Source organism: Undibacterium sp. 14-3-2, assembly GCF_016595265.1.
Classification (GTDB): Bacteria; Pseudomonadota; Gammaproteobacteria; order Burkholderiales; family Burkholderiaceae_D; genus Undibacterium; species Undibacterium aquatile.
The window spans coordinates 230,686-288,356 of sequence record NZ_JAENGS010000005.1 but is presented as its reverse complement, the minus strand read 5'-3'; the positions used below and the strand labels follow the sequence as shown (position 1 = coordinate 288,356).

General features: G+C 48.2%; 48 protein-coding genes (2 of these 48 only partly in view). 28 read left to right on the top strand and 20 right to left on the bottom strand.

Going from position 1 to position 57,671, the window contains the following annotated elements; translation table 11 throughout:
* The 3 genes from Undi14_RS13250 to purL form a co-directional block, all read left to right on the top strand.
* On the top strand, positions 1-171 hold the 3' portion of the coding sequence (locus tag Undi14_RS13250; RefSeq protein ID WP_186885539.1) for an EAL and HDOD domain-containing protein. It extends 1,044 nt beyond the left edge of the window; only the last 171 of its 1,215 coding nucleotides appear in the window; its start codon lies beyond the left edge, outside the window; the stop codon is at positions 169-171.
* A 73-nt stretch (positions 172-244) separates the two neighbouring features.
* Positions 245-1,912 carry a glycosyltransferase family 39 protein gene (locus tag Undi14_RS13245; RefSeq protein ID WP_200180757.1) on the top strand — a complete coding sequence of 556 codons (1,668 nt, stop codon included), beginning with the start codon at positions 245-247 and terminating at the stop codon, positions 1,910-1,912.
* Positions 1,913-2,051: 139 nt separating this feature from the next.
* Entirely contained in the window at positions 2,052-6,050 is a 3,999-nt protein-coding gene (gene purL, locus Undi14_RS13240) for a phosphoribosylformylglycinamidine synthase (protein WP_200180755.1), read from the top strand.
* Positions 6,051-6,185: 135 nt separating this feature from the next.
* Here purL and Undi14_RS13235 read toward each other — a convergent pair whose 3' ends face one another.
* The 8 genes from Undi14_RS13235 to Undi14_RS13200 all read right to left on the bottom strand — a co-directional run bounded on the left by Undi14_RS13235 (position 6,186) and on the right by Undi14_RS13200 (position 13,306).
* Positions 6,186-6,959 carry a peptidylprolyl isomerase gene (locus Undi14_RS13235; RefSeq protein WP_200180753.1) on the bottom strand — a complete coding sequence of 258 codons (774 nt, stop codon included), beginning with the start codon at positions 6,957-6,959 and terminating at the stop codon, positions 6,186-6,188.
* A 54-nt stretch (positions 6,960-7,013) separates the two neighbouring features.
* Positions 7,014-7,286: a BolA family transcriptional regulator gene (locus Undi14_RS13230; protein WP_186885535.1), complete on the bottom strand. Its 273-nt coding sequence runs from the start codon at positions 7,284-7,286 to the stop codon at positions 7,014-7,016.
* Positions 7,283-7,906, bottom strand: coding sequence for a septation protein A (locus tag Undi14_RS13225; protein ID WP_200180751.1), 624 nt, complete (start codon positions 7,904-7,906; stop codon positions 7,283-7,285). The genes Undi14_RS13230 and Undi14_RS13225 overlap by 4 nt, the downstream gene beginning before the upstream one ends.
* Before the next feature lie 6 nt (positions 7,907-7,912).
* A complete protein-coding gene (msrB, locus tag Undi14_RS13220; RefSeq protein ID WP_200180749.1) occupies positions 7,913-8,311 on the bottom strand; it encodes a peptide-methionine (R)-S-oxide reductase MsrB in 399 nt (132 codons plus the stop codon).
* A 13-nt stretch (positions 8,312-8,324) separates the two neighbouring features.
* The gene (locus tag Undi14_RS13215; RefSeq protein WP_200180747.1) at positions 8,325-9,821 is read right to left on the bottom strand and encodes a protein adenylyltransferase SelO; all 1,497 of its coding nucleotides are present in this window, start codon (positions 9,819-9,821) and stop codon (positions 8,325-8,327) included.
* A gap of 161 nt (positions 9,822-9,982) precedes the next feature.
* Positions 9,983-11,818, bottom strand: a complete 1,836-nt coding sequence (locus tag Undi14_RS13210; RefSeq protein ID WP_200180746.1) for a chemotaxis protein CheA — start codon at positions 11,816-11,818, stop codon at positions 9,983-9,985.
* Positions 11,818-12,579: a protein phosphatase CheZ gene (locus Undi14_RS13205; protein ID WP_186897240.1), complete on the bottom strand. Its 762-nt coding sequence runs from the start codon at positions 12,577-12,579 to the stop codon at positions 11,818-11,820. The genes Undi14_RS13210 and Undi14_RS13205 overlap by 1 nt, the downstream gene beginning before the upstream one ends.
* Before the next feature lie 244 nt (positions 12,580-12,823).
* On the bottom strand, positions 12,824-13,306 hold the full coding sequence (locus tag Undi14_RS13200; RefSeq protein ID WP_200180745.1) for a putative toxin-antitoxin system toxin component, PIN family: 483 nt from the start codon (positions 13,304-13,306) through the stop codon (positions 12,824-12,826).
* A gap of 23 nt (positions 13,307-13,329) precedes the next feature.
* On the opposite strand from Undi14_RS13200, the gene yaaA reads away from it, so the two are divergent.
* Positions 13,330-14,109 carry a peroxide stress protein YaaA gene (gene yaaA / locus Undi14_RS13195; protein ID WP_200180744.1) on the top strand — a complete coding sequence of 260 codons (780 nt, stop codon included), beginning with the start codon at positions 13,330-13,332 and terminating at the stop codon, positions 14,107-14,109.
* A 55-nt stretch (positions 14,110-14,164) separates the two neighbouring features.
* On the opposite strand, the gene Undi14_RS13190 is transcribed toward yaaA, so the two are convergent.
* Complete coding sequence (locus Undi14_RS13190; protein ID WP_186885527.1) at positions 14,165-14,971, bottom strand: outer membrane protein assembly factor BamD; 807 nt, start codon at positions 14,969-14,971, stop codon at positions 14,165-14,167.
* A 43-nt stretch (positions 14,972-15,014) separates the two neighbouring features.
* Here Undi14_RS13190 and Undi14_RS13185 point away from each other — a divergent pair, with 43 nt between their 5' ends.
* Positions 15,015-16,055 carry an RluA family pseudouridine synthase gene (locus Undi14_RS13185; protein ID WP_200180743.1) on the top strand — a complete coding sequence of 347 codons (1,041 nt, stop codon included), beginning with the start codon at positions 15,015-15,017 and terminating at the stop codon, positions 16,053-16,055.
* A complete protein-coding gene (gene pgeF, locus Undi14_RS13180) occupies positions 16,052-16,852 on the top strand; it encodes a peptidoglycan editing factor PgeF (RefSeq protein WP_370589953.1) in 801 nt (266 codons plus the stop codon). Before Undi14_RS13185 ends, pgeF begins: the two co-directional genes overlap by 4 nt.
* Before the next feature lie 11 nt (positions 16,853-16,863).
* Here pgeF and Undi14_RS18540 read toward each other — a convergent pair whose 3' ends face one another.
* Positions 16,864-17,211 (bottom strand): hypothetical protein, encoded by a 348-nt coding sequence (locus Undi14_RS18540; protein ID WP_370587101.1) that lies wholly within the window; start codon positions 17,209-17,211, stop codon positions 16,864-16,866.
* Between Undi14_RS18540 and phaC the strand changes: the two genes are divergently transcribed.
* The 5 genes from phaC (at position 17,191) to Undi14_RS13150 (ending at position 22,521) form a co-directional block, all read left to right on the top strand.
* The gene (gene phaC / locus Undi14_RS13170) at positions 17,191-18,909 is read left to right on the top strand and encodes a class I poly(R)-hydroxyalkanoic acid synthase (RefSeq protein WP_200180742.1); all 1,719 of its coding nucleotides are present in this window, start codon (positions 17,191-17,193) and stop codon (positions 18,907-18,909) included. The two genes, Undi14_RS18540 and phaC, sit on opposite strands and share 21 nt — an antisense overlap.
* Before the next feature lie 49 nt (positions 18,910-18,958).
* Entirely contained in the window at positions 18,959-19,699 is a 741-nt protein-coding gene (locus Undi14_RS13165; protein WP_186885523.1) for a 3-ketoacyl-ACP reductase, read from the top strand.
* Between the two features lie 296 nt (positions 19,700-19,995).
* Positions 19,996-20,553: a polyhydroxyalkanoate synthesis repressor PhaR gene (gene phaR / locus Undi14_RS13160; protein WP_186885522.1), complete on the top strand. Its 558-nt coding sequence runs from the start codon at positions 19,996-19,998 to the stop codon at positions 20,551-20,553.
* A gap of 133 nt (positions 20,554-20,686) precedes the next feature.
* On the top strand, positions 20,687-22,069 hold the full coding sequence (rimO, locus tag Undi14_RS13155) for a 30S ribosomal protein S12 methylthiotransferase RimO (RefSeq protein WP_200180741.1): 1,383 nt from the start codon (positions 20,687-20,689) through the stop codon (positions 22,067-22,069).
* Positions 22,070-22,077: 8 nt separating this feature from the next.
* Complete coding sequence (locus Undi14_RS13150; RefSeq protein ID WP_200180739.1) at positions 22,078-22,521, top strand: hypothetical protein; 444 nt, start codon at positions 22,078-22,080, stop codon at positions 22,519-22,521.
* Between the two features lie 76 nt (positions 22,522-22,597).
* Here Undi14_RS13150 and Undi14_RS13145 read toward each other — a convergent pair whose 3' ends face one another.
* The gene (locus Undi14_RS13145; RefSeq protein WP_200180738.1) at positions 22,598-23,482 is read right to left on the bottom strand and encodes a transporter substrate-binding domain-containing protein; all 885 of its coding nucleotides are present in this window, start codon (positions 23,480-23,482) and stop codon (positions 22,598-22,600) included.
* Positions 23,483-23,943: 461 nt separating this feature from the next.
* Here Undi14_RS13145 and Undi14_RS13140 point away from each other — a divergent pair, with 461 nt between their 5' ends.
* A complete protein-coding gene (locus Undi14_RS13140) occupies positions 23,944-25,134 on the top strand; it encodes a cystathionine beta-lyase (RefSeq protein WP_200180737.1) in 1,191 nt (396 codons plus the stop codon).
* Between the two features lie 72 nt (positions 25,135-25,206).
* Here the strand turns inward: Undi14_RS13140 and Undi14_RS13135 are convergent, their stop codons facing one another.
* The 5 genes from Undi14_RS13135 to Undi14_RS13115 all read right to left on the bottom strand — a co-directional run bounded on the left by Undi14_RS13135 (position 25,207) and on the right by Undi14_RS13115 (position 31,035).
* Positions 25,207-25,416: a hypothetical protein gene (locus tag Undi14_RS13135; RefSeq protein WP_200180736.1), complete on the bottom strand. Its 210-nt coding sequence runs from the start codon at positions 25,414-25,416 to the stop codon at positions 25,207-25,209.
* 234 nt (positions 25,417-25,650) lie between these two features.
* Positions 25,651-28,389, bottom strand: a complete 2,739-nt coding sequence (gene acnA / locus Undi14_RS13130) for an aconitate hydratase AcnA (RefSeq protein ID WP_200180735.1) — start codon at positions 28,387-28,389, stop codon at positions 25,651-25,653.
* A 125-nt stretch (positions 28,390-28,514) separates the two neighbouring features.
* Entirely contained in the window at positions 28,515-28,997 is a 483-nt protein-coding gene (locus tag Undi14_RS13125) for a hypothetical protein (RefSeq protein ID WP_200180734.1), read from the bottom strand.
* Entirely contained in the window at positions 28,994-29,980 is a 987-nt protein-coding gene (locus Undi14_RS13120) for a CoA ester lyase (protein ID WP_200180732.1), read from the bottom strand. Before Undi14_RS13120 ends, Undi14_RS13125 begins: the two co-directional genes overlap by 4 nt.
* 65 nt (positions 29,981-30,045) lie before the next feature.
* On the bottom strand, positions 30,046-31,035 hold the full coding sequence (locus Undi14_RS13115; protein ID WP_186885513.1) for a malate dehydrogenase: 990 nt from the start codon (positions 31,033-31,035) through the stop codon (positions 30,046-30,048).
* A gap of 343 nt (positions 31,036-31,378) precedes the next feature.
* Here Undi14_RS13115 and Undi14_RS13110 point away from each other — a divergent pair, with 343 nt between their 5' ends.
* The 15 genes from Undi14_RS13110 (at position 31,379) to Undi14_RS13040 (ending at position 48,264) form a co-directional block, all read left to right on the top strand.
* On the top strand, positions 31,379-32,182 hold the full coding sequence (locus Undi14_RS13110) for a GntR family transcriptional regulator (protein ID WP_186885512.1): 804 nt from the start codon (positions 31,379-31,381) through the stop codon (positions 32,180-32,182).
* A 172-nt stretch (positions 32,183-32,354) separates the two neighbouring features.
* Positions 32,355-32,762, top strand: a complete 408-nt coding sequence (gene sdhC, locus Undi14_RS13105) for a succinate dehydrogenase, cytochrome b556 subunit (RefSeq protein ID WP_186885511.1) — start codon at positions 32,355-32,357, stop codon at positions 32,760-32,762.
* Positions 32,763-33,131, top strand: coding sequence for a succinate dehydrogenase, hydrophobic membrane anchor protein (gene sdhD / locus Undi14_RS13100; protein ID WP_186885510.1), 369 nt, complete (start codon positions 32,763-32,765; stop codon positions 33,129-33,131). It abuts the gene before it with no gap.
* A 2-nt stretch (positions 33,132-33,133) separates the two neighbouring features.
* Entirely contained in the window at positions 33,134-34,909 is a 1,776-nt protein-coding gene (gene sdhA, locus Undi14_RS13095; protein ID WP_200180730.1) for a succinate dehydrogenase flavoprotein subunit, read from the top strand.
* Positions 34,910-34,921: 12 nt separating this feature from the next.
* Positions 34,922-35,632 (top strand): succinate dehydrogenase iron-sulfur subunit, encoded by a 711-nt coding sequence (locus tag Undi14_RS13090; protein WP_186885508.1) that lies wholly within the window; start codon positions 34,922-34,924, stop codon positions 35,630-35,632.
* Positions 35,633-35,700: 68 nt separating this feature from the next.
* The gene (locus Undi14_RS13085; RefSeq protein ID WP_370589952.1) at positions 35,701-36,009 is read left to right on the top strand and encodes a succinate dehydrogenase assembly factor 2; all 309 of its coding nucleotides are present in this window, start codon (positions 35,701-35,703) and stop codon (positions 36,007-36,009) included.
* 63 nt (positions 36,010-36,072) lie between these two features.
* Complete coding sequence (gene gltA / locus Undi14_RS13080) at positions 36,073-37,377, top strand: citrate synthase (RefSeq protein WP_186885506.1); 1,305 nt, start codon at positions 36,073-36,075, stop codon at positions 37,375-37,377.
* Positions 37,378-37,671: 294 nt separating this feature from the next.
* Complete coding sequence (locus Undi14_RS13075) at positions 37,672-40,527, top strand: 2-oxoglutarate dehydrogenase E1 component (protein WP_200180728.1); 2,856 nt, start codon at positions 37,672-37,674, stop codon at positions 40,525-40,527.
* Between the two features lie 61 nt (positions 40,528-40,588).
* Positions 40,589-41,842, top strand: coding sequence for a 2-oxoglutarate dehydrogenase complex dihydrolipoyllysine-residue succinyltransferase (odhB, locus tag Undi14_RS13070; protein ID WP_200180726.1), 1,254 nt, complete (start codon positions 40,589-40,591; stop codon positions 41,840-41,842).
* A gap of 12 nt (positions 41,843-41,854) precedes the next feature.
* On the top strand, positions 41,855-42,211 hold the full coding sequence (locus tag Undi14_RS13065) for a PspC domain-containing protein (protein WP_186885503.1): 357 nt from the start codon (positions 41,855-41,857) through the stop codon (positions 42,209-42,211).
* A 68-nt stretch (positions 42,212-42,279) separates the two neighbouring features.
* A complete protein-coding gene (gene lpdA, locus Undi14_RS13060) occupies positions 42,280-43,707 on the top strand; it encodes a dihydrolipoyl dehydrogenase (RefSeq protein WP_200180724.1) in 1,428 nt (475 codons plus the stop codon).
* A 282-nt stretch (positions 43,708-43,989) separates the two neighbouring features.
* The gene (gene zapE / locus Undi14_RS13055; RefSeq protein WP_200180892.1) at positions 43,990-45,087 is read left to right on the top strand and encodes a cell division protein ZapE; all 1,098 of its coding nucleotides are present in this window, start codon (positions 43,990-43,992) and stop codon (positions 45,085-45,087) included.
* On the top strand, positions 45,087-45,497 hold the full coding sequence (locus Undi14_RS13050; RefSeq protein ID WP_200180722.1) for a hypothetical protein: 411 nt from the start codon (positions 45,087-45,089) through the stop codon (positions 45,495-45,497). Before zapE ends, Undi14_RS13050 begins: the two co-directional genes overlap by 1 nt.
* A 372-nt stretch (positions 45,498-45,869) precedes the next feature.
* Positions 45,870-46,751 carry a hypothetical protein gene (locus tag Undi14_RS13045; protein WP_200180720.1) on the top strand — a complete coding sequence of 294 codons (882 nt, stop codon included), beginning with the start codon at positions 45,870-45,872 and terminating at the stop codon, positions 46,749-46,751.
* A 247-nt stretch (positions 46,752-46,998) separates the two neighbouring features.
* The gene (locus Undi14_RS13040) at positions 46,999-48,264 is read left to right on the top strand and encodes a DEAD/DEAH box helicase (RefSeq protein ID WP_200180718.1); all 1,266 of its coding nucleotides are present in this window, start codon (positions 46,999-47,001) and stop codon (positions 48,262-48,264) included.
* Between the two features lie 55 nt (positions 48,265-48,319).
* Here the strand turns inward: Undi14_RS13040 and Undi14_RS13035 are convergent, their stop codons facing one another.
* Together Undi14_RS13035 and upp are read right to left on the bottom strand one after the other, a co-directional pair.
* On the bottom strand, positions 48,320-49,486 hold the full coding sequence (locus tag Undi14_RS13035; protein ID WP_200180716.1) for a pyridoxal phosphate-dependent aminotransferase: 1,167 nt from the start codon (positions 49,484-49,486) through the stop codon (positions 48,320-48,322).
* Positions 49,487-49,576: 90 nt separating this feature from the next.
* On the bottom strand, positions 49,577-50,215 hold the full coding sequence (gene upp, locus Undi14_RS13030) for a uracil phosphoribosyltransferase (RefSeq protein ID WP_200180713.1): 639 nt from the start codon (positions 50,213-50,215) through the stop codon (positions 49,577-49,579).
* A 209-nt stretch (positions 50,216-50,424) separates the two neighbouring features.
* Between upp and Undi14_RS13025 the strand changes: the two genes are divergently transcribed.
* Positions 50,425-55,833 carry a hypothetical protein gene (locus Undi14_RS13025; RefSeq protein ID WP_200180711.1) on the top strand — a complete coding sequence of 1,803 codons (5,409 nt, stop codon included), beginning with the start codon at positions 50,425-50,427 and terminating at the stop codon, positions 55,831-55,833.
* A gap of 83 nt (positions 55,834-55,916) precedes the next feature.
* On the opposite strand, the gene Undi14_RS13020 is transcribed toward Undi14_RS13025, so the two are convergent.
* A complete protein-coding gene (locus Undi14_RS13020; protein ID WP_200180709.1) occupies positions 55,917-57,281 on the bottom strand; it encodes an ATP-binding protein in 1,365 nt (454 codons plus the stop codon).
* Between the two features lie 18 nt (positions 57,282-57,299).
* Positions 57,300-57,671, bottom strand: partial view of a two-component system response regulator OmpR gene (gene ompR, locus Undi14_RS13015; RefSeq protein ID WP_186885495.1) — the 3' end only. It continues 399 nt past the right edge of the window; only the last 372 of its 771 coding nucleotides appear in the window; the start codon falls outside the window, past its right edge — the gene reads right to left on this strand; it ends in the stop codon at positions 57,300-57,302.

Below are 57,671 nucleotides of genomic sequence, written 5' to 3'. Positions count from 1 at the left end.
ATTTCGAGGGAAGGGGTTTTTGGTCCTTACCTAGCCTTGGCAGAGGCATGTGAGTTGAATAGTATGCTGGTTGGTTCTTTGGCTGAGTCGTTAAAGATTTCCGCCGAGGACGTAAATACAGCTCATTTGGCTGCTTTAGTGTGGGCGAAAAATGTAGCGACAGCTGCATAACGATACTGATTGGCAAAAACGGCAAGCCTTCATGCTTGCCGTTTTTTTTATTTATTGATCTGATACAAAATTAATGATGAAGCGCGAGCATAACATTCAATTTCCAGAAATACCTCTTTGGTTGGTATGGGGTATTGTTTGTTATTTTGTGAGCTTCAAGTTGGGCAGCTATCCGATTCTGGATAACAACGAAGGATTGTACGCAGAAATCCCCCGTGAAATGTTACGTTCCGGTGATTGGCACCAGTGGATTATTCCTCATCTGAACGGGCTGCCATACATGGAGAAACCTCCTCTGTTGTATTGGTTGACTGCAGTTCTTTTTGCGGTATTTGGTGAGTCTGAGTGGGTCGCCAGGTTGGTTCCAGTGTTATCTGGCATTGGATGCGTAGGGCTGATTTTGTGGTTCACAAAAACGATCGGACGTGAGTACGCTGGCAGGTTGGCGGCTATTGTGTTTATCAGCAGTCTTGGCGTTACTGCGATGTCCCGTATCCTGATGTTTGATATGTTGCTGACGGTATTGTTGACGGCGGCAGTCATGTCGGGATATCTGTTCTGCGTAAGAAAACAACGTAAATTACTCTACGTATGTATGGCTATGCTGGCGCTTGCTTTGCTGGCGAAGGGATTTGTTGCGTTGATTTTATTTTTCGCGGTTATGGGCACTTACCTTGCGTTAAGCTCGTCAACGTTGAAAAACTTCCTGTCTCGTTTATATGAATGTTTGCACTGGAAGGGGTTGTTGGTTTTTTTCCTCATTGCGACTCCGTGGCATATCGCAGCAATGCTGGTTGAACCTATTTTTCCGTGGTTTTATTTCATTAACGAACACATCTTAAGATTCCTGGGGAAGAGGGAACCGCATGATTACTATGCAGGTGCCTGGTGGTATTACCTTCCACGGGCGTTGCTGTTTCTATTCCCATGGTCATTTTTCCTTCCGGTCTTAGCATTTGCCCGAACGAATATTGCACGTCAGCGGGATATGCATTTGTTCTTGTGTATTGCCTGGCTGATACCTATGGTATTTTTTTCTGTGTCCAGTGCGAAGGCAAATTATTATCTCGTGATTGTGATGCCATTTGTGGCTATACAGCTGGCTTTGATGTTGGAAGATACGAAGTTTGGTGGCCAATGGGGGCTCGTAATTCCGGGTGTACTGTTGTCAATTTTATTTTTTGCACTGACCTTGTGGTTTTTAAATGGGAAAAACGAAGCCCTGAATGGCCTGTTTATTAAGGGAATTTTTACCCGGTATTTTGCTGAAATTTTGTTGATCACATCAATTCTTGTGACATTTTTCTCATACCGTATACGTAAACTGGGTGTTTTGTTATACGTTTTGATTCCGATGATGAGTTTGCCTGCCATGTTGCAAGTGATCGATGTGAGGCAAAATTATATTTCCACAAAAGAAGTTGTTGCATGGTTGAGGACGGATTTTCCTCGGTCTGAGGTTATCTTGTACCGTGTTTTTGAGCATCAATCTTCATTGCCATTTTATTTGAAAGCCCCGGTTCGAATCGTTGATAGTCGAAGCAGTGATTTATTTTGGGGTAACAAGCTTCACAAAAATAATATCGTGCTAAGCGATATGCAGTTTCAGATTCTGCTTGATAAGCAAAAGATTGCATTGATGGTTCTGAAAGAAGATTTACCTGATTTCAGACAAAAGAAGTATTTTTCTGAATTTAAACTGACCAGAGAATCTGGTAATACTCTGATTTTTACCAATTAATTCAGATATTTACTGAATTTAAAACCGATGCCTTCTGGAGCCTGTAAGGGCATCAAGGTATAATCACGTTTTTCTCATCCAACCTGCGATAGTTAGAGAGAAACTGTCTCCTGCTATTGCCTCAACTACTCCTCTAGCCATGTTGATATTGCCAGGCTCCAATGCCCTGTCTGCTTTCCGTACATCCAATCTTCTGAATCGTTTGCAGGAAGTCGATGCAAATATTATCGGCGTCACTGCAAGATACCAACATTTTGTTGATGTCAGCGTTGAATTGCAAAAGAACGATATTGAACGTCTTGAAGCTTTATTAGTTTACGGCGACCGTTTCAATGGATCTCAGGACGGTGAATCTTTTATTGTTATTCCGCGTATCGGCACGATTTCTCCGTGGGCAAGTAAAGCAACTGATATTGCGCACAATTGTGGTATGCATCAGGTGCATCGTATCGAGCGTGGTATCAGTTACTTTGTACAAATGAAAACAGGCTTTTTTGGTGGAACCAAAGAAGTGAAGCCGTCATCCCGAGAAGCCATCTCTGCTTTATTGCATGATCGTATGACTGAAATGGTATTGACGAATCTTGGCGATGCCTGTGCACTGTTTTCCGAGTTGCAAGCAAAACCTTTGGAATCTGTTGATATTCTGAGCGGTGGTAAAAATGCCTTGCTGAATGCCAATACCGAGTTAGGCCTTGCCTTATCCGATGATGAAATCGATTATCTGGTAGATGCTTTTAATTCCGTCAAACGTAATCCGACTGATGTTGAATTAATGATGTTTGCACAGGCAAACAGCGAGCATTGTCGGCATAAAATATTTAATGCAGACTGGACTATTGACGGTGTTGAGCAAGATAAGTCTTTGTTTCAGATGATTAAAAACACCCACGAGCTGCATCCACAGGGAACCATCGTTGCTTATAGTGATAATTCCTCAATTATCGAAGGTGCAAAGGTCCAGCGTTTTTATCCTCGCGACAGTAAAACGGGTACTTATGAGTTGTCGGAAGAATTAACCCATATTTTGATGAAGGTGGAGACGCATAACCATCCGACCGCAATTTCACCATTTCCAGGCGCATCTACCGGTGCAGGCGGCGAAATTCGTGATGAAGGTGCGACCGGCAGAGGGGCAAAACCTAAAGCAGGATTGACGGGATTTACCGTTTCTAATCTGTCACTCCCGGGAATGAATCAGCCTTGGGAAAACGCTACGGATTGTGATGGCGGTGCAGAAACAGAATCTACGTACGGAAAACCTGACCGCATCGCTTCGCCATTGCAAATCATGATTGATGGACCCTTGGGGGGAGCCGCATTTAACAATGAGTTTGGCCGCCCTAATTTAGGGGGCTATTTCCGTACTTATGAACAAAATGTTGGCGGTACAGTGTATGGCTACCATAAACCCATCATGATCGCTGGCGGTATCGGAAGTATTTCCGCCCAACATACCAAGAAAAATGATTTGCCGGTAGGCAGCTTGTTGATACAACTTGGTGGACCAGGTATGCGTATCGGGATGGGCGGCAGTGCCGCTTCTTCTATGGCGACGGGAACAAATACTGCTGATCTTGATTTCGATTCGGTTCAGCGCGGCAATCCTGAAATGGAGCGGCGCGCGCAGGAGGTGATCAATTCTTGCTGGCAAATGGCTGACGCGAATCCGATTTTATCTATCCATGATGTTGGCGCCGGTGGTTTGTCGAACGCGTTTCCTGAAATAACGAATGACGCAAAGCGTGGGGCCATATTTGATTTGCGCAAAGTGCATCTGGAAGAAAGCGGTATGGCGCCAAAAGAAATCTGGAGTAACGAATCACAAGAACGTTATGTACTCGCAATTGCTCCTGAGAGTCTGGAACTTTTCCGTGGCTTTTGTGAGCGCGAACGTTGTCCGTTTGCCGTAGTCGGTACTGCGACAGAAGAGCGTCAACTGAAAGTGATCGATCCAGAACATAGCAATACACCTGTCGATATGCCGATGAATGTATTGCTGGGCAAACCCCCTAAGATGCACAGAAACGTTGAGCGCCTGCAGGCATCATATAAGCCCTTGGATCTGACAGGCATCAGTCTTGATGATGCGGCGGAGCGCGTTTTAAGTTTACCTACAGTTGCTGATAAATCGTTTCTGATTACGATCGGCGACAGAACAGTTGGTGCAACGACCGTACGTGATCAGATGGTTGGACCATGGCAGGTACCTGTGGCTGATTGTGCCGTGACAACAATGAGTTTTGAGGGCGTTCTGGGTGAGGCAATGGCCATGGGTGAGCGCACTCCGCTCGCGGTCATTAATGCGCCTGCTTCCGGTCGTATGGCCGTTGGTGAGGCGATTACGAATATTGCTGCGGCACCGATCAAAGATATCTCAGATATCAAATTATCTGCAAACTGGATGGCGGCTTGCGGTCAGCCAGGTCAGGATGCTGCCTTGTTTGATACAGTGAAAGCTGTCGGCATGGATTTATGCCCGGCACTTGGCATCAGTATTCCAGTCGGTAAAGATTCGCTGTCAATGCGTACGACGTGGAAAGATAGTGGCGGCAATAAGTCTGTCACGTCGCCAGTGTCATTGATCATATCGGGTTTCTCACCTGTCTATGATGTGCGTAAGACACTGACACCGCAAATACGCCTGGATAAAGGTGATACAAGCCTGATTCTGATTGATCTTGGTCGTGGACGAAATCGCCTCGGTGCTTCGGCTTTTGCACAAGTGATGCAAGTAATTGGCAATGAGGTGCCAGATGTTGACAGCGCGGCCGATCTCAAAGCCTTCTTCGCTGCTATTCAACAATTGAACAGTGAAGATAAACTGCTGGCTTACCATGACCGTTCTGACGGTGGTTTGTTTGTGACTTTGTGTGAGATGGCGTTTGCTGGTCGCGCAGGGCTGGCGATTAATCTCGATATCCTGACGATGGAAACCGAGCATGCTGCTGATCAGGGCGATGCCAAAAATTGGGCTGGGCAAGTGGCGGAAAGAAGAAATGATCTGACATTACGGGCGTTGTTCAATGAAGAATTGGGCGCTGTGATTCAGGTGCGCACCGAACAACGCTCTGAAGTCATGGATGTTTTACGTTCAAACAATCTTGGCGCCTGCAGCCACATTATTGGCAAACCAAATGCCAGTGACTCTATCGAGTTTTACCGTGACGTAAAACAGATATTCAAAAAACTCAGATCAGAGCTTCACCAAACATGGAGCAAAACCAGCTGGCAGATTGCACGCCTGCGTGATAATCCGGCTTGTGCCGATGCCGAATACGCTCGTATCAGTGATGTGCAAGACCCAGGGATGCAGCCCAAGTTAAGTTTTGATATCAATGATGATGTTGCTGCTCCGTTTATCGCTACCGGTGTTCGTCCTAAGGTGGCAATCTTGCGCGAACAGGGGGTGAACTCTCACGTCGAAACTGCGTATGTTATGCATAAGGCGGGATTTGAATCTGTCGATGTACATATGAGCGATTTGATTGCTGGTCGTGCGAATCTGAGTCATTTTAAAGGCTTGATCGCTGTCGGTGGCTTCTCTTATGGAGACGTATTGGGGGCGGGTGAGGGGTGGGCAAAAACGATCTTGTTTAATGCGATGTTGTCTCAGCAATTCTCTGAGTTTTTCCACAGAACTGACACATTTGGTTTGGGTATTTGTAATGGTTGTCAGATGATGAGTAATCTGAAATCGATTATTCCGGGGGCGGAAGCGTGGCCGAAATTTACCAAGAACAAATCTGAACAATTCGAAGCACGTTTTTCGATGGTTGAAGTGTTGGATTCTGCTTCTGTCTTTTTCAGTGGCATGGCGGGGACGCAAACTCCAATCGCGGTAGCCCACGGCGAAGGTTTTGCTGATTTTTCTACGACCGGTGATATTGCTAAGGCACAAGTGGCAATGCGATTCGTTAACAACAGCGGAGATGTTACTGAAAGTTATCCATACAATCCGAACGGTTCACCACAGGGAATTACTTCTGTAACGAATCTGGACGGACGCTTTACTGTGATGATGCCGCACGCCGAACGTGTGTTCCGCACAGCGATTCATTCATGGCATCCGGATGACTGGAATGATGACTCTCCGTGGATGCGCATGTTCCGAAATGCAAGAAAGTGGGTGGGTTGATCTACGGTTGAATTGAAGAAAGGGGGCTTTTGCCCCCTTTCTTATTTTTGTGATTTTGCTGATTTTATTTGACCGCATCGCAAATAAAAAAGAGGCGTTTAATACGCCTCTTTTTTGAACTGAACCTGATTACAATTACTGAACTTTTGCTTTTTTCACCAACGCTTGTTGATAAGCCTGCACTTTTTGTTGCTGCAGTCCATCAACGATCTGTGGTTTTACTTCTTCCAGTGTCGGGAATTTTGCTGTGCGTACATCATCTAATTTGATGATGTGAAAGCCAAATTCAGTTTTAACCGGTGTTTCGGTAAACTGACCCTTTTGCAAAGCAGTCATTGCTTGAGAGAATGCAGGAACAAATGTTGCTGGTGTTGCCCAGTCAAGATCGCCGCCTTTTGATGCGGATCCTGTATCTTTAGATTGTTTAGCTAATTCTTCAAATTTAGCGCCAGCTTTCAATTTCAAAATAATCGCTTTTGCATCATCTTCTTTTTCTACCAGAATATGATAGGCGTGATATTCCTTGTCGCCAGCTTGTGCTTTTGCTTTGTCGTATTCAGCCTGAACTTCGGCATCGGAAACAGGATTTTTCTTTACATAATCAATCATCAGCGCACGAATCAGCAAAGATTGACGGGCGATTTCCAATTGATTTTTTACTTCTGCATTCGACGCGAGGCCAGATTTTTCAGCTTCCTGCATTAATACTTCACGATTAATCAGCTCTTGCTTCACCATTGCGCGCAACTGTGGGCTGTCTTGCTGACCTTGCGATGCCAGTTGTTTGACCATGGCATCTACGCGAGAAGAAGGAATTGCTTTGCCATTGACTACAGCGAGATTTTGAGCCATTGCAGGCAGGGCTGTTGCAAGAAGTACTACCAGCAAATGAGCAGGTTTAAAAGTCATTGTCTGTTCCTAAAATAACAAAATAAAAAACGGATTATAAGTAAACTGCTTAGGTTAGGTCGGTATCTCTGACGGAGCAAGTGCACTGATTGCCAGTGCGTGAATTTCCGTGTGCATCATATCGCCAATGGCATCATACACCAGACGATGGCGGGAAATGCGATTTAAGCCTTCAAATTGAGGACAAATTATTTTCAAACTGTAATGACTTCCTCCTGATGCGGCACCTGCATGTCCTGCATGTGCATGGGAGTCATCCTGAAGTTCACACAGTACAGGGTGCAAATTTTCTGTCAGACGTATGTGTAATTTTTCAAAACGGGTCATGACTCAGTTTCTTCCATGTATTTTGTTAAAAATAAGCTTTGAATAATAACGAATGCAGGCATGATCCCTATCATGGATATCAGCTTGAAATTCGCCCAGGCTGACGTCGTGAAATTGTAGGCTACCAGCAAATTTGCGATCCCCATTACTAAAAAAAAGCAGATCCACGCAAGACTGAGGCGAGACCAGATTTGTTCCGGGAGTTTTACTTGCGATTCCATTGCAGTACGGATCAGATTTTTCTTAAAGCCAAACTGTGCCAGCATAAACGCGACGGCATAACACCAGTAAAGAACAGTTGGTTTCCATTTAATAAATGCTTCGCTATGGAAATAAATAGTTGCGCTGCCGAATACCATGATGACGATGAATGAAATCCAAAGCATTGCATCGACCTTCTTTCTGCGTATAAGCAGATAGGCGATCTGGCATACAGATGCAACCAGTGTCACAGCCGTGGCAAGTAGAATTGGCGCAACTTCCTCGGTGCTGCCGCCACCGGACACAAGTCCGGAAAGAAATTCAGTTACATACGCCTGTGCAGCAGTAGGGTGGTTTTCTCCCCATTTGAACGTCACAAAAAACAGAATGACGGGGAAAATATCAAATAAAAATTTCATTAAAAGTTACTCAGGCAAAGGTTCAAATTTCAAGGAGGCAGAATTAATGCAATAACGTAGTCCTGTTGGCGGTGGGCCATCAGTAAAGACGTGCCCAAGGTGAGCGTCGCAGATATTACACACAATTTCGGTGCGAGTCATGCCGTGAGACGTGTCCAGTTTTTCCAGTACATTTGCCGGATTCAGTGCACGAAAATAACTTGGCCATCCGCAGCCAGAATCAAATTTTGTATCGGATGCAAACAGTGGTGTATTGCAGCAGACGCAAGTATAGATGCCGATATCGTGGTGATCCCAGTATTTTCCGGTAAACGCTCTTTCCGTTGCTGCATGGCGCGTAACTTGATATTCGACAGGATCAAGCTGAGCGCGCCATTCAGCATCGGTCTTATGTATTTTATTCATATTTTCTTTCGTTTTACGACGAACAACTGATTTCGAGATGTTGTGCCCAAGTCGGTGGCTCGTCTGCGTATAGATGATGCTCTGGCTGTTCATCAAAAGGGTGTTCGAGAATTGTCAGCAGCTTTTGGACTTCACTGAAATCCTTATTTTGCGCTTTTTTAATCGCAATTTGCGCAAGATAGTTTCGCAGCACATATTTGGGATTGCTTGCTTGCATACGGCTTTGTCTTTCTTCGGCTTTACTGACTTCAGAGACCAGCCGTGCCCGGTAAAGTTCCAGCCAATCAACCGCAGCTTGAGTATTGCTGAATAAGCTGACGAAATCGTCGTCTTTTGAGTTGGCGTGATTTTCGAGGTGACTCAGGTATCTGAAGGTGTGTGTGAAATCAGCATGGTTTTCCTGCATGATATTAAATAGCTGTTCAGTCAGTTCCTTATCGTCGTTTTGAATGGTCAATAATCCGAGTTTTTTACGTAGCAGTGCTTCCCATTTATTTGTAAAAGAAAACGAGTAACAGTCCAGTGCCAGTTGGGTATCTTCTACACTGCCTATCAGGGGCAGTAATGCCTGGCCAAGCGCATGTGTATTCCAGTGTCCAATTGTGGGCTGCATACGGTAGGAGTATCGGCCCTGTTGATCAGTATGATTACAAATGTGCCTTTCATCATACTTTTCCATAAATCCAAACGGACCATAGTCCAGAGTTAAGCCCAGGATAGACATGTTGTCTGTATTCATGACGCCATGCATGAATCCGACTGACTGCCAGCAGGCGATCAGTTCAGCTGTTTTTTGCGTTACTGTACTGAGGAATGCCTGATAGGGATTAGGCTGTTCCAGTGCTTCAGGATAGTGATGCCTGATCACAAAATCCGCCAGAATTTTTAATTCGTCAGGACGGTTGTTGTAGTACCAATGCTCAAATGATCCAAAACGGATAAAGCTAGGAGCGAGTCGCGTAACAACCGCGCTGGTTTCTACCGTTTCTCGCATCACGCCCTGATCAGACCCAGTGATCGCCAACGCTCTGGATGTCGGTATTCCCAGTGCCTGCATTGCTTCGGAACACAAGAGTTCACGGATCGACGATCTCAGTACTGCTCGTCCATCGCCGGAGCGGGAATAGGGGGTTGGGCCTGCGCCCTTCAGTTGAACTTCAAAGCGTTGTTGATGTTTATCTATGGCATCACCTAAAAGAATCGCCCGACCATCACCTAGTTGCCCTGCCCATGCGCCAAATTGATGACCTGAGTAAATGCTGGCCAGTGGATTCGCTCCAGGAATATTACAATTTCCAGTGAAAGCCTCAACGTATCTTGGTGTGAGCAGCAATGCCGGATCCAGATTGAATTGTGCCGCAACTGGTGTACTGACGGCGATGGCGTATGGTTGTGGTAGCGGAGTAGGCTGCAAGTGCGTATAGAAACTGGCTGGCAGACGTGAAAAGGCGCTGGGTTGTAAAAAATCATCCAGATCGCTCACTTGCTTTACTAATGATGATGTTGGCATTGCACGGAATAATGAATATGAATGCCGTTATTCTGACAGAGTACGCGAAAGTCTGTTTTTTCGTATTGCTGTAAGAAAGGGGGAGCGGGCAAGCAGAAAATATAAGGGCTTCAATCCAATCGGAGTGAAGCCCTTTTGTACTTGATGCACTGTGAGAAAAACTACGCCGTCATCATCTCGCGAACTTTGCAGCCGTCAATAAGGAAAGACAAGCTGGTAACCAGAACGAGTTCGCCTTCAGCCGAGCGAGCAGTGCCAGTAATGCCGGGGGTGCTGATGCAGGTGAGTGGTTTGATCACCAGATCTGCGGTTCCATCTACCGAATCTACCGATAAAATATAAGGATTTGGCGCAGCGATCACAATGCCAACCCGTTCTGACGATGGCATGTAACCGAGCACTTTGCCCAGAGATTTAACAGGTAATGGGCGCCCCAGATCGCGAAGCACAGGTTGACCGCCGACACTTTCAAATGTCTCAGGCAATTCCACAACACGTTGCACTGTTGCCATAGGAAGTGCCAAGGATGCGCCATCGGTACGCACTAGCATCGTTGGGACAATAGAAAGCTCAATTGGTAAGCGGATTAAAAACGTCGTACCTTTGCCTAATTCTGATGAAATGCGGATTGCACCGCGATGACGTTCTACGGCTGTTTTTACAACGTCCATACCTACGCCACGACCCGAAACGCTGGAGGCGACTTCTTTGGTGGAGAAGCCAGGTAAAAACACGAGTTGGAAAGCTTCATCATCAGTTCGCGCATCGTGTGCGTTGATCAGACCTTTCGAGATGGCTTTATCGCGGAGTCGTTGCGCGTCCATGCCTTTGCCGTCATCAGACACTTCAATCATGACGCTGCTGGCTTCTTGCCACGCTTTCAGTGAAATGGTTGATCTTGCTGTTTTATTGCTTGCCAAACGTTCTTCTGCAGTTTCAATGCCATGATCCAGCGCATTGCGCAGCATGTGCACCAATGGATCGTACAGACTATCAACAACAACACGGTCAACTTCTGTTTCTGCTCCCTCAATATTTAAATCCACCTCTTTGCCCAAGTCTCTTGCCAGTTCGCGGACTAGGCGAGGGAATTTCTGAAACAGGCGCCCGACAGGTTGCATGCGGGTGGCTAACGTTGCGCGTTGCAGTTCAGTTGAGTAACGAGATGCGCGGGTCAGTGTCTCTGTCAGTGCTGCCATCAGAGGTGCAGCCTGACCATCAAACTTGAATTGCGATAATTTTTCCAGTAAAACCGCAGCCTGGTTTGCAGCTTGTACAGATTCGCCTGCTACCTCAAGCAGGACGTTCAGCTTCACAGCATCTATCCGTATGCTTTCTTCTTTGGCTGGGGCTGTATGCTTGACGTCTGTGCTGGACAAAGACGATTTAACTGCTTCGTGTTCTTCTTTTGCAGAAGGCGCTTTGGGAGCCGTTACGGCAGTCGCTACTGGTTCAGGTAACGTGCCGACCGGAGTTACTGCTCTGTAATATGCTTCCCAATCGACGCCATCAGTATTGTTGGCTGATGGCGTCGATGTACTAACCGCAACCGATTCAGGCGCAGTTGCCGCTACTTGAGGTGTTGCTGGTGCCGCGGCTTTTTTACTGACCCCCTTGCTCTCAATGGCATCTGTCAGCATCGCTTCCAGAGCTTTCGGCATCGTTGAAAGTTGTTCAGGAGGGACGCCGTTGTTCAGTGCGGTAAGTTGATCGGCAACAAAACCGCTGGCTTCCAATGCTGCCTCGATCGCTTCAGGTGTGACCGCGACTTGGCCGGTTCTCAATGCATCAAACAGGTTTTCTGTTAAATGACATGCAGAAACCATTGCAGACAGATTCATAAAACCCGCGCCACCTTTGATCGTATGGAACGATCGGAAGACGGCATTCAGTGTATTCATGTCGCCCGGATTACGTTCGAGAGACAACAGGTGTTCTTCTACGTTTGTCGCGAGATCGAGTGCCTCAACGACAAATTCTTTGAGCATATCATCCATCAGAAACCCAGGCTATCAAGAAGATTATCTACGTCATCCTGTTCCAGTGCGGCGTTCGGTACGGATGGCCCCTCCATTAATTCGACTGCTTTCTCTTTCAACTCTGTCGGCGCATTATCAAGAAGTATCTGAGCCAATTCGTGCTCGACCGCTTTATTGATTGCAACGACTTTCTTGATTAACTGACCAGTCAGATCCTGAAAATCTTGCGCCATCATGATATCGAGAAGACGAGCTTTTTCCGCATCCGTCGCTGTCAGAACTGCATTGGCAAAAGTTTTGGAGTCTGATGCCAATGACTTGAATTCTTCTACGCTGAGTTTGCCTTCAAATAAATCGGTCCAACGCACGTCCATGCTCTTCGCTTTTTTGGCGAGTTCATCCTGCTCAGGCATTCCGAGGTCAGTCGCATTGAGTACTTTATTTGCCGCTTGTTCTGTCAATGTTGCAACATACTCCAGCCTATCCTGCGCATCTGCAACCTGAATCGCGACATCAGAGAGGGAGCGATCATAGCCTAACTGTCGCATTGAATCATGCAACATGCGGACAACGTTGCCTAAACGATCAAAAATAGGCTTTGTAGACTCAATGTCTGTGTTGCGCGGATTCAGTTTCGGTGGTTGTTCACCAACCTGCATTACGTTGTTTGTCGTTGCTGAAGCAGAGTCCGTTCCTGCGGAGGGTGACGTTTCTGTTTCCTGGCGTTGACTTGCCATCTCTTCAAACAATGCATCAAGATCATCTGCTGAATCGGTCATATTCTTCACTCTCCATAATCGCTGTGACTTTTGTGCAATTTTTCCACAAATATCATGGGTTATTGTTAATTTTAGGCAAAAATGAGCGTTTTTTTGTACTCAATAGTGCGTTATCTATCTATTTAATTCATCGTGCAATTTTATTTTCAGTAATCTTTTTATTTCTGCCCGTAAATTACATTTCAAGTCTCCACAACATAGTAGCAGTACTTTATCGCAGAATGATCTATGGGAATAAAATTTATCATTGTTTTACTTGATTGTCGTTGGTTTTGCTGTTTTCCTGAGTCCATGCAATTAAAAATTGCTCAGGTGTTTCTACAGAAAAGAGCCCGGCTTTGCGAATTTTTCTTGCCAACTTAAGTAATGCTTTGTCTTTTGTGATCAGTGTGATTGCGGAGCTGTCTCTGGCGATCTCAAGAAATTTCTGATCATCTTTGTCGCTACAAACCGGTAATCGTATATCCGCTTTTAATGGCGGTGAGGCGCACTCGATGAGAAGATCGAATTGTTGGCAAATATTTGGCAGCTTATCCTGAGTCACCGGCAGGTGTGGATACTTCAGAACTGCCAGCCATTCTTCTCTACAATCGGTGCGGGTAATGGCTTTTAACTGTCCATTCTTTAATCCATGAAGAATGTCTAGCCAGCGCGGATCATTGAAAACGAATAAATCCAGACAGACATTTGTGTCAATGACGATGTGCTTGGGTATGATTGCGGTCATTATGTTTAATCTCGTTAATTTTTATGCTCATTGTATTATCTCCAGCCAAAAGTCTTGATTTTCAAATCCCGATTTCTACAAATATTTCTACGGTACCTGAGCTTTTGGATGAGGCGGAAGAATTGGTATCTATTTCGCGAGGCCTATCTGAGCTTGATTTAATTAAGCTGATGGAAATTTCACCGGCGTTAGCTCGTTTAAATGTTGATCGTTTTCGGCTATGGACGAAAACGCCAGACTCTAATCGGAGCAGACAAGCCATTTTTGCATTTAATGGGGATGTTTACGAAGGGTTGAATGCGGCTAGTCTGCAAGCGCACCATTTAACTTATCTGCAGAAACATGTCCGGATTTTATCCGGTCTGTATGGCGTGCTTAGACCTATGGATCAATTGCAGGCCTACAGGCTGGAGATGGGGACTTCTTTAATGACTCCACGCGGCAAGAATCTGTATCAATTTTGGGGACAAAAAGTAACTGATGTGTTGAACGGGCAATTGCGCTCTTTTAACGAAAAAGTATTAATTAATCTGGCGTCGGAAGAGTATTTTAAGGTTGTTAAGCCAGCCTCATTGGATGCGGACATTATTAATCCGGTTTTCCAGGACTGGAAAAATGGTCGGTACAAAATTATTTCGTTTTATGCCAAGCGCGCGCGCGGATTGATGGCACGTTATTGCGCTGAAAATGCGATTGCAGATCCTGAATTATTAAAAAACTTTAACGTTGACGGTTATTTATACGACGAGGGGGCTTCTGAGCATGGACGTTGGGTTTTCAGGCGACGAACAGAGGAGATTTAAGCGTAGACAAAAAAGCCGGTCATTGACCGGCTTTGCTATTTGAATTTTTTCTACTTCAGGACCAGAACTTCCACCATGCGGATTTGTTTTTCGCGGTACCTGTCAGGTAAGCGCTGTTAGGAAAATTTTTCAGAAATACGCGATTCGCGTCGTCTCGTAATTCTGTCATTCCCATTGCGTCGTAAGATTTCACCAGTAAAAACATCGCTTCTTCAATTGCCGGCGCATCAGGGTATTCGGTAATTGCAGCTTGCGCGCGGTTGGCGGCAGCGAGGTACGCACCACGGCGGACGTAGTAACGTGCAACGTGAACATCGTATTGCGCCAGCGCATTGACCAAGTATTTCATGCGTGAGATTGCATCCGGAGTGTACTGACTATCCGGAAACTGAGTTGCCAGTTGCTTGAACGCATCGAAAGCATCGCGTGATGCTTTCGGATCGCGCTCTGTAATATCTTGATTTGCCAGGAAATTGAGTAAGCCTAACTGATCGTTAAAATTAATCAGACCACGCAGGTAATACATGTAATCGACATGACTGTGATTCGGATGTAATTTAATGAAACGTTCTACTGCAGCCAGTGCCTGCACCTGATCACCTTGTTTATAGTAAGCATAAGCGGTATCCATCTGTGCTTGCTGGGCGTAGGTACCAAAGGGAAAGCGGGATTCCAGCTTTTCGAAGTACTGAATTGCTTTTTCATATCCGCCATTCGACATTTCGTCTTTTGCTTCAGCGTATAATTTTGATGCGGACCACGTTCTGGTCTCGTCGCCCTTGTCACCAAAAGCCCCGCAGCCGCTTAAAGTCAACGACGCGGCCATAGCCAGAACCAGCAATTTCAAAGATTTAATGTGCATAGATTTGTGCGTGAGCATGAAAACAATTTACGGATTATAGCCGATGACAAAAAATGTGAAACCAACTACAACAGTGATTTTGTCAGATTCTGATGTTGACGTCGATTTAGACTTAGCAGTTGACGATGAAGAAGTGGACGAAGACTTCTCTTCAGCAGCAGAAAATATAGAATTAAAACTGACCTCCGCTGCATGCGGCGAACGGTTGGATAAGACCATATCAAAATTGGTTCCGGAATATTCCCGCAGCCGTATTCAGCAATGGATAGAGGATGGCTTCGTTACGGTTGATGGGAAGCCCGGACGGACCAAGATGACGATGCTTGGCGATGAAAAAATTATTATTGAGCCACAGGCAGCTCCCGATGAAGGTGCTTTTGCGCCAGAAGACATTCCTCTGGATATCGTTTATGAAGATGATGCCGTTATTGTTGTGAACAAACCGGCCGGACTGGTCGTGCATCCCGCCGCCGGCAATTGGTCGGGAACCTTGTTAAATGGCTTGCTGTTTCGGTGGCCAGCGCTGTTAGGTGTTCCGCGCGCTGGCATTGTCCACCGGTTGGATAAAGACACCTCGGGATTAATGGTTGTTGCCAAAACCTTGATAGCGCACACGGATTTGGTGCGTCAGTTGCAAGATCGCAGCGTGAAGCGGGAATACTATGCGCTGGTATGGGGAACGCCTAACGTTTCCGGTACCGTTGATGCGCCAATGGCAAGACATCCGCGTGACCGTATCAAGATGGCTGTTTCCCGCAGTATTACTGCCAAGCCTGCCGTCACGCATTTTCAGCGTATCGCGACGGGGATGTTAGAGAAATTTCCTGTCAGCTTAGTGGCATGTCAGTTAGAAACTGGTCGCACCCACCAGATTCGCGTTCACATGCATTCTCTAGGGCTTCCTTTGGTTGGGGATCCTTTGTATGGCAAGCAGCATCTCGCACGTTTTTTTCCACGACAAGCCTTGCAAGCGAGGAAGCTGGGATTAATTCATCCGCAGACGGGTGAACATGTGGAGTGGGAAGTGGCCGTCGCTGATGATTTTCTTCAGTTGCTGAATGAGGCTGGAATTTCCTTGCCATGAGTCGTATGCCGCGAGATACCTTGCCGTTTCCGGTAATCCAGCCCGATTGGTGCGGCATTCATTCCTCAGTGAAGGCATTTTCAACGTTACGCAGCGGTGGTGTAAGTTCCGGAGTATATGGGAACGTTTGCGGAGTGCATGGAATGAATCTCGGGTTGCATGTTCAGGACTATCCTGCGGCAGTTCTTGAGAATCGCGCAAAAATAAATGCATGTCTGCCATCCGATGTCATATTACCATCACAAGTTCACGGTAATATTGTCGTGGATGTTGACGTCCTTGAGTCTGGAATGGAGGCTGATGCCGTCGTCAGTTCGGTCAGCGGGAAAGTGTGCGCAATTCTGACCGCCGATTGTCTGCCAGTTTTGTTTTGTGATGAAAGCGGAAAAGTTGTTGCTGCCGCCCATGCGGGTTGGCGTGGGTTAGCGAATGGGATATTGCAGAGTACGGTGGCCGAAATGCGTGCTCGGGGAGCTGACCGGATTTTTGCGTGGATGGGGGCAGCAATAGGTCCGGACGCATTTGAGGTTGGTCAAGATGTAGTTGATGTTTTTGCATCTACGGGTAAAAATTTTGTACACTGCTTCAGCAAAAAAACGTCTTCGGCTGAGACGGAAAAGTATTTTGCTGACATCTATCAGTTGGCGAGAGAAATTTTATTGTGTGAAGGCGTCAATGATATTTTTGGCGGCAGCTTTTGTACCTTTACCGATAAAGAAAACTTTTATTCGTATCGGCGCGATGGTGTGACCGGGCGCATGATCAGTCTGATTTGGCTTGACGCCGTAGCTAAATAAGTGTCTTCGGTTTATGTTTCTGAATGGGCTTTGTCAGAGCCGGATTGTTGCGGTGCAGCTTGATTTTCTGCTCGCTTATGCTTGCGTTGAGGGGCGCGCATCAGGTATAAAACAATAGACAAAGGAAAAACACAGTACATGATAAAAGTCATGCATCCTGCGATAAATGAAGGTTCAGTCATTGCCATCAGCAAAACAACATAGATCCAGGCAATTGCGACAATGTACATACAATTTCTTTCTAAAATCAGTCTGTCCGGCAGAGGAAAATCAAATATCAGGATAGCAGGACGTTCAATAATTAACTTGAAACGATACGCGAAAATCAGGAGACTCGCATGAAGACTTTCGATCCTCAAGCTATGTACTCCGAATGGATGTCACAGTTGGGAAGTCAGGCACTTTGGCAGGACTGGGTTCAGCCAGTAAGGACTATGGCGGAAATGCCGGTATCAGATGTGTTAAAAGATATCGGTGCGAAGATAGATCCGGCGGCGCTGGCACGCTTGCAGAATGAATACATGCAGGAGTTCGGGCGTTTGTGGCAGGATTTCGCTTTGTCGAAATTGCCGGAATTGAACGATAAGCGTTTTTCCGCAACGGACTGGCATAATCATGCGATGCACTCTTACAGTGCTGCCAGCTATTTGTTGAATGCACGGTTTCTGATGGCAATTGCTGAGGCAGTTGAAGCGCCGCAAAAAATCAAACAAAAAATCAGTTTTGCGGTGCAGCAAATGATTGATGCGATGTCTCCAGCCAATTTCCTGGTTACAAACCCCGAGGCGCAGTCAAAGCTCATCGAAAGCAAAGGGGAAAGTCTGGCCCGAGGGATCAGTCAGATGCTCGCTGATATGCAAAAGGGGCGCATATCGCAGACGGACGAGTCTGCGTTTGAAGTGGGTAAAAACGTAGCAACAACGGCAGGTAAAGTGGTTTTTGAAAACCATTTATTTCAGTTGATTCAATATACCCCTCTGACGAAAACAGTTCATCAGCGCCCATTGCTGATGATTCCGCCTTGTATTAATAAATATTACATTCTTGATCTGCAACCAGAGAACTCGCTGGTACGCTATGCCGTCGAGCAAGGGCACACGGTATTTCTGGTTTCGTGGGCCAACCCCGATGAGTCTATGTCTGAAGTGACATGGGATGACTACATCGAAGATGGTGCAATCAAAGCTTTTGAGGTCGTACGCGCCATCAGTAAGCAGGAAAAGGTGAACGCCTTTGGTTTTTGCGTCGGCGGCACGATTATTTCTACGGCTTTGGCGGTGTTGGCGGCACGTGGAGTTCATCCCGCAAGCAGCCTCACATTGTTGACGACCTTGCTGGACTTTTCAGACACAGGTGTGCTGGACGTGTTTGTGGACGAGGTACAGGTTGCGTTGCGCGAGCAAAGTATCGGGCGGAAAGGCATTATGCCGGGTCGTGATCTGGCCAGCACTTTTTCAAGCTTACGTGCGAATGATCTGGTTTGGAGCTATGTGCAGTCGAATTATCTGAAAGGGGAGGCGCCGCCGCCGTTCGATCTTTTGTATTGGAATGCCGATAGTACTAATTTACCGGGGCCTATGTTTTGCTGGTATCTGAGAAATACTTATCTGGAAAATAAATTACGACAAACCAGTGAGTTGACCGTTGCAGGTAATCAGGTTTCTCTCGGAGCGATTGATGCGCCTGTATTTGTGTACGGTTCCCGTGAGGATCACATCGTTCCCTGGAAGGCCGCTTTTGCATCGCTGAATATATTAAATCCAGAGCACAAAGAGCAAAATATGTTTGTGCTTGGCGCTTCTGGTCATATTGCCGGCGTCATCAATCCTCCGGCAAAGAAAAAACGCAGCTATTGGTTTAATCCAGTTGCAACTGAGAGCGCTGATGCCTGGTTTTCCGGCGCAGTTGAAAATCAAGGTAGCTGGTGGCCGGTATGGTCAGAGTTTCTGGCAAAACATGGCGGGAAAATGGTAAAGGCACCTGTAAAACCGGGAAATGCAGAATATACGGAAATCGAAGCAGCTCCCGGACGCTACGTCAAAGTCAGAGCAAATTAGTGTAATGGTGGATATTTCTGCAGTTTAAATTTAAAACAGGAGAAAAAGTATGGCGAAACGTGTTGCGTACGTAACAGGTGGTATGGGTGGAATCGGGACTCCAATTTGCAGACGTTTGTGCAAAGAAGGCTATACCGTCATCGCAGGTTGTGGCCCGAACTCTCCTCGCAAGGATAAATGGCTCGCCGATATGCGTGCCGAAGGCCTGGACATTCATGCTTCAGAGGGGAACGTTTCAGATTGGGAATCAACCAAAGCTGCTTTTGATAAAGTTAAGGCAGAAGTTGGTGAAATTGATGTGTTGGTGAATAACGCCGGTATTACCCGTGATGGTCAGTTCCGGAAAATGAGCAAGGCTGATTGGGATGCCGTGATGGATACCAACTTGAACTCGTTGTTCAACGTCACCAAGCAAGTTATTGAAGGCATGGTTGATCGTGGCTGGGGTCGGATTATTAATATCTCTTCAGTTAATGGACAGAAGGGGCAATTTGGTCAGACTAATTATTCCACCGCGAAAGCTGGTATTCATGGATTTACGATGGCGCTGGCGCAGGAAGTTGCCACCAAAGGTGTGACGGTCAATACTGTCTCTCCAGGTTATGTCGGTACGGATATGGTGAAGGCGATTCGACCTGATGTGCTTGAAAAAATCGTTTCCGGCATCCCGGTAAAACGTCTGGCGGAACCGGAAGAAATCGCTTCTATTGTCGCCTGGATCGCATCGGATGAAGGTGGATATGCAACGGGGTCTGACTTCTCGATTAATGGTGGTTTGCATATGGGATAAGAGTGACGCCAGTGGTCACTGTTGTTTGTTGTTCGATGTCAATTTAAACAAGTTTGCTACTGTTTTTTTACTGCAATGCGGTAGAATATGCTCACCAAAGCAAGGATTTTGGTGGGCATATTTTTTTGCCAATTTAAAAAACAACGTTAAAAATAGCGATAAAAAAGGGGACAATCAAATTGCTGTACTCAATGGTATAAGAGTGCATGCGTTTGTTTGAGTGAGTCTTGGTTTTATATAGTCGAAACTTGATTTCGCGATGAAGCCGGATGTGTAAGTTATCAATTGAGATTTCAATGAATAGCGCAAAAAAATCAACACAGCATCTGATTAAAAAATATCCGAATCGCCGTCTCTACGATACGCAAACGAGTAGTTACATTACCTTGGTAGATGTAAAGCAGTTTGTGCTTGAAAACGACGATTTCGCCGTGGTTGATGCTAAAACGGGTGAAGATCTGACGCGTAGTATTTTGCTGCAGATTATTCTCGAAGAAGAGGCCGGTGGCTCACCTATGTTTTCCAGCGTTGTGTTATCCCAGATCATTCGTTACTACGGTCATGCCATGCAGGGAATGATGGGTAATTATCTTGAGAAAAACGTGCAGGCATTCATTGATATTCAGAATAAACTGGCAGAAAATTCCAAAGGAATCTACGAAGGTAAGCCGTTCAGCCCTGAAATGTGGACGCAATTCATGAATGTCCAGGGGCCGATGATGCAAGGCATGATGGGTAATTACATCGATCAAAGTAAAAATCTGTTCGTACAAATGCAGGAGCAGATGCAAAATCAGGCTAAAAATATATTCAATGTTTTTCCGTTTAACCCGGAAGATGTGAATAAAAAGTAAGCAGGCATTTTAATTGAGACAGCTTAAGCCTCTGATTTTTCAGGAATTTTCATGCTAAGCTGGGCAAGAAAAGGTGGTAAAGGGTACAATGGCGGATTCGCTTTTGTACCCTTTTTGTTATCTACGCATCGTTATGTCCATTACTGAAATACGTCGTCCCGAAGTCACCAATTCTCCTAAAGTTGGATTTGTCTCCCTCGGTTGCCCGAAGGCACTGGTTGACTCTGAACAAATCCTGACCCAGCTTCGTGCTGAAGGATATGAAACCGCGAAATCTTATGATGGAGCCGATCTGGTCATCGTCAATACCTGCGGATTTATTGATGCGGCGGTTCAGGAGTCTCTTGATGCCATCGGTGAAGCTTTGGCTGAAAACGGTAAGGTGATTGTTACTGGTTGCCTAGGTGCGAAGAAGGACGCGGACGGCAACGACATGATTCAGTCTATTCATCCCAAAGTTCTGGAAGTGACCGGGCCGCACGCCTTGAGTGAGGTAATGACTGCAGTCCATAAGCATTTACCTAAGCCGCACGAGCCATTCATTGATCTGGTGCCGGCGCAGGGAGTGAAGCTGACCCCTAAGCATTTTGCTTATCTCAAGATTTCTGAAGGTTGTAATCATCGCTGCAGTTTCTGCATTATTCCTTCAATGCGTGGCGATCTGGTGTCGCGTCCAATCGCGGATGTGATGCTGGAAGCAGAAAACCTGTTCAAAGCTGGTGTGAAAGAGTTATTGGTCATTTCGCAGGATACCAGTGCTTATGGTGTGGACGTGAAGTTCCGTACCGGCTTCTGGAACGGCAAACCAGTTAAAACGCACATGACGCAACTGGTCGAGGCGCTCGGTGAACTCGCGAAGCAATACGATGCATGGGTACGTCTGCATTACGTCTATCCTTATCCGCACGTGGATCAGATTATCCCATTCATGAACAATGGCCATGTTTTGCCTTATCTGGATGTGCCACTGCAACACGCACACCCCGATGTGCTGAAACGGATGAAGCGCCCAGCCAGTGGCGAAAAAAATATAGAACGTATCAAGGCCTGGCGTGAGATGTGTCCGGAAATCACGATACGCTCAACCTTTATCGCTGGTTTTCCCGGTGAGACGGAAGAAGAATTTGAATACCTTCTGGATTTTTTGAAAGAAGCAGAAATCGACCGACTTGGTTGTTTTGCGTATTCACCGGTGGAAGGTGCAACAGCGAACGAATTAGCCAATCAATTACCAGACGATGTTCGCGAAGATCGTCGCCGTCGTGTGATGGAGTTGCAGGAAGACATTTCCAAAAAACGTTTGCAGGCGAAAATTGGTAAAACCGTACGCGTATTGATAGATTCTCTTGATCGTAGTGGTGGCGTCGGCCGCTCGTCTGCGGATGCGCCGGAAATTGACGGTGTTGTTTACGTCAAGCCGCCATTTGAGCCGCACCGCAAGCTGAAGGTGGGGGAATTCGTTAACGTCACCATTACCGCGGCGGATGCGCATGACTTGTGGGGTGAGGCAGTTTGATGAGGTTGATGTTGTCAGTCAGACTATCGCTGGTTGCTGGTCTGTTTATCGGCACCGTCCAGGCGCAGGAACTGCAAACTGCTGGTGCGATGTCGAATCCTGTGTTTGCCAGAGCCATAGAGTTGCGTGGACAATTGGGTGCTAAGCATGTGCGTATGCATTTGCAACCTAAGACCGAAGATCGCGACAGTGTTGAAGGCAGTTATGTCGTTGTCGCAGGTGCGCCGCAAAGTCAGAAAATTTTGCTTGCCGGGGAGGTGACCGCAGACAGACTGAGTATGGAGGAATCGGTGGATGGTACGGATGTTTCCGGTCAATGGGATGGTGATCTTCAAGGGCAAACTGTGCGTGGCATCTGGTTATCCGCCGATGGCAATGTCCGGCAGGATTTTACGTTAGAGATAGTGAATACTGATCCACAGAAAACGAAGAAGCGACGCAGCAAGAAATAAAAAAGGCGCATCCAGCGCCTTTTTTTATACAGAGAGTATCCGCAAATCTGAGTGGCAAATATGCCGCATGTTCATGCTACCTGACGGGAACGTACCAAAGTTTTGCATCGTTCACCGGTGTATTTTTGGGAAGCAGCGGGTTGCTCAGGCGTATAACGTTGCGTCCTTTTAAATTCAGCTTTTCGATTGCTTCTTGATGGTATTTATTGAAGATCGCATCGAAGCTGCCATCTTTTTGCATGATACGTAAGCCTGTTTCCACTCTGTCCCGTATCGCGGAGTCTTGTTTGTTAAAGAAAAAGTAGTAAGGAAACGGATAGTAAATCAGCAGATTCTTTTCTATGCTCAGTTCTGGATTACGTTCTTTATTTTTTTCGTACTCGATCAGAATTTCGCCAATACCACGCGGGAATCCATCGAAACGATTGGCGGTCAGCATTTTGAAAAGCTGGGAATATTTCCCCTGTATAACCCTGATGCCGTAGTTCTCATAGATTGCATTGTCATTCCAGTCCACGCCCTGACCAAGACTTACTTTTTTCAGGTCTTCCGGCGTCTTTATCTGATCAAATTTTGGCTGATTTTCTTTGTTGATCAGAAGAACGCGATAGCCGAGCAAGCCTTTGCGCAAAGGGAAGCGTATCGTCGCAAAACGCTGTTCCAACTCGATCGAGGTTGGATTCCACGTGACATTAATGTTATGTTCGGTTTTTTCCAGCTCTTGTAATACCCGTTTTTTTGGCATGATTTGCGCATCTGGAAGACATTCATAATCACCGTATCGTGAGCGGGTTTTTTCCAGTGCAGTACACAGAATTTCAATCACGTCATTAAAACGCGTTTCATTCTGAACTTCGCCGGCAGAATAGATGACCCGGGTGATTGCTGCCTGGGTCAAGACTGGAATCAGAATCAGATATGCGAGTAAGCTACTACGGAGTATTAAACGGAGGGCATTCATCTCATTGCAAATACGGGTGTGTACGTTCGTTTTAGTGTGGCGTAGTCAATGATTGATATGGCCGCATTTTTTGCGTCTGCTGGTCGGACAGATACAAGGGCAAAAATAGCGATGTCCTCTTGGATACAAAGGCGTCATTCTAATCGACTTTTATTACAGGAAATTTATGTTGGACCGCGGTCATGCTGGTTTTTGCCGCGTTGAAACGATGTTTTACAAAATTACTATGATGTTCTGTTTTTGACGGTGGGAATGATTGCTGCTGATCGGCGTCAGTTGTGCTGATGATGCTGATAACTGGCCGGTAAAATCTGGTTTTGATAGATACTCCCCCATTTTTTGAGTAAATGTGTGAAATCTCCTTGTCGAATATTGGCCTCTCAATATACTGGGGGGAGTATATTCTTCGCACAGATGTGTGCTGGGATGTTTTGATATTGCTGAATCAATCAAGGTGTTATATGACAAAAAAAGAAGCTCAGATCTCTGCTGTTGCTACCCGTGCGATTCATAGTGCTTATACAGCGCCGGATGGTTTCGGTGCGTTTCCTGTCGCTATTCATCACGCATCGACAGTGTTGTTTGACAGTGTCGATGCGATGAGATCACGCAGTTGGCAGGATAAATCCTCGTACACCTATGGTCTGCATGGCACACCAACCAGTTTTACCCTTGAGGCGCGTTTAGCAGAAATAGAGCAGGGTGATCATTGCCTGTTAGTGCCGAGTGGGCTGGCGGCAATCACGCTGATAGATCTGGCATTGCTGAAAAGTGGTGATGATGTATTGATTCCGGATAACGTCTATAACCCGAATCGCGATCTGGCGAATTGGCTGAGTCAGAATTACGGTATCAGCGCACGCTTTTATGATCCTTTGATTGGTGCAGGCATTGCTGCGTTGATTCAGGAAAATACCCGTCTGATCTGGACCGAAGCACCGGGTTCGGTATCGATGGAAGTGCCTGATATTCCTGCGATCTGTGCTGCTGCACACGCCCGGGGAGTATTGGTGGCGCTCGATAATACCTGGTCTGCTGGTATCGCATTTCCGGCGTTTGCCCATGGCGTTGATATCATCATGCAGGCGCTGACAAAATACCAGAGTGGTGGCTCGGATGTGTTAATGGGTGCTGTCATCACCAAAGACAAAGCACTCAATACGCGTTTGCAACTGGCGCATATGCGCCTGGGCTTTGGGGTGGGCATGGATGATGTGTATCTGGTATTACGTAATTTACCCAGCCTGAAATTGCGTTTTGAGGCGCATGATCGCAGTGCGCGTGAAGTCGCTGCCTGGCTGGCTCAACGTTCGGAGATTGGCAAGGTGCTGCATCCTGCTTTTCCGGATTGCCCCGGACATGAGGTTTGGAAGCGCGATTTCAGTGGAGCAGGTGGCTTGTTCTCAGTGCTGTTTGATGAGCGTTATACCGAGCAGCAAACGGATCGTTTTGTCGATAGTTTGAACTTATTCAAGATTGGCTTTAGCTGGGGCGGTGCGCACAGCCTGTGCCTGCCTTACCGCATAGAACAGATGCGGGATCGCTGGCAGTTCAGAGGTATTCTGGTGCGCTTTAATATCGGCCTGGAAGAGCAGGCAGATTTGATCGCCGACATTGAGCAGGCGTTGGTGGAAATGAAAAAAGCTGCCTGAAATAAGGCAGCTTTTTTTACTTGGCAATCAATACAGAAAATAAATGGATTGATGCAGAGACGAGCAACTAAATTATTTGCTGCTGGCAGTGGCATCGCTGGCTGGAGCAGGGGCGGCAACAGGTGTTGGTGTAGTGGCTTCGGCGCTGGCGGATGCGGAGTGAACTTCGGTCGGATTGTGGCCAGCCGCTTCGCCTTGCATATCAACTTTATCGCCTGCTTTGAAGATTAAAAACAGTGCTGCTGCAGCGAAAATAATAAAGCCGACGAGAATTTTCCACATAGTTGTCTCCTGAAAGAATTTAAAACTGTTTTAGTATCTGATTGTTTGAATGCCGTCTGCGATACGGCAGATGTGATTCAGGCATAGCGTTACATTAAACGCGCTGGCTTACAACTTCCTTGCAATCATACTCAAGCTTCAAGATTGTCAGGCAAAAAAATGGGGTGCATTCCAGAAGGAGTGCACCCCATTTTTAATTCACAATGCCGCTGTTTTGACAGCGGCATTGATGCATTACGCTGCCGACAATAATTGACGCAAGACGAATGGCAGGATACCGCCATGTTTGTAGTAATCAACTTCGATAGGCGTATCAATGCGCAACAGAACTTTCACTTCCTGAGTTTGACCGTTAGCACGGTGGATAACCAGAGTGACTTCCTGTTGAGGTTTGATATCGTTCTCTATGCCTTTCAGATCGAAGGATTCATTGCCTGTGATGCCTAAGGAGTCAACGCTGTCTGTGCCCAGGAATTGCAAAGGCAATACACCCATACCAACCAGGTTGGAGCGGTGAATACGTTCGAAAGAGCGTGCGATCACTGCTTTGACGCCCAGCAATTGCGTACCTTTGGCAGCCCAGTCACGGGAAGAGCCTGTGCCGTATTCTTCGCCGCCGAAGATCATGGTTGGCGTACCTTCAGCAACGTATTTCATCGCTGCATCGTAGATCGCCATTTGTTCGCCAGTTGGCTGGAACAATGTTTCACCGCCTTCAACGCGGGAGCCATCTTCTTTCGCAGGGATCATCAGATTTTTGATACGTACATTGGCAAACGTACCGCGCATCATGATTTCGTGGTTACCACGACGTGAACCGTAGGAGTTGAAGTCAGCTTTCAAGACGCCATTTTCTTTCAGCCATTTACCTGCTGGGCTGGATTCTTTGATAGAGCCAGCTGGAGAAATATGGTCAGTCGTGATGGAGTCACCAAATACGCCCAGTGCGCGTGCACCAGTGATGCCAGTCGCTGCTGCTTTTGGCTCCATTGCGAAGTCAGCAAAGAATGGTGGTTCAGCAATGTAAGTGGAAGCAGGCCAGTTGTAGACTTCGCCTTCCGCCACGCCTTTGATGTTTTCCCACAATTTGCCTGGCGCGCCTTTAACGTCAGCATAGTTGTCTTTGAATGTTTTTGCATTCATCGCAAACTTCATCAGTTTTTGAATTTCTGCGCTGGTTGGCCAGATATCGCCCAGGAAAATGTCTTTACCTTTAACGCGACCAACTGGTTCTGTCATCAGGTCTTTCGTCATGTTGCCAGCAATAGCGTAAGCAACGACGAGTGGAGGAGATGCCAGGAAGTTGGAGCGGATATTCGGGTGAATACGTGCTTCAAAGTTACGGTTACCAGACAATACAGCGGATGCCACTATGTCGTTAGCAACGATCGCTTCATTCATTGCTGGAGTCAGATCGCCAGCGTTACCGATACAGGTTGTGCAACCATAAGCAGTGACACCGAAACCGAGTTTTTCCAGATATGGCAACAGGCCAGCCGCTTCCAGATATTTAGTGACTACGCGGGAGCCAGGCGCCAGCGACGTTTTGATATGTGGAGCTACTTTCAAACCAGCTTCAACTGCTTTTTTTGCTAACAAACCAGCGGCCAGCAAAACGCTAGGATTGGACGTGTTAGTGCAAGAAGTAATCGCAGCAATCAGAACATCGCCGTTCTTAACTTTGACGCCATCAGCGTTGGTGTATTCCGCATCCAGATCTTCAATTTTTTTGTTGAAGCCGTTTTCAGATGTTGGTTTTGCAAACAGGTCGGCGAATGTCGATTTAACGTTACCGATTTCGATACGATCCTGTGGGCGCTTAGGACCCGCCAATGATGGAGAAACTGTCGACAGATCCAGCGAAATTTCAGTGGTGTAATCGATGTCGCCTTTTTTCGGAATACCGAACATTTTCTGTGCTTTGAAATAGCCTTCGAATGCGTCGATTTCTGCTTTAGTGCGGCCAGTGCCTTTGAAGTAGTCGATGGTTGCTTCGTCAACCGGGAAGAAGCCCATCGTTGCGCCGTATTCCGGTGCCATGTTGGCGATAGTTGCACGATCTGTCAGGGACAGTGTGCGTGTGCCTTCGCCGAAGAATTCAACGAATTTACCAACGACTTTTGCTTTACGCAGCAATTCAGTGATTGTCAGTACCAGATCGGTTGCAGTGCAGCCTTCGCGCAATGCGCCAGTCAGGTTCACACCAACCACGTCAGGTGTCAGGAAGTACACTGGCTGACCGAGCATGCCGGCTTCAGCTTCGATACCGCCCACGCCCCAGCCAACCACGCCAATACCGTTGATCATGGTGGTGTGAGAATCAGTACCTACCAATGTGTCTGGGTAGTAAACTTCGTTTTTCTTCGCGTCTTTAACTTTGTGTACGCCACGTGCCAGGTACTCAAGGTTAACCTGGTGAACGATACCGAAGCCAGGAGGAACCACGCCGAACGTATCAAACGCCTGCATGCCCCATTTCATGAACTGATAGCGCTCGTTGTTGCGCGAGAACTCCAGTTTCATGTTCAGGTCCAGCGCTTTCTTTTCGCGGAAATGATCGATTTGTACAGAGTGATCCACGACCAGATCAACTGGAACCAATGGTTCGATATTTTTTGGATTTTTGCCTTGTTTTGCGGCGACGTTACGCATTGCTGCCAGATCGGCCAGCAGAGGAACGCCGGTAAAGTCTTGCAGCACAACGCGGGAAACCACGAATGGGATTTCGTCAACGCGGGAAGCTGTTGCACCCCAATTAGCTAATTGCTTAACGTGTTCTTCAGTAACTTTTTTGCCGTCGCAGTTACGCAGAACAGATTCCAGAACCACGCGAATGGAAACTGGCAGACGGGAGATTTTAACGTCCAGGTTTTTTTCCAGTGCAGGCAAAGAGAAGAACTTGCCTTTCTTCGTGTCTGAAATTTTAAAATCTTTCAGGGTTTTGAATGCATCTTGATACGCATTTTGGCTCATGGCTGTTCCTTATTTACAAAAATCAAAGATCAAATAACATGTTTACTACTATTCCACTTTACCCAATTTTCATCGATATATATGTACATTGAGTGACGTGGACTTGAACCTAAAAAGATTGAAAACTATTTTGTTTGTACGGCAGTATCAGCGATTGCTGAGGATTCGGCCAAAACTTGCTCGTTGGTTTTACACTCGTTCGCAAGTTGCAGTCCCTTGCGGGAATCAAGTAACAATCCTTTAGCAGGAATACCTATCCAGATAAAGCCCGCCTTCGTATTTTCGAAGCGATGTGCGCCTGTCGTCGTTTCCACGCGGGACATACGGTACAGGCGTTTTTTCCAACGCATTGCAATATGTTGTGGATCGTCTGCGTTGCTGTACATGGTGAGGGAATTGCCCAGTTCGCATTTGTAATCAGCACTGGCATGCAATTGCACATCCGGCTCAGCTTCTTCCTCGTCCTTAGCAGAGTGTGTTGGAGTCTTGCTTGCTTTTGAGGACACTTTCGCTTTGTTTTTTGCGATTTCAGCTTGCGCTGTCATTGGAGAAAAAATAAAGCTGCCGGCAAACACCAAGCCTGCGATGCGGAGTGACAAGGTATTCATAGAGAGTCTCCTTTAAGTAATGCTTGCGCCATTGCTGGCAAGTTAGTCGCACCTGATGCGGCACGTTTCAAGATGGTCCAGTAGTAACGATAACTGGCCCTGTCATGCAATTTCCCCTGAAATTGAATCGGAGCCCATTGTTTTTGTTGTGCAGCCATCAGTATATCGGTTGCCTCAACAACTTCATCAAATTGAGGCGCCATTGTCGTGATGATCGTTTGAATCTGATCTGGGTGAATACTCCACATGCGCGTGTAACCTAAATCATTTTTCGCTCGCTTTGCATCATTGGCGATGATACTGGAGTCCTTGATTTCTGTTGTTACATTGTGTGATGGTACTTTTCCGTAACGATGGCAAGCCGCAGCTATTTCAAGTTTTGCACGAACCACTAAAGGGTGTTCAAATTGTCCTGGTGAGCGCATTGCGGTAGCAGGAATTGCGCCAAAATGGGCAGAGACAAAATCCATAATTCCAAATGACAGGCATTCAACTTGTGAAATAGCTGCGATCGCCATTACATTTGCAAGTGCTTCGTGCGATTCAATCAGAACATGAACGGGTAAATGTTTTTTGCCAGCGGCTTCCGCATGCAAATTTATTCTTTTTATCGCGTCTGCAACCTGCGGTGCTGAGTCAACTTTGGGTAATACGACATAAGCCAGTTTATGTGCTGCGGCTGGCAATATGATTGATAAATCCTGTTCAAACGCTGCGTGGTGGAGGTCGTGTACTCTGACACCGATACGATTGTGACGATTTTCCTGGCTATTCAGCAGATCTGCTACCAGTCTGGCGTGCTCGGCTTCATTGCCGGTCGCGGCACCATCTTCGCAATCAAACGTGATGTCAAACACAGCACCAAGCGTTTGCTGGAGTGCCATAGACTTACGCATTAACTTTTCTGAACCTGCATAGTGATCGCAAACCGGTAAAAATACCGGTGTTAGCTGATCCTGAAATAAGGCTTGAGAAGGATGCATCAGGCTATGGCAATAAATGCTGACAGGCAGAGTTCACATTCAAATGAATTCTGCCTTTATTTAAATCAGCCAACCAGATGTTTTACACCATCACGCTCTTCTTGCAATTCGTTGAGTGTGATGTTGATGCGTTCGCGAGAGAATTCGTCGATTTCCAGACCCTGAACGATTTTGTATTCGCCGTTTTCTGTTGTCACAGGGAAGCCGAACATGGTGCCTTCAGGGATGCCATAAGAGCCATCGGAAGGAATGCCCATCGTTGTCCATTTACCGTTTGTGCCCAAAACCCAGTCACGTACGTGATCGATTGCTGCATTCGCTGCAGATGCAGCAGAAGACAGGCCACGTGCTTCAATGATTGCTGCGCCGCGTTTGCCTACTGTTGGCAGGAATACGTCTTTGTTCCAGACTTGATCGTTGATCAAGTCTTTAACGGAAGCGCCATCTGCAGTTGCAAAACGATAGTCAGCATACATTGTTGGAGAATGATTGCCCCATACGCAGAGTTTTTCAATCGCAGCAACTGGCTTGCCAATTTTTGCAGCAACTTGAGACAAGGCGCGGTTGTGATCCAGACGCAGCATTGCAGTGAAGTTTTTCGCCGGCAGATTAGGTGCGGATTTCATTGCGATGTAAGCATTCGTGTTGGCTGGATTGCCAACCACCAGAACTTTGACATTGCGTGATGCAACTGCATCTAACGCTTTACCTTGAACTGTGAAAATTTGCGCATTGGCTTCGAGCAGATCTTTACGTTCCATGCCAGGGCCACGTGGACGCGCGCCAACTAACAAAGCAACGTCGATATCTTTGAATGCGGTCATCGGGTCGCTGTGCGCTGTCATGCCAGCCAGTAATGGGAATGCGCAATCGTCGATTTCCATCATCACGCCTTTCAGCGCTTTTTGAGCTTTTTCGTCTGGGATTTCCAGTAATTGCAGAATGACTGGCTGATCTTTACCAAGCATATCGCCATTAGCAATACGGAACAGAAGGGAATAACCGATTTGACCAGCAGCGCCGGTAACAGCTACGCGCATAGGGGATTTAGCCATGATGCATCTCCGAAAAGTGGTATGAAAAATGATGTTCAAACATGTTGCGACGATACTGGCCCGCAACGGAAAATACTCAATGATACCGCTGAAATTGTCTGCTGGTCAGCCAAAATACATGTTTCCATGAGCTTTTCGCTTTACATTGCAGATATCCAAACTATATTGCCTGATAGTTGTTTGCTGCATTTACTCCTTTGCAGCTATCAGTGTCAATCGCTCGGACGCGAGTGTAGGCTCTATGTTTTACCATGTCAATCACTATCTTATGTCTTATATAAGATATATAAGTCGGTAGTTATTTGTGGACGTGATGGGTGTTTTTGTGGTGAAATTGCGGACTATGACTTCTATCACACCAAATGCCAATATTTATCCGGGGAGCTCGATGAGCTCTGGTGCTGGCGTTGCGGGTTCGGTTGCCGGTGCGGCACCAACCTTTAGTCCTCTTTATCAGCAAATCAAAGCATTGATTACTCAGGGTTTGCAATCCGGAGAGTGGAAGCCGGGCGAGCTCATTCCCAGTGAGATGGAGTTGGCGAGTCGCTTTAAGGTTAGTCAGGGAACGGTGCGCAAAGCAATCGACGAATTGTCTGCTGAAAATCTGGTGGTACGTCGCCAGGGGAAGGGGACTTTCGTTGCGACTCATCACGAGGCAAGAGCACAGTTCCGTTTTCTCAGATTGGCACCGGATGAAGGCGTGCCACATTATCCCGAAAATCAAATTATTGAAGTCCGCCGTTTGCGGGCGCCGGCTGAGGTCGCGCGCTTGCTTGAGATTAAGTCGGGTGATTCTGTGGTCTTTATTCGTCGGGTTCAGTCATTTTCGGGTGTGCCGACAATTCTTGATGATTTGTGGTTGCCAGGCTCTATTTTTAAGGGTTTGACGGCGGAGCGTCTGAATGAATATAAGGGGCCGATGTACGGTTTGTTTGAGACCGAGTTTGGTACGCATATGATTCGCGCTTCCGAACAGATCAGAGCGGTCTGTGCTGACGATGTCGCTGCGCATTTGCTGCATGTGAATATGGGCACGCCGCTACTGAATGTTGAGCGTGTTTCTTTTACTTATGGTGATAAACCGGTGGAGTTGCGGCGAGGTTTATATTTGACGACCAGTCATCATTACCGGAATGAATTGAGCTAGTAAGTTGAGCTGGTTTTGCGCGATTTTAGCCCGAGTCAGCTCAGCGCATAATTGTATTTAGTATTAAGATAGAGAAGTTTTGCAGAATGAGGTCATTTTTGTTGGTGCAATGCACCAAAATGAGCGAAAATTGCAGGGTTTTTGTACAGACTAGTTAATGGGGAGATTATTTATGTCTGAAGTAGTGAAAAACAGGCCGCGCTATGGAGTGATGCGCCTGGTAGATGCAACTGGATACCGCTTGCCGCTGGCGGGTGTGGTTTCTATTTTGCACCGCATTAGTGGAATGTTGATGTTCTTGTTGTTGCCTTTCATTCTGTATTTGTTGGACAAGAGCGTTACTTCTGAGGTGTCGTTCGCGGAGTTGCAGCGTTTTACTTCCGGCGTATTTGTTAAGTTGGTTATTCTTGCGCTCGTCTGGGCCTATCTGCATCACTTTTGTGCAGGTGTACGCCATTTGATTATGGATCTTCACTACGGTCTTGATAAGCATACAGCGCGTAAATCTGCTTTAAGCGTGTTGATCGTCAGTGTTTCTTTGGCTGCCTTGATCGGCTTGAAATTGTTTGGAGTATTTTAAATGGCAAATAACAACATTGGCCCTAAGCGCCTCGTTGTAGGTGCACATTACGGTGTGCGTGATTGGCTGGCACAACGTGTTACGGCGATCGTCATGGCATCGTACACAGTTATTTTGCTGGCGATGTTTTTGACGGGCAGCAACTTTACTTACGAAGGCTGGGCAGGAATTTTTGCTCAACAATGGTTTAAGTTGGCGACGTTTTCCGTAGTTATCTGCTTGTTGTATCACGCTTGGGTTGGTATGCGTGATGTCTGGATGGATTATGTGACACACAATGTGTTTGTCCGTCTGGTATTTCAGGTTGCCACTATTTTGTGGCTGGTTGCTAGTGCTGGTTATGCAGCACAGATTTTGTGGAGAGTATAAAAGTGGCTGCAATTAAATCCGCAATTCCTACCCGTCGTTTTGATGCGGTTATCGTCGGTGCTGGTGGTTCAGGCATGCGTGCTTCGTTGCAATTGGCTGAAGCTGGTCTGAATGTCGCGGTGCTCTCTAAGGTCTTTCCAACGCGTTCTCACACGGTTGCAGCACAAGGTGGTATCGGTGCTTCTTTGGGGAATATGTCTGAGGATAACTGGTTCTGGCACATGTTTGATACTGTCAAGGGTGGTGATTACCTTGGCGATCAGGATGCAATTGAATTCATGTGTCGCGAAGCACCAAAAGTGGTCTATGAACTGGAGCACTTTGGTATGCCATTTGACCGCAATGCGGATGGCACGATTTATCAACGTCCATTTGGCGGTCACACTGCGAATTTTGGTGAAAAGCCTGTTCAGCGCGCCTGCGCGGCTGCCGATCGTACAGGTCACGCGTTGCTGCACACACTGTATCAGCGTAACGTCCGCGCCCGTACACACTTCTTCGTTGAGTGGATGGCAATTGATCTGATTCGTGATGCTGAAGGCGATGTTGTCGGTGTTGTTGCTCTGGAAATGGAAACTGGCGACGTGATGATGCTGGAAGCCAAGCAAACGATTTTTGCTACCGGCGGCGCTGGCCGTATCTGGGCTGCTTCTACTAACGCGTTTATTAATACCGGTGACGGTATGGGTATGGCAGCGCGGGCTGGTTTGCCTTTGCAGGATATGGAATTCTGGCAATTCCATCCTACTGGTGTGTCGGGTGCTGGTGTGTTGATCACTGAAGGCGTGCGCGGTGAGGGTGGTATTCTGGTGAATAGTCAGGGTGAGCGTTTCATGGAGCGCTATGCGCCAACACTGAAAGATCTGGCTCCGCGTGATTTCGTTTCCCGTTCTATGGATCAGGAGATTAAAGAAGGCCGCGGCTGTGGTCCGAATAAAGATCACGTTATGCTTGATTTGCGTCACATTGGTGCTGACACGATTCAAAAACGTCTGCCATCCATTCTCGAAATTGCACATAAATTCGCGAACGTGGATGCAACTAAAGAGCCTATTCCTGTCGTTCCAACAATCCACTACCAGATGGGTGGTATTCCGACCAATATTCACGGTCAGGTTGTTACGACTAAAAACGGTAGCAATGAAATTGTCAACGGTTTGTATGCGATCGGTGAATGTGCCTGCGTATCTGTGCATGGTGCAAATCGTCTGGGTACAAATTCTTTACTTGATCTGTTGGTGTTTGGACGTGCTGCGGGTAACCATATCGTTGCAAGCAACCTCAAAGCACGTAGCAATAAAGAGTTGCCTGCTGACGCGGCGGATGTTGCCTTGGAGCGTTTATCACGCATTGAAAACTCTACCGGTTCAGAGCGCGTTCAGGATGTGGCAAATGCCATCCGGAAAACGATGCAGCAGCATTGCGGCGTATTCCGTACTGACGAGTTACTGCAAGAAGGCTACAAAGAAATTATGGAGCTTGATGAGCGCCGTAAGCATGTTTCATTTAAAGATAAATCCAAAGTATTTAACACGGCACGTGTTGAAGCGCTGGAGTTGGATAACCTGATTGAAACAGCAAAAGCGACCATCACATCGGCGAATGCACGTAAAGAATCCCGTGGTGCGCATGCTCACCGCGACTACGAAAAACGTGATGACGATAACTGGATGAAGCATACCCTCTGGTATTCCGAAGGCAATCGCCTCGACTACAAACCAGTTGTGACTAAGCCTCTGACTGTTGAAACCTTCAAGCCAAAAGCTCGTACATTCTAAAGAGATAACACTATGGCACGTACACTGAAATTTAAAATTTATCGCTATGATCCTGATAAGGATGCAAAGCCTTACATGCAGGATCTGACCGTCGAATTGCAAGATACCGACAAAATGTTACTTGATGCATTGCAACGCATCAAGGCCGACGTTGATGATTCATTGGCTTTGCGTCGTTCATGCCGTGAAGGTGTGTGCGGTTCTGATGCGATGAATATCAACGGTAAGAATGGTCTGGCTTGTACTACCAATCTGAATGAATTGTCTGAGCCTATCGTTTTGCGTCCTTTGCCAGGTTTGCCTGTGATTCGCGATCTGATCGTGGATATGACGCAATTCTTCAAGCAATACAATTCCATTAAGCCTTACTTGATGAATGACTCTATTCCTCCGGAAAAAGAGCGTCTGCAATCACCTGAAGAGCGTGAAGAGTTAGATGGCTTGTACGAATGTATTCTTTGTGCATGCTGCTCAACATCATGCCCATCGTTCTGGTGGAATCCTGATAAATTCGTTGGCCCTGCAGGTTTGTTGCAGGCATACCGTTTTATCGCCGATTCACGTGATGAGGCAACTGCGCAGCGTCTGGATAATCTGGAAGATCCATATCGTTTGTTCCGTTGCCACTCAATCATGAACTGTGTTGATGTTTGCCCTAAAGGTCTGAATCCGACCCGGGCAATTGGCAAAATCAAAGAATTAATGGTTCGTCGCGCAGTCTGATCAATTTGAAGTGGCGCTGTCAGGCGCCACTTCTATTTCATGCAGTTTTTTTTGAAGAGCTGCATGAAATGGAAGCATTAAAAGAGAAAGTAACTATGTCTGAGCTTGCAGGAAATTCTCATCAAAGTGATCCGGTGAAGCGTGCTCGTCTTCGCTGGCGTGCGCGACGCGGATTATTAGAAAACGATCTGATACTGACGCGATTTCTGGATATCAATGAAGAGTCATTAAGTGATGAAGAGGTGGATGCCTTCAGTCGCCTGATGGAATTGTCAGACAGTGTCCTGATGGACTTGATAATGGCGAAGAAAGAGCCGGAAGCAGAAGTGGATTTGCCACATGTTCACGCTTTGCTCTCTCGTCTGCGGATTGCCTGACTGGAAATGATTTTTTTTGTGTTTTTTTGATTAACGACTCACCTCTTATCTGAAGGAAGAGCCATGACTAATTCTGAAACAAAAGCAACCCTCTCATTCTCTGATGGCTCGCCATCATTGGATATGCCGATTTACAAGGGATCGATTGGTCCTGATGTTATAGACATCCGTAAGTTGTATGGCTCTACTGGCATGTTTACATATGATCCAGGTTTCATGTCGACTGCGGCATGTAATTCTTCGATCACCTATATTGATGGTGATAAAGGTGAGTTGCTGTACCGCGGCTATCCGATTGAGCAGTTAGCGGTTAACGGCGGTGATTTTCTTGAAACTTGCTATTTGTTGCTGAATGGTGAATTGCCGACAGCAGAAGAAAAAGCAAAATTTGTTGCGACCGTGACTAATCACACGATGGTTCACGAACAGATGCAATTCTTCTTTCGTGGCTTCCGCCGTGACGCACATCCGATGTCTGTGCTGGTTGGTACGGTTGGTGCGTTGTCTTCGTTCTATCACGATTCTCTGGATATTAACGATCCTCATCACCGTGAAGTATCAGCGATTCGTCTGATAGCAAAAATGCCGACGCTGGTAGCTATGGCATATAAATATTCTATTGGTCAGCCTTTCGTTTATCCACGTAACGATTTGTCTTACAGCGCGAACTTCATGCATATGATGTTCTCGACACCATGTGCAGAATACAAAGTTAATGAAGTTCTGGTTCGTGCTTTGGATCGCATCCTGATTTTGCATGCAGATCACGAGCAAAACGCGTCGACATCGACAGTACGTCTGGCTGGTTCTTCTGGCGCGAATCCATTTGCATGTATCGCTGCTGGTATCGCTTGCTTGTGGGGTCCTGCTCACGGCGGTGCAAATGAGGCTGCACTGAGCATGCTGGAAGAAATCGGCAGCGTCGATAATATTCCTAACTTCATCGCTCAGGTCAAAGACAAAAACTCTGGCGTCAAGCTGATGGGCTTTGGTCATCGTGTTTATAAAAACTATGATCCACGTGCAAAACTGATGCGCGAAACTTGCTATGAAGTATTGCAAGAACTGGGTCTGCAAGATGATCCACTGTTTAAACTGGCAATGGCTCTGGAAAAAATCGCGTTGGAAGACGAATACTTCGTTAGCCGTAAGTTGTACCCGAACGTTGACTTCTACTCTGGTATCGTACAGCGCGCACTGGGTATCCCAACTGCCTTGTTTACTGGTATTTTCGCTCTGGCGCGTACAGTCGGTTGGATTGCGCAATGGAAAGAAATGATTTCTGATCCTGAGCAAAAAATCGGACGCCCACGTCAATTGTTCGTTGGTGCCGCAAAGCGCGACGTTCCTGCGATCGATAAGCGTTAATTCTGTTGATCAGCTACTGCACTGCAGCATCGAAAAAAGCGAGTCTTTGTGGCTCGCTTTTTTTTTATTCGTTAAATATGCTATGCTTCGGCTCGAATGTAAATTTTAGATGTTTTTTCGTTTTGGAATCAAAAAATATATTGTCAATGATGTGCGTTTTGACTCCGATACGAGAATAGTTTGAAACAAGCCCTTCCCCACAACTTGATGTGCAATCCGCTAACCGGTCAGGCCGTGTCGCGGAAGGTTAGACTAACCCGCTAATCTCGCGAAACGCGAAGAAAGGTGAGCAAGATGATGCAACAATATAACGCTAATTCGTATTTGTTCGGCGGCAATGCGCCGTATGTAGAGGAACTTTACGAAGCGTATCTGAATAATCCCGGTTCTGTTCCTGAAAACTGGCGTGCGTATTTCGACGCCATGCAACACGTGCCAGCAGTTGATGGCTCCAGTAAGCCCGACGTTGCTCACGCACCCGTGATTGCTTCTTTTGCGGAACGTGCAAAACAAGGTCCTATCCGTGCCGTTAGCGCAAACGCCGATGCCGATATGGGACGTAAGCGTGTTTTCGCACAGCAGCTGATTGCAGCTTATCGTTTCCTGGGTAGCCACTGGGCTAACCTTGATCCTTTGCAACGTCAGGAGCGTCCAGGCATCCCTGAGCTGGATCCTAGTTTTTACGGATTCACCGATGCCGACATGGACATCAAATTCAATATCTCGAATACCTATTTCGGACCTGAATTAGCTTCTTTACGTGACCTGATTAATTTTTTACGTGATACTTACTGCCGTTCCATCGGTGCCGAGTTCATGTATATCAGCGATCCAGCTGAAAAACGCTGGATACAGCAAAAACTTGAATCCATCCGTTCCACGCCTTCCTTTACTCCAGAGAAGAAAAAACACATTCTCGACCGTTTGACGGCTGCAGAAGGACTGGAACGCTATCTTCATACTAAATACGTCGGTCAGAAACGTTTTTCTCTCGAAGGTGGCGAAAGTTTCATCGCATCGATAGATGAAACAATTCAGCGCGCAGGTGAGCGCGGTGTCGAGGAAATCGTTATCGGTATGGCCCACCGTGGCCGTCTGAACGTTCTGGTCAATACTTTGGGTAAAATGCCGCAGGATTTGTTTGCTGAATTTGAAGGCAAACACGGTGACGACTTGCCAGCAGGCGACGTTAAATATCACCAAGGCTTCTCATCCGATATTTCTACTCCAGGCGGTCCGGTTCACCTGTCTCTGGCATTCAATCCTTCCCATCTGGAAATCGTTAATCCTGTGGTTGAAGGCTCTGTCAAAGCGCGTATGGATCGTCGCGGTGACAAAGATGGCTCACAAGTATTGCCTATTCTGGTCCACGGCGATGCCGCTTTCGCAGGGCAGGGCGTTGTGATGGAAACCCTGAATCTGGCGCAGACACGTGGCTACGGCACTGGTGGTACAGTGCATATCGTGATTAACAATCAGATCGGTTTCACGACATCTGATCCACGCGATTCCCGTTCCACATTGTATTGCTCTGACGTCGTCAAGATGATTGAAGCACCGGTATTGCACGTGAATGCGGATGATCCTGAAGCCGTTGTTCTGGCAACGCAAATTGCTCTTGATTACCGTATGGAATTCAAGAAAGACATCGTTGTCGACATCATCTGCTATCGTAAATTGGGTCACAACGAACAAGATACGCCAGCATTGACACAACCGCTGATGTACAAGAAAATCGGACAACATCCTGGTACGCGTAAATTGTATGCAGATAAGCTGGCTGCGCAAGGTACGATTCCTGCCGATGGCGGCGATCAGATGGTGAAAGCTTATCGCGATGCGATGGATGCTGGTAAGCATACCCATGACCCTGTTATCTCTAACTTTAAAAACAAATTTGCGGTTGACTGGATTCCATTCCTGAACCGTAAATGGACCGATGCTGCTGATACAGCTGTGCCGCTGACTGAGCTGAAACGTCTGGCTGAGCGTATCACTGTCGTGCCTGAAGGCTTCAAACCTCATAGTCTGGTAGAAAAAGTTCTCGGCGACCGCGCTACGATGGGTCGTGGTGAAATGAATCTGGACTGGGGTATGGGCGAACACCTTGCTTATGCTTCTCTGGTTTCCTCCGGTTATGCAATTCGCCTGACAGGTCAGGACGCTGGTCGTGGTACCTTCGTGCATCGTCATGCTGTTCTGCATGATCAGAAGCGTGAACGTTGGGATGCAGGTACGTACATTCCTCTGCAAAATATCTCTGATAAACAGGCACCATTTACTGTTATCGATTCCGTTTTGTCAGAAGAAGCGGTACTGGGCTTTGAATATGGCTATTCCACAGCAGAGCCAAATACACTGACTATCTGGGAAGCACAGTTCGGCGATTTCGCTAACGGTGCGCAGGTCGTGATCGATCAGTTCATCAGTTCCGGTGAAGTGAAATGGGGTCGTGCATGCGGTCTGGTGATGATGCTGCCACATGGTTACGAAGGTCAGGGCCCTGAGCATTCATCCGCTCGTCCTGAACGTTTCCTGCAATTGTGTGCAGACAACAATATGCAAGTCGTTCAGCCGACAACTGCAGCACAGATTTTCCATCTGTTGCGCCGTCAGATGATTCGTCAGTTCCGCAAGCCACTCGTGATCATGACGCCGAAATCCTTGTTGCGTAACAAAGATGCAGGCTCTCCATTGTCTGATTTGGCAAAAGGCAGCTTCCATACTGTGATTGGTGAAGTTGACGAAACGATCGATGCGAAGAAAGTCAAACGCGTGATCGCTTGCTCCGGCAAGGTGTACTACGATCTGGTCAATGCACGTAAAGAGCGTGGTCAGACAGATACTGCGATCATCCGTGTTGAGCAGTTGTATCCATTCCCACATAAGAGCTTCGCTGCGGAATTGAAAAAATTCCCTAACCTGGCAGAGCTGGTATGGGCACAGGATGAACCGCAAAATCAAGGTCCATGGTTCCAGATTCAGCACAATATTTTTGAAAGTCTGGAAGAAGGCCAAAAACTTGCTTACGCAGGTCGTCCAGCGAGTGCATCGCCAGCTGTCGGTTACTATGACAAGCACTATGCGCAGCAAAAAGCATTGCTGGAAACGGCATTTTCCAAACTCAAGGGCTTTGTCCTGACTAAATAATGACGCGGCACTGCACCAGAAGCTGGTGCAGTGTTTGGCTACCCGAATCGGAGAGTAAAAAATGGCAATTATCGAAGTTAAAGTTCCTCAGTTATCTGAGTCCGTCGCTGAAGCGACTTTGCTGACATGGCATAAAAAAGTAGGTGAATCCGTAGCTCGTGACGAGAACCTGATCGACGTTGAAACAGATAAAGTTGTTCTGGAATTACCAGCACCGGACGCTGGTGTGATCACACAAATCATCAAGGGTGATGGCAGCACAGTGGTTGCTGGTGAAGTTATCGCTATCCTCGATACAGCAGCGAGCGCCGGAACAGTTGCAACGACTGCCGCTGCACCTGCTGCGGTTGCAGCGGCACCGGCAGTTGCTGCATCTGCTGATGCAAAATCGTCGGCTGGCGTTGCTATGCCGGCGGCTGCAAAAATTCTGGCTGAAAACGGTTTGTCTGCTGGCCAGGTTGATGGCTCAGGTAAAGATGGCCGTGTAACGAAAGGTGATGCATTGGCTGCTGTTGCCGGCAAAGCTGCACCTGCTGTTGCGCCTCTGGCAGCACCAGTGTCAACCAAGCCAGCATTGCAACAGGTGAATGCACCTGCGGCGGTGAACCTGGGTGATCGCCCTGAAGAACGCGTTCCTATGAGCCGTTTGCGTGCGCGTATCGCTGAACGTCTGGTGCAATCGCAATCTACCAACGCGATTCTGACGACGTTCAACGAAGTCAACATGGCACCCGTCATGGAATTGCGCAATAAGTACAAAGACAAATTTGAAAAAGAACACGGCGTGAAACTGGGTTTCATGTCTTTCTTCGTCAAAGCTGCTGTTGCTGCACTGAAAAAATACCCTATCGTTAATGCATCCGTTGATGGTAACGACATCGTGTATCACGGTTACTTTGATATCGGTATCGCAGTTGGTTCGCCACGTGGTCTGGTCGTGCCTATTCTGCGTAATGCTGATCAGATGTCGATTGCTGAAATCGAAAAGAAAATCGGCGAATTCGGTGCTAAAGCGAAAGATGGTAAGTTGACGTTGGACGACCTGACTGGCGGTACATTCTCCATCTCTAATGGCGGTACTTTCGGTTCTATGTTGTCGACACCGATCATCAATCCACCACAATCTGCGATTCTGGGTGTGCATGCAACCAAAGACCGCGCAGTGGTTGAAAATGGTCAGATCGTCGTTCGTCCGATGAATTATCTGGCGATGTCTTACGATCACCGTATCATCGATGGTCGTGAAGCAGTATTGGCTCTGGTTGCGATGAAAGACGCGCTGGAAGATCCATCACGCTTGTTGTTGGATCTGTAAGAGGCCATCGTCGTGAACATCGCTGACGACATCAAACGTCTGCATGAACTGCATCAGGCGGGAGCCCTGACTGATGCAGAGTTCGCGCAAGCAAAGGCGAAGCTCCTGTCTTCCGTTGGAAGCGGAGCTTCTTCTCAGGACGCACACAGTAATTCCTTTTCGGGTATTGATGACTCCCTGAATCAGTTAAACCGTTTCCGCCGCTCGAATACCGATCGCTGGCTGGGTGGTATTTGCGGTGGTTTAGGTAAGTTCACCGGGTTGGAATCCTGGATATGGCGTTTGCTGTTTGTCTTTTTCACTTGTTATTTTGGCGCGGGTCTGGTCGCTTATGTTTTAGCGTGGATTTTTGTGCCAGAAGAAGAGTGAATCCGCCTGTTCACCGTATGTCTTTTCCTCACGCGTAATCAGAAACAATCAGAAATCAGGATAAATCCATGAGCAAACAATTTGATGTCGTCGTAATCGGCGGCGGCCCTGGCGGCTATATCGCAGCAATTCGTGCTGCACAACTCGGTTTTTCCACGGCCTGTATCGATGCCTGGAGCAACGACAAAGGCGGTCCGGCACCGGGCGGTACCTGCACCAACGTTGGTTGCATTCCATCTAAAGCCTTGCTGCAATCCTCAGAACATTACGAACATGCTGGTCACGCGTTTGCTGACCACGGTATTTCGGTATCCGGTCTGGGTATGGATGTCGCAAAAATGCTGGGACGTAAAAACACCATCGTTAAACAAAATAACGACGGTATTCTGTTCCTGTTCAAAAAGAATAAAGTCACTTTCTTCCACGGTCATGGTTCCTTCGTGAAAGCCGACGCGGCTGGTTACGAAATCAAGGTTGCCGGTAAAACAGAAGAAAGCATCACTGGTAAGCACATCATCGTTGCAACTGGTTCCAATGCTCGCGCATTGCCAGTCGCACCGTTCGATGAAAAGACAATTTTGTCCAACGAAGGCGCACTGAATATCGCTGAAGTACCGAAAAAACTCGGTGTTATCGGTGCAGGCGTGATCGGTCTGGAAATGGGCAGCGTATGGCGTCGTCTCGGTGCTGAAGTTACTGTACTTGAAGCATTGCCAACTTTCCTCGGTGCAGTGGACGAACAAATCGCCAAAGAAGCGAAAAAACTGTTCGACAAACAAGGCCTGAAAATCAATCTCGGCGTGAAAATCGGCGAGATCGTCAACAGTGGTAAAGACGTTACCGTCAATTACACCGATGACAAAGGCGCAGAACACAAAGCCGTATTCGACAAGCTGATCATTTCTATCGGCCGCACACCAAACACCAACGGCCTGAATGCCGAAGGCGTTGGCCTGGCACTTGATGAACGTGGTTTCATCGCGGTGGATGGCGATTGCAAAACGAATCTGCCTAACGTCTGGGCGGTCGGTGACGTAGTACGCGGTCCTATGCTCGCACATAAAGCGGAAGAAGAAGGCGTTGCCGTTGCAGAACGTATCGCTGGCCAACACGGTCACGTGAACTTCAACACGATTCCATGGGTGATTTACACATCCCCTGAAATCGCGTGGGTAGGTCGTACCGAGCAGCAATTGAAAGCCGACGGCGTTGCATATAAAGCCGGTACTTTCCCATTCATGGCGAATGGCCGCGCACGTGCACTGGGTGATACTTCCGGTATGGTTAAATTCCTCGCCGATGCAACGACCGATGAAATCCTCGGCGTACACATCGTTGGTCCTATGGCTTCAGAATTGATCTCTGAAGCGGTGGTGGCGATGGAATTCCGTGCATCTTCTGAAGATATCGCACGTATTTGCCACGCCCATCCTTCTTTGTCGGAAGCGACAAAAGAAGCCGCGTTGGCAGTGGATAAACGTTCGCTTAACTTCTGATCGATACGTCATCTGCACCACGATAAAAATGGACGAGTCGGATACTCGTCCATTTTTATTATTGCCGTACCCGCCGTGTCAACGCATGTGGTTAGCGTTACCGGCGGTCAACGACCAGCCAGACTGGTTCCGTATTTTTCTGATCGACAGACGATGTGGTTTCGATTGTCAGCAAAGTCAATCTGACTCAATGTGAATCAGCATGAATCAACGCACGGATGGATGATGGCATCGATGCGTACCGCACAAAATACGTGAGGAAACAGCTTGAAAAAACAGACTATGGATGTACAACAGTTTTACGACGAAGCGCTGACCCAGCGTGGATTTAAAGCCGACGAAGCGCAGAAGCGCGCCGTTGATCGCCTGCAGCAAGCCTATGAAGAATGGGTGCTGTACAAAGGAAAACGGGCGAACAAGCTGACCCGCCTGATCACGCGCCCAGAAGTGCCGCGCGGCGTTTATATGTGGGGCGGAGTAGGGCGCGGCAAATCGTTTCTGATGGATAGCTTTTATTCCGTCGTCCCTGTTGTACGTAAAACCCGTCTGCATTTTCACGAATTCATGCGCGCCGTGCACCGTCAATTAGACGAACTCAAAGGCGTCGCTGATCCGCTGGACGAAGTCGCCAAACGCATCGCCAAAAAATACCGCCTGATCTGCTTTGATGAGTTCCATGTGTCCGACGTCGCTGATGCGATGCTGCTGTACAACCTGCTCAAAGCCTTGTTTGATAACGGCGTGTCGTTTGTCATGACCTCCAATTACCAGCCTGATCTGCTGTACCCCGATGGTCTGCATCGTGACCGCATGCTGCCGACGATCGCCTTGCTCAAAGAAAAGCTCGATGTGATGAACGTCGATTCCGGTAATGATTACCGCAAACGCGCGCTGGAACAAGTGCAGGCCTATCTGACGCCGCTCTCAGCCGCTACCGATAAAGCCTTGCGCGATACATTTTCCCGTATTGCTGATACCAAAGATGAAGACCCGCATGTCGATATTGAAGGCCGCACACTGAAAGCACTGCGCCGTGCCGGTGGCGTGATCTGGTTTGATTTTCATACGCTGTGTGGCGGCCCGCGTTCGCAGAACGATTACCTCGAAATCGCCAGCCGCTTTCATACCGTGATTTTGTCCGCCATTCCGTGCATGTCCGCTGCCATGTCATCAGAGGCACGGCGTTTCACCTGGTTGATCGACGTGTTTTACGATAACAAGGTCAAACTGATTATGTCTGCCGAAGTCGCACCGGAAGAGTTGTATACTAACGGCACACTCTCGAACGAGTTTCACCGCACCGTCTCACGCATCATAGAAATGCAGTCCAAAGAATACATGGAAGCCGATCAACGCCAACTTGCCGACACGATAGCCTGATGAAATTTCTCTCTTACTTATTTATTTCCAGCCTGCTGCTGACTGGCATCAGCGCGGCGCATGCCGATACCGTGGCTGATCAGGGAAAAGTAGAATTCGCCAGCATCGCCCAGCTTGTGCAGGACATGGACGGGCGCTATCCGGTCAACAGCATACAAACCAACGAAGTCGCCGATGCCGTTATCGCCGAAAGCGAGGCGCTACAACGTCGCCTGCAAACCTGGTATCAGGCAGCAGAGCGCCATTGCTATGACATTTTTTTCGTCAACGACTGCCTGCAAGACATTAAAGTGCAACGCCGTCGTTACCTGCCGACTTTGCAGCGCATGTCTATCGAAGCCAAAGCCGTACAACGCCAGATCCGCGTGATCGAAAAAGACCGCGAACAAGCCCGCAAACAAGTCGATTAATTCTTGCTTAATCCTCGCTTATTCCCCATTTCACCGCCCGTCGCCACCGCCAGTGGTGACACTCCCCAGATCGTTTTTTGAACCGTAAAAAGTGATAAAAAGGGGAGTATGCGGCATTTTCACCTTATTCTCAGCGTAAACACTAGGCTTTGAAATATACTCCCCCCAGTATTTTTAGCCTCATTTAGCAGGCTAGTGGGCTCCGAATTGTGCTTTGCGTGTCTGAGACAGACTGAGTCGGAATAGTCGAATATGAGAAGTCGCATCCATTCGCCTTCTGAGAGAGTTGGGATATTGTTGTTTAATTTATAAATGCATGCTAACTTTGGTTTTTCTCTTTAAAACAAGCCAGCCATTTATAAGGATTGCTCAATGAGCCAAAATGAAGAAAAGAAAATCTGCGGCATTGTAATGCCGATTTCCACGCTTGACGGATGCAGCGAAGGTCACTGGAGCGACGTTCTTGAAATCATTACGGAAGCAATCGAAGAATCTGGATTTGAGGGAAATCTCGTTAGCAACGCAGACGATGTTGGAATAATTCAAAAACGTATTATTCAGAATCTCTATGAAAATCCAATTGTAGTTTGTGACGTAAGCGGCAAAAATCCCAATGTAATGTTTGAACTCGGGATGAGACTCGCATTTGACAAGCCAACTATCATTATTAAGGACGACAAAACGTCCTACTCATTCGACACTTCTCCGATTGAACATATCGAATATCCAAGAGATTTGAGATTCTCTAGAATCGTTGACTTTAAATTAAAACTTGCGGAAAAGATCAAGGCAACATATGAAAAATCTACGACTGATACTACCTACACGACATTTTTAAAACACTTCGGCGAATTCAAAGTTGCCAAAATTGATAAGAAAGAAGTATCTGGACAAGAGTTTATTCTTGATGAACTAAAAAATATCAGAATGGGAATGAGAAGGCTTGAGCGCAATAATCAATTTAACAAAGATTTGCTCCGTTATCGAGATGCATTTGAGTATCCCACTTCCGATGAGGATATGGACTATTGCTTGAGCGATTTTTCTAGCTCAGAAATCAAAAAGGCGATTGATGTTGTTAGTGGTCACCCAGCAGTCTTATCAGTAGAATTTATGGAATTAGAGCCCGATCACAAACATTTGAGATTAAGACTAAGAGACCTAAAATCTAAAGACGAAATTGAAATGTTGTTACGCAAAATTTCTCCAAAAGGCCAGCGCAATCGACATGTCGACATACGTAAGAATGTCTAATCCATTATTTCACTTGATGCTGCGCGATAAAGCTGCGCATCGCAAGTGGATTCAAACGATAAGAGTCCGAAGATATATTTCCTAGGTTTTATCAGATGAAGCAAGTGCAAGACGTGTTCCGAACTCAATCTTAGCGAGTCACTTCCCACTGGGTAGTGACTCGCTATACATCCATCGCCCCTTTTGATGCTTCCACACCCCTCAGAATGCGGTATAGTGCCGACCATCTTTCAGTAAAGCTTTATTCATGTCATTTTCCAGCCTGGGCCTCGCGCCCGCACTTCTGAGCGCCTTGCGCGACCGTAGTTATACCGAAGCGACTGCCGTGCAGGCCGCCGCGATTCCTGTGATCTTGCAAGGCAAGGATGTGATTGCCGAGGCGCAGACCGGCTCCGGAAAAACCATCGCCTTCTGTGCGCCGCTCTTGCAAAATCTGGTGCTGACGGCGGCGCGTCCGCGAGCGGTGCAGGTGTTGATACTGGTGCCGACCCGCGAGCTTGCCGCGCAAGTGGGCACGACGCTGAGCAGCTTATGTAAATCGGTCGCGCCTGCGGCCAAACTGGCGGTGGTGTTTGGCGGCGTCTCGATTAATCCGCAAATGCTGCATTTACGCGGCGGTGCGGATATTGTGATCGCGACGCCGGGGCGTTTGCTGGATCTGATCGATCACAATGCCTTGTCATTGGCAGGCGTGAATACGCTGGTGCTGGATGAGGCTGATCGTTTGCTGGAGCTGGGCTTTGCCGATGAGTTAAACCGCATCGTGGCGATGTTGCCTGCACAGCGTCAGAATTTATTATTCTCCGCGACGTTTGCATCGGAAGTGGAAAGCCTGGCGGCGCGCATCAGCCCGCAACCGGAACGTATCCGCATAGAAGTCACCGATGCCGGTAAGCCGGATATCGTGCAAAGAGCAATCAGTGTTGATACGCCTCGCCGTACCCAATTATTGCGGCATTTGCTGACCAGTGAGAAATGGCCAAGGGTGCTGGTGTTTGTCGCGACCAAGTATGCGGCGGAGCTGGTGGCGGTGAAATTGCGCCGCGCGCATATTGCAGCGGAGCCATTTCATGGTGAGCTGACGCAGGGCAAGCGCGAACAAGTGCTGGCCGATTTCAAGGCGTCGCGCCTGAAGGTGGTGGTGGCAACCGACGTTGCTGCGCGTGGCATCGACATCGCCCAGTTGCCGGTGGTGGTGAATTATGATTTGCCGCGGTCCAGCGATGATTATATTCATCGCATAGGCCGTACTGGCCGTGCTGGTCTCAGCGGGCAGGCGTATAACTTTGTGACGCCGGAATCCGCCGCCCATTTTGCGCTGATCGCGCGTAAGCAAGGTTTGCGCATAGACCTGGAATCGATCCCCGATTTTGAGGCAAGTGCTTTACCAGTGCCTGTCAGCGAGCGTGTGCTGGATGTGAATGGTGGCGTGAAAGGGAAGCGTCCGAGCAAAAAAGACAAATTACGCGCCCTGGCGGCGCAGCAGGCGGCAGAAGCAAAAGGCGATAATTAAGCTGGGCTGCAATGTCGCCGCGATCTTGCTGCTGATCTGCCGTTATTGTTCAAGCTTACAGCGCAGCCAGTCTGGCGATCGCAGTTTCCAGCGTTGCATCCTGTTTCGCAAAACAAAAGCGCACAACGCCGGATTCTTGCGCTTGTTGATAAAAGGCCGATACCGGAATTGCCGCAACGCCAATTTCGCTGGTCAGCCAGCGCGCAAAATCGAGTTCCGGTAAATCTGAAATCGCGCTGTAATCCACACTTTGAAAATATGTGCCCGCACACGGCAGCAAGCGGAAGCGGGATTGTTGCAGACCATCGCGGAAGAGGTCGCGCTTACGTTGGTAAAACGCGGGCAATTCCAGATACGGCGCGGGATTTTGCATGTACTGCGCTAATCCAACCTGCATAGGCGTATTCACGGTGAAGACATTGAATTGGTGCACCTTGCGGAATTCTGCCATCAGCACTGCTGGGGCGACGACATAGCCGACTTTCCAGCCGGTCACATGATAGGTTTTACCAAAACTGGAAATGATGTAGCTGCGCTGCGCCAGTTCTGGATGACGGGCGAGTGATTCGTGGCGTTGCCCGTCATAGACCATGTGTTCATACACTTCGTCCGAGGCAATGAGGATGCGGGTGTCGCGCACAATGTCGGTCAATGCCGCGATATCGCTGGCGCTCAGTACAGAGCCGGTAGGATTGTGTGGCGAATTGAGCATGATCAGCCGCGTTTTGCCCGTGATGCTGGCGCGGACTTTGTCCCACGGAATGCTGTAGCCGTGTTCACCTAATTCCATGCTGACGAAAACCGGCACGCCACCGGCGAGTCTGATCGATGGCACATAGCTGTCATACGCAGGTTCGATCACGATCACCTCATCACCGGCATGCACGCAGGCCAGCAAGATGGTTAATATGCCTTGCGTGGCTCCGGCGGTAACGGTGATTTCGCTGGCGGGATCATATTGATGGCCATAAATAGCCGCGATTTTGGCGGCGATCTGCTCTCTGAAGATGGCGACGCCTGGCATCGGGGGATATTGATTGTGCCCAGCGGTCATGGCGCGCGTCACTGCGGCAGGCAGTGCGGGGTCGCAATCGAAATCCGGAAATCCTTGTCCCAGATTCACGGCTTTTTTCTCAGCGGCAAGTGCCGACATCACCGAAAAAATCGTGGTGCCGACTTCGGGTAATTTGGAAGCTGGAATGAAACTGGTAGTCGTTGTCATATTCTGAGCAGGGAAATGCATTCTTCAATTCTTGAGGCAGAGACAAAAACGCCCCGGCGCTGTCAGGCTGCCGGGGCGTTTTACTTAGATTTATTTGGTACCGAACAATCGGTCACCAGCATCGCCCAAGCCCGGAACGATATAACCATGATCGTTCAGGCATTGATCGATGGATGCGGTAATCACAGGCACATCAGGGTGCGCATTTTGCATGACCTTGATGCCTTCCGGCGCTGCCAGCAGACAGACAAATTTAATCGACTTCGCACCGCCTTGTTTCAGGCGGGTGATTGCTGCCGCTGCTGAGTTACCGGTGGCAAGCATAGGATCAACCACGATCACCAGACGGTCAGCGATATCTTCCGGCACTTTGTAGTAATACTCGACCGGTTCCAGCGTTGCCGGGTCGCGGTACAGGCCGATATGACCGACGCGCGCATTCGGCAACAGATCCAGCATGCCATCCAATATGCCGTTACCGGCACGCAGCACAGAGATCACGCAAAGTTTTTTGCCGCTGATCGTCGGCGCATCGATGACCTGAATCGGGGTTTCGATCCGGGTGAATTCGATAGGCAGATCGCGTGTGACTTCGTACGCCAGCATCTGGCTGATCTCGCGCAGCAGACGGCGGAAATTATCTGTTGGTGTTTCTTTGCTGCGCATCAGCGACAGTTTGTGCTGCACTAACGGATGTTTGATTTCAGTCACTAATTCGTTCAAGGTCATTCTCCTGCTGATTTTGGTGTGACCGCTATTTTACGTCCCCGCGCTGTTTTAGGGGAGGCGTTCATTCACGAATAAATGGGAATAGAGGGGTTTTTCTCGCTTTACTCTGGCGATTGTTTGATTTTTCTTCATTGATAATTCAGGGTAAGAAGTTCCGGAGCCGCCAGGCCAGCGACTTTAGGGAACGACTACTATCTCAGGAGTGAAGAATGGACAGCAATCAGTCATTATTAAATAAATTTTCTTTAGGGAATTTCTCCCTTGATCAGCGTATGGATCAGAAAGAAGATTTTTTATCTTCTCCTGATGATCTGGAGTCGAATTCCCGTATCGACGTTAAAGGCATACGTGAAGCGATTGCCCGTGTTGAGGCAGAAGCCCGCGCCACCGTCGCCTCTGAAACCCGTCTGAAAGCAGAAGCACAGGCCCGTGCAATGGCAGAAGCCCGCGCACAGGCAGAAGCTGAAGCTGCTGAACTGGCGCAGAGAAAGCTGCAGTTGGAAAAGGAAGCTGCAGAAAGCAGCAGGACAAGATTACTCGCTGAAAAGCAATCGCAGGCCGCCAGCGCAGCCCGGATTGCTGCGAATGAACAGGAAGCACGTGATTTACAAGAGCGTGCGCGAATGGAAAGCCGTGCCCGCGCACAATCTGAGCAACGTCAGAAGATAGAGCAGGAAGCCAAAGCCCGTGCTGAAATGCAGTTCAAGGCAGAGTCAGAAATTACAGCCAAAGCACAGGCAACGGTAACCCAGTTAAGCAAACAGACAGAAGCCGCAAAAAACTGGGCTGCTGAACGTTTTGCTGCATCCGAAAGTGCTCGTCAGCAAGCCGTTGAGCGTGCCCGTGCGGATGCACGTATTGCAGAACTGGCACGTGAACGCGAAAAACGCGAACGTGAAGCGCGCGAAACCTCAGAAATGCTGGTCAAAGTACGTAGCGAAACGCTGCAGGCCAGTAAAGAGCGTGATCAGGCTGAAGCCATGGCGCTGGAGTTTGCCATCAGTCGCGCCCCTGTGGAAGCACGTGCGAGAGAAGATGCGATTGCCCGCTTAGCCATAGAGCAGGAGCATGAAGCCATTGCGCAGGCCCGCATGGAATCTGAACGTCGCGCTGCAGAAGCAATCCAGATGCGCATGCAGGCAGAGCAAGACTTGTATGCGGCGGCTTCCAAGCGTGAACAGGCAGAAGTGATCGCCACAGCCACCGCACAAGCCCGCCGAGAAGCGGAAGATAAAATCCGCCAGGTCACAGAATCCCGTATCCGTGCGGAGCGCGAATTGCAATCGACAGCAATGCATCGCATTGAGAATGAACAACAGGCAGATGCTCAGGCACGTACGCGCCTGCAAGCAGAAGCCGAAGCATCCGAAGAAGCACGTCAACGTCGTATCGCTGAACAGGAAGCGACAGAAATCGCCCGTCAGCGCGCGGCGGAAGAGCAGCGCGCTGCCAAGCTGGCCAAAGAACGCATAGAAATTGAACGGGTTGCGGTACAGGCTGCGCGTGAGCAGGCTAATGCTGAACAACAAGCTCTGAGCGCCAGCGCGTTTCAGGTTGATTTGCTCAAGCGTGCCAGCGCTGCTGCCGAGCTGAAGGCAAAAAAAGCAGAAGAATTACTCGCGGCCGAAAAACGCCGTGCTGAAGCTGAGCAAAAAGCGGCCAACGCACTCGATGCAAAACTGCAGGCCGAGCGTCAGAAAGCAGAAGAAGCGGAAGCCCGTGCCAAAGCAGATGAAGCGCACGCTGAATTGTTGCGTATGCAGGAAGCGGCAGATCGCGCGGCACGCGTGGCGCAGGAAACTGAATATATCGCAGAAAAAATTGCGCTGGAAAAAGCCATAGAACAAGCTGAGTTGCAGCAAAAAATGGCAGAAGCAACAGTGAAGAAGAGCAGGGACGTCAGTGAACTCCTTCGCGTTCAACAACAATGTGCTCAGGATGAGGCGAAAGCAATGGAACTACTCGATGAGAAACTGGATGTAGAACGTCGTCGTGCCGAGGCGGTTCAGCAAATGCTGAAAACTGCAGAAGAAAAACTGGCGCTGGAGCAGGCTGCACAACTGGAACTCGAAGCAAAACAGCGTGCCGAAGAGGAAATGAAAGCGATTGCTGCCGCAAAAGAGCAAGCCGAGCGTGAGCAAAGACTGGCGCAGGAAGCCGCTAATCAGGCAGAACTGACAGCGCTGGAACAGGCTGAAATTCAAAAAGAAGTACAACGCAAAGCAGCGGCCCTGGCATTGTTGAAATCGCAGCAGGCAGTTGAAATGACGCGTGCCGAGCAGGTTCGTACCGAAGCGGAAAAACAGGCGGTATGCGCAGCGCAAGAAAAGCTGGAAGCAGAAAAAGCCACGGCAGAACAAGTGATTGCCCGCGCCCATGCTGATCGTCAGCATGTCAATGTATTGCAGGCACGTCAGCAACAGGAATCGGAAGCTCGTGCTGCACGTCAGGCATTGATCCAGGCGGAGCAAGCCCGCCTGCAAAAAATGCAGGAGCATGCTGAGTTGCAAAAGCAAGCAGCCAGCGCGGCTCAATCCAAAGTCGCAGAAGCCGAGGAGTTAGGTAAAACCTTGCGTCTGCGCGCAGAGTCAGAACAAAAAGCGCTCGGACTGGTACAGGAAAAATTACAGGCAGAAAAGAAATTAACGGCAGAATTGCAGGCAAAAGCAAAAGTCGAGCAGGAAGAGCGCGATCAGCATCTGGCTCGTCTGGAAGCAGAGCAGGCGTTACGTACTGCTACAGAATTAAAACTCGCTGAAGAAAAGAAGTTGTTCGAGCAAAATGCGGCACAGGCGCAGGCTGAACAGCAGGCAGCGCAGGCAGCAGCGGCACGTGTTAAAGCGGCAGCGCAGATCACACGTCTGGAACAGGAAAAAGCACAATCGCAACAACAGGCAGCAGCGGCGCTGGAGCAACAAGCGAAATTGGAACAAGAACGTACCGATGCTGAAAAATCTATCGCGAAAGCAGCAACAGAAAAGCTGACTGCAGAAAAAATCGCCCATGCTGCTGCACAGGCAAAAGCGATTGCAGAGCAAGAGCAAGCGATTGCAGCCGTAGAACGTGCACGTGCCGAGCAAGAGGCAAGCCAGATGGCTGAGGCGAAACTGCAGGCAGAAAAAGCCTTGCAATTGCAGGCGCAGGCGTATGCGGCCAGCCAGCAAAAAGCGCATCAGCTGGTGGTTGAAAAAAATCGACGCATCGCAGAGTTGGAACAAGTTGTACAACAACGCTCTGCTGATGAAGCGGTTTTGCTGGCAACAACAACAGCAAAATTACAGGCAGAACAAAGCGCTCAGCAAGACGTACAAACCCGTCTGGTCAGCGAAAAACAGGCAAATGAATTTGCCCAAGCCAACGCATATGCACAGCAGGTGGCACGTCTGGCTGGTGAGGCAACTCTCGCTGCAGAGCAGGCTTTGCATCAGGAATTGGCTGCACATGCCGATGCACAAAAGCTGATGGCAGAAATCGCACAACAGCGTTTGCAGCAGGAACAGCAATTACTGAAGGCGCAACAAGAACGTATCGCAGCCGAACAGGCATTGGTCGCAATGCTGACAGCAAAGCAAGAGGCTGAAGTCGCTGCAGCAGCGGAAGTACAGGCGCGTCTGGATGCCGAAGCTGAGCAAGTGGAATTGTTGGCGGCACGCAAAAATAGCGATGAAGAAGCACGCTTGGCAATAGAAAATCTGAATACGAAAGAAAAAGAATGGCTGGCGCAAGCGGCTGAAGAAGCATTAATCAAGCGTCAGACCGCAGCTGCACTCGAAGAAAAAACCTCCTTATTGCTGGAATCTAGCCGTGCAGAGCAACAACGCCTCGCGACCGAGCAACAACTGAGCGAAGAGTTGCAGGCAAAATTATTGGCAGAGCAACAGCAACAGCAAGCACTGCAACAACGTTTGCAAGCGGAACAAGAAGCAGCACAGATCGCAGCTTCACGCTTTGAACAGGAGCAGGCGGCGGCACAGGCATCACAATTGCAACTGGAGACCGAGCAGGCGATGTTTGCTAAATCGGTACAACACGCTGAGGCGCAACGTGCAGCGGCAGAGGCGATGGAAGCCAAATTGCGTGAAGCGGAAACGTTGGCGTTGATGGAAAATCGCCGTGCCGCTGCTGAGCTTGAAGAATTGGCCGCTATCGAACAAAAGAGGCTGGCAGAACAAAAGGCGCTGGCGGAAGCTGAACAACGTCAGCAAGCTGAACAAGCGTATCTGCAATTGTCTGAGATTCGTGCTCAGGCTGAGCAAGATGCGAATGTGGCAATGCAGATCAAACTGACCGCCGAGAAAGAAGCGACAGAATTAGCGCAAATGCACGCGGCTGCAGAAAAAGAAGCTGCTGAACTGGCGCAGATGCGTGCTGACGAGCTGTTGGCATTGCAGCAGATGGAGGCGCAAAAGGCCGAGCTGGCTCAGCGTGAAATCCAGGCGATGCAACTGCAGAAGCAACGTGAGCAGGATGAGTTGCAATTGAAGCAGCAGGCATTGACGGCGATCAGCCAGAAAATGGAAGCGGAAGCGTTGATACTCAAAGCCTCCGAAGACAGATTGCAAGTTGAGGCGGAATTGGCGAAGCAGAGCCAGTTGCGTGCACAAAAAGCAGCCGAGGCTAATGCTGCGGAACAGGAAAAAGTCGCTGCAGAACAAGCATTGATCGCGGCATCTGAAGCACTGGCAGAGCAAGCCAGAATGGCGACAGTTGAGATGAATGCCCGAATGGAGCAACAGCAGCAACTGGCAGAAATTGAAGCGCAAAGAATTGCGGCTGAGAATAAGCTGGCGCAAGACGTCGCCGCACGTTTGCAAGCAGAACAGGCATTGCTGGCAGACTTGCAGCAACAGGAAGAGCAAGAGGCTGCGTTGGCGGATCTGATGTTGCAACGTCGCGCCGAACTTGCAGCAGCTAAAGCCGCATTGGAACAGGCGAAGAAAAATGCCCTGGCATTATCGCCGGAAGAAATGGAATTGGCGGCATTGCAGCAACAGTTCGCGCAACAACAACAGGCAATGGAACAACAAAAACAACAGCGTCAGGAGCAGGCTGAGTTGCTGAAAGCGCAGTTGGCAGAGATGCAGGCTGCATTGAAAGCGGAAGCCGAGCAAGAAAATCTGAGTCTGGTCGCGGAACATGCACAGGCTGAAAATCTGGCGCAGGAATTGATTTCCAAGTTGCGCAACAACCAACAACAAAGTGCTGAATGGCGTTTGCAGGCGCAGCAAATGCTGTCGAGTGCGCCGGTGGAAATTACTTACGACATCGGGCAGCAAGCGGAAAAAGATGCGCAGGAACGCTTCCGTCTGCGCCTGCGTCCTTCCGTGCTGGCTGGTTTGATGTTGTGTGCTGGCGTTGCTGGCGCGGGTTTCGCTAATTTCTCTACACCGATGTCTGTTGCCAACGCGATGGCAGCTAAGGCTGCACCGGTTGTTGCCAGCCCTGCGAATGTCACCGCGCCGTCTGTAAAACTGAACAGCGGTATGCAATTGAGCTATGAACTGACACCAACAGCAACACAGGTGAAAAAATCTGCAGAAAATGGCATTGCACAACAAACTGAACCGGTGAAGGCAGAAGAAAAAGCGGCCTTGCAATTAGCGATGGCGGCGAAGTAAGAGCAGCAGATAAGAGCAGCAGAAAACTACTCTTGAGTAGCAAAAAAAAAATCCCGGTGATTATTTATTATTACCGGGATTTTTTATTTGAACTTCATTTCTGGAAAAATCATGACGGCAACAAAGCCTTTGTGTTCATGGTTATAAATCCTTAATCTGCCACGATGACGGCGGACTATCCTATCGACAATCGCCAGACCGAGACCTGAACCGTTTGCCTGGCTGCGTGAGACATCGGCGCGAGTAAAGGGTTTCAGCAGACGCCCGATATCATCGTCGCTCGGAGCACCTTCACCGTAATCCCGGAAACTGATCAATACACCTTGTTTTTTGCCTTTCGTTTTGTGGCTGCATTGAATTTCTACAACGGTGTTGAGTTTGTCCGGATTCTTTCCGTAACGGCAGGAGTTTTCAATCAGGTTGCTGAACAGTCGCCTGAGCTCTGTCGCATTTCCTGAAATATACATGTCCGTTGCAATCGCTGAATGCAGGTGAAGGTAGTTCACCCTTGAGTACTCCTGAATCACTTGTTTCAGTAATTCGCTGACATTCACTTTATCAAAACGAAGACTGTCGATCGGTTTCGCATAATCAAGAAACTGATTGATGATTGCATCCATTTGCGACAGATCTGATTGCATGCCGGATCGTGCCTGTTCGTCCAGATCGGCCATTTCCACTTCGAGTTGCATACGTGCGAGCGGTGTACGCAAATCATGTGAAATCCCGGCAAGAATGATGGTGCGGTCGGCATCGATTCTGGCCAGATCTGCAACCATGTTATTAAAGCTGGCATTGGTTTCGCGAATTTCTTTCGGACCCCGTTCAGGCAGAGCCGGTGCCTGCTTACCCTGGGCGAGTAAGCGTGCCGCATTACTCAGGCGGGACAAGGGATCGTTAATGAATTTAGAAATCACTGCTGCACCCAGCAGGGTAATCAACAAGGTGGCAGTGATCCAGCTGAGTACTGGCAAGGTTGTTGGTGGCTCCAGCCGGTCTTCATCCAGCCGCAGCCAGTAATGATCGCCCTCGATCTCCAGACTGATCCAGAATCCGCTATTACCATTCACCGAGCGGGCGAAACGGGTCTCTTTGCCCAGCTGTGTTTTCATCATCTCACTGAATTCAGTCAGAAAAACGGTGGGCTCAAGTTTATCCAGGGTGTCGGCATCGTTCCGTAAATAAATCCGTATTCCCTCGCTATGCGCCAGATCGAGCAAAAGCTCTTTGCGTTTTTCGGGCGCAGAATGTGTCAGCGCAGCGCGTGTAATCGTGACGATGGAAGTGATTTGCGCCGTCAGTTGCTGAGCGCGAGGTGTTCGTTCAAGGGTTTTGAAACTGACGAACCATATCATCATACTGGCCATCACAAGGATGGCCAGTAAAAAAAATGTACGCCAGAAAAGACCGCTGCGCAGCCATTCGAGACTATTCAGGTATGAGCGCATACGTCTTCAGCGGGAACGCTATTCCTTGCTTGCTTCCGGAATGAAGACGTAGCCGAGTCCCCATACAGTCTGGATGTATAAAGGATTGGATGGATCTGGCTCTATCAGTTTTCTCAGACGTGAAATCTGCACATCCAGACTACGGTCAAATACTTCATATTCGCGGCCACGTGCGAGTTCCATCAGCTTTTCACGGGATAAGGGCTGGCGCGCATGGCGGGCAAAGACTTTGAGTACGGAAAATTCGCCAGTCGTCAGAGAGATAGCTTCGTTGTTTTTTCTCAGAGTGCGAGTGCCGAGATCCAGAACAAAATCGCCGAAAGCAAATGTTTGTGGGCCGTCGGAAGGTGCTCCGGGTAATTCATCCGGTACTTTGCGACGTAGTACGGC

Coding starts and splice junctions, on each gene's coding strand:
- Undi14_RS13135 (WP_200180736.1), bottom strand. CDS start 25,416: ATGTGGAAAATTCTCGTCGGCTTTATTATTTTCGCTGCAGCAGCACTG.
- Undi14_RS13050 (WP_200180722.1), top strand. CDS start 45,087: ATGAAATTTCTCTCTTACTTATTTATTTCCAGCCTGCTGCTGACTGGC.
- Undi14_RS13205 (WP_186897240.1), bottom strand. CDS start 12,579: ATGACCGATTCAGCAGATGATCTTGATGCATTGTTTGAAGAGATGGCA.
- Undi14_RS13145 (WP_200180738.1), bottom strand. CDS start 23,482: ATGAATGCCCTCCGTTTAATACTCCGTAGTAGCTTACTCGCATATCTG.
- pgeF (WP_370589953.1), top strand. CDS start 16,052: ATGAGTCGTATGCCGCGAGATACCTTGCCGTTTCCGGTAATCCAGCCC.
- rimO (WP_200180741.1), top strand. CDS start 20,687: ATGTCCATTACTGAAATACGTCGTCCCGAAGTCACCAATTCTCCTAAA.
- acnA (WP_200180735.1), bottom strand. CDS start 28,389: ATGAGCCAAAATGCGTATCAAGATGCATTCAAAACCCTGAAAGATTTT.
- Undi14_RS13045 (WP_200180720.1), top strand. CDS start 45,870: ATGAGCCAAAATGAAGAAAAGAAAATCTGCGGCATTGTAATGCCGATT.
- odhB (WP_200180726.1), top strand. CDS start 40,589: ATGGCAATTATCGAAGTTAAAGTTCCTCAGTTATCTGAGTCCGTCGCT.
- phaR (WP_186885522.1), top strand. CDS start 19,996: ATGAATAGCGCAAAAAAATCAACACAGCATCTGATTAAAAAATATCCG.
- Undi14_RS13090 (WP_186885508.1), top strand. CDS start 34,922: ATGGCACGTACACTGAAATTTAAAATTTATCGCTATGATCCTGATAAG.
- Undi14_RS13075 (WP_200180728.1), top strand. CDS start 37,672: ATGATGCAACAATATAACGCTAATTCGTATTTGTTCGGCGGCAATGCG.
- Undi14_RS13025 (WP_200180711.1), top strand. CDS start 50,425: ATGGACAGCAATCAGTCATTATTAAATAAATTTTCTTTAGGGAATTTC.
- Undi14_RS13125 (WP_200180734.1), bottom strand. CDS start 28,997: ATGAATACCTTGTCACTCCGCATCGCAGGCTTGGTGTTTGCCGGCAGC.
- gltA (WP_186885506.1), top strand. CDS start 36,073: ATGACTAATTCTGAAACAAAAGCAACCCTCTCATTCTCTGATGGCTCG.
- msrB (WP_200180749.1), bottom strand. CDS start 8,311: ATGAATAAAATACATAAGACCGATGCTGAATGGCGCGCTCAGCTTGAT.
- Undi14_RS13185 (WP_200180743.1), top strand. CDS start 15,015: ATGACAAAAAATGTGAAACCAACTACAACAGTGATTTTGTCAGATTCT.
- purL (WP_200180755.1), top strand. CDS start 2,052: ATGTTGATATTGCCAGGCTCCAATGCCCTGTCTGCTTTCCGTACATCC.
- upp (WP_200180713.1), bottom strand. CDS start 50,215: ATGACCTTGAACGAATTAGTGACTGAAATCAAACATCCGTTAGTGCAG.
- Undi14_RS13150 (WP_200180739.1), top strand. CDS start 22,078: ATGTTGTCAGTCAGACTATCGCTGGTTGCTGGTCTGTTTATCGGCACC.
- zapE (WP_200180892.1), top strand. CDS start 43,990: ATGGATGTACAACAGTTTTACGACGAAGCGCTGACCCAGCGTGGATTT.
- Undi14_RS13165 (WP_186885523.1), top strand. CDS start 18,959: ATGGCGAAACGTGTTGCGTACGTAACAGGTGGTATGGGTGGAATCGGG.
- Undi14_RS13040 (WP_200180718.1), top strand. CDS start 46,999: ATGTCATTTTCCAGCCTGGGCCTCGCGCCCGCACTTCTGAGCGCCTTG.
- Undi14_RS13120 (WP_200180732.1), bottom strand. CDS start 29,980: ATGCATCCTTCTCAAGCCTTATTTCAGGATCAGCTAACACCGGTATTT.
- Undi14_RS13190 (WP_186885527.1), bottom strand. CDS start 14,971: ATGCACATTAAATCTTTGAAATTGCTGGTTCTGGCTATGGCCGCGTCG.
- Undi14_RS13115 (WP_186885513.1), bottom strand. CDS start 31,035: ATGGCTAAATCCCCTATGCGCGTAGCTGTTACCGGCGCTGCTGGTCAA.
- Undi14_RS13210 (WP_200180746.1), bottom strand. CDS start 11,818: ATGGATGATATGCTCAAAGAATTTGTCGTTGAGGCACTCGATCTCGCG.
- lpdA (WP_200180724.1), top strand. CDS start 42,280: ATGAGCAAACAATTTGATGTCGTCGTAATCGGCGGCGGCCCTGGCGGC.
- Undi14_RS13245 (WP_200180757.1), top strand. CDS start 245: ATGATGAAGCGCGAGCATAACATTCAATTTCCAGAAATACCTCTTTGG.
- Undi14_RS13085 (WP_370589952.1), top strand. CDS start 35,701: ATGGAAGCATTAAAAGAGAAAGTAACTATGTCTGAGCTTGCAGGAAAT.
- Undi14_RS13225 (WP_200180751.1), bottom strand. CDS start 7,906: ATGAAATTTTTATTTGATATTTTCCCCGTCATTCTGTTTTTTGTGACG.
- Undi14_RS13035 (WP_200180716.1), bottom strand. CDS start 49,486: ATGACAACGACTACCAGTTTCATTCCAGCTTCCAAATTACCCGAAGTC.
- yaaA (WP_200180744.1), top strand. CDS start 13,330: ATGCTCATTGTATTATCTCCAGCCAAAAGTCTTGATTTTCAAATCCCG.
- Undi14_RS13110 (WP_186885512.1), top strand. CDS start 31,379: ATGACTTCTATCACACCAAATGCCAATATTTATCCGGGGAGCTCGATG.
- Undi14_RS13215 (WP_200180747.1), bottom strand. CDS start 9,821: ATGCCAACATCATCATTAGTAAAGCAAGTGAGCGATCTGGATGATTTT.
- Undi14_RS13235 (WP_200180753.1), bottom strand. CDS start 6,959: ATGACTTTTAAACCTGCTCATTTGCTGGTAGTACTTCTTGCAACAGCC.
- Undi14_RS13140 (WP_200180737.1), top strand. CDS start 23,944: ATGACAAAAAAAGAAGCTCAGATCTCTGCTGTTGCTACCCGTGCGATT.
- sdhD (WP_186885510.1), top strand. CDS start 32,763: ATGGCAAATAACAACATTGGCCCTAAGCGCCTCGTTGTAGGTGCACAT.
- phaC (WP_200180742.1), top strand. CDS start 17,191: ATGAAGACTTTCGATCCTCAAGCTATGTACTCCGAATGGATGTCACAG.
- Undi14_RS13200 (WP_200180745.1), bottom strand. CDS start 13,306: ATGACCGCAATCATACCCAAGCACATCGTCATTGACACAAATGTCTGT.
- Undi14_RS13230 (WP_186885535.1), bottom strand. CDS start 7,286: ATGACCCGTTTTGAAAAATTACACATACGTCTGACAGAAAATTTGCAC.
- sdhC (WP_186885511.1), top strand. CDS start 32,355: ATGTCTGAAGTAGTGAAAAACAGGCCGCGCTATGGAGTGATGCGCCTG.
- Undi14_RS13020 (WP_200180709.1), bottom strand. CDS start 57,281: ATGCGCTCATACCTGAATAGTCTCGAATGGCTGCGCAGCGGTCTTTTC.